Annotated in this window: 52 protein-coding genes (2 of these 52 cut by a window edge); 22 read left to right on the top strand and 30 right to left on the bottom strand. The window is 43.4% G+C overall.

Translation table 11 applies throughout. The annotated features are described in order from the left end of the window. Both KP803_RS04690 and KP803_RS04685 read right to left on the bottom strand, forming a co-directional pair. A protein-coding gene (locus KP803_RS04690) for a YggN family protein (RefSeq protein WP_248007673.1) crosses the window boundary here: on the bottom strand, positions 1-576 show its 5' portion. It extends 168 nt beyond the left edge of the window; 576 of the gene's 744 nt are visible here — the first part of the coding sequence; it begins with the start codon at positions 574-576; its stop codon lies off the left edge, out of view. Positions 577-622: 46 nt separating this feature from the next. Next, on the bottom strand, positions 623-1102 hold the full coding sequence (locus KP803_RS04685) for a GreA/GreB family elongation factor (protein ID WP_248007672.1): 480 nt from the start codon (positions 1100-1102) through the stop codon (positions 623-625). An 83-nt stretch (positions 1103-1185) separates the two neighbouring features. On the opposite strand from KP803_RS04685, the gene KP803_RS04680 reads away from it, so the two are divergent. Beyond that, positions 1186-3102: a RecQ family ATP-dependent DNA helicase gene (locus KP803_RS04680; RefSeq protein ID WP_248007671.1), complete on the top strand. Its 1917-nt coding sequence runs from the start codon at positions 1186-1188 to the stop codon at positions 3100-3102. On the opposite strand, the gene dinB is transcribed toward KP803_RS04680, so the two are convergent. Then, complete coding sequence (gene dinB / locus KP803_RS04675; RefSeq protein ID WP_248007670.1) at positions 3089-4153, bottom strand: DNA polymerase IV; 1065 nt, start codon at positions 4151-4153, stop codon at positions 3089-3091. The genes KP803_RS04680 and dinB overlap by 14 nt on opposite strands. A 136-nt stretch (positions 4154-4289) precedes the next feature. Between dinB and KP803_RS04670 the strand changes: the two genes are divergently transcribed. After that, the gene (locus tag KP803_RS04670) at positions 4290-5504 is read left to right on the top strand and encodes a diguanylate cyclase (RefSeq protein ID WP_248007669.1); all 1215 of its coding nucleotides are present in this window, start codon (positions 4290-4292) and stop codon (positions 5502-5504) included. Between the two features lie 58 nt (positions 5505-5562). On the opposite strand, the gene nqrM is transcribed toward KP803_RS04670, so the two are convergent. From nqrM to KP803_RS04625, 9 genes are all read right to left on the bottom strand, one after another. Further along, positions 5563-5796: a (Na+)-NQR maturation NqrM gene (gene nqrM / locus KP803_RS04665; RefSeq protein ID WP_248007668.1), complete on the bottom strand. Its 234-nt coding sequence runs from the start codon at positions 5794-5796 to the stop codon at positions 5563-5565. An 88-nt stretch (positions 5797-5884) separates the two neighbouring features. Further along, the gene (locus KP803_RS04660; protein ID WP_248007667.1) at positions 5885-6892 is read right to left on the bottom strand and encodes an FAD:protein FMN transferase; all 1008 of its coding nucleotides are present in this window, start codon (positions 6890-6892) and stop codon (positions 5885-5887) included. 164 nt (positions 6893-7056) lie between these two features. Then, positions 7057-8283, bottom strand: a complete 1227-nt coding sequence (gene nqrF / locus KP803_RS04655; RefSeq protein ID WP_248007666.1) for an NADH:ubiquinone reductase (Na(+)-transporting) subunit F — start codon at positions 8281-8283, stop codon at positions 7057-7059. A 35-nt stretch (positions 8284-8318) separates the two neighbouring features. Continuing rightward, positions 8319-8915 (bottom strand): NADH:ubiquinone reductase (Na(+)-transporting) subunit E, encoded by a 597-nt coding sequence (gene nqrE / locus KP803_RS04650; RefSeq protein WP_248007665.1) that lies wholly within the window; start codon positions 8913-8915, stop codon positions 8319-8321. A gap of 7 nt (positions 8916-8922) precedes the next feature. Continuing rightward, positions 8923-9555, bottom strand: a complete 633-nt coding sequence (locus KP803_RS04645) for an NADH:ubiquinone reductase (Na(+)-transporting) subunit D (protein WP_248007664.1) — start codon at positions 9553-9555, stop codon at positions 8923-8925. Beyond that, positions 9555-10322, bottom strand: a complete 768-nt coding sequence (locus tag KP803_RS04640; protein ID WP_248007663.1) for a Na(+)-translocating NADH-quinone reductase subunit C — start codon at positions 10320-10322, stop codon at positions 9555-9557. The genes KP803_RS04645 and KP803_RS04640 overlap by 1 nt, the downstream gene beginning before the upstream one ends. Next, on the bottom strand, positions 10309-11553 hold the full coding sequence (locus KP803_RS04635; RefSeq protein WP_248007662.1) for an NADH:ubiquinone reductase (Na(+)-transporting) subunit B: 1245 nt from the start codon (positions 11551-11553) through the stop codon (positions 10309-10311). The genes KP803_RS04640 and KP803_RS04635 overlap by 14 nt, the downstream gene beginning before the upstream one ends. A gap of 4 nt (positions 11554-11557) precedes the next feature. Further along, the gene (locus tag KP803_RS04630) at positions 11558-12898 is read right to left on the bottom strand and encodes a Na(+)-translocating NADH-quinone reductase subunit A (protein WP_248007661.1); all 1341 of its coding nucleotides are present in this window, start codon (positions 12896-12898) and stop codon (positions 11558-11560) included. Positions 12899-13329: 431 nt separating this feature from the next. Continuing rightward, complete coding sequence (locus KP803_RS04625; protein ID WP_248007660.1) at positions 13330-13641, bottom strand: BolA/IbaG family iron-sulfur metabolism protein; 312 nt, start codon at positions 13639-13641, stop codon at positions 13330-13332. A gap of 194 nt (positions 13642-13835) precedes the next feature. Here KP803_RS04625 and KP803_RS04620 point away from each other — a divergent pair, with 194 nt between their 5' ends. The 8 genes from KP803_RS04620 (at position 13836) to csdA (ending at position 21528) form a co-directional block, all read left to right on the top strand. Then, positions 13836-14966, top strand: coding sequence for a methyltransferase (locus KP803_RS04620; protein ID WP_248007659.1), 1131 nt, complete (start codon positions 13836-13838; stop codon positions 14964-14966). A gap of 60 nt (positions 14967-15026) precedes the next feature. Then, entirely contained in the window at positions 15027-15596 is a 570-nt protein-coding gene (locus KP803_RS04615; protein ID WP_248007658.1) for a YajG family lipoprotein, read from the top strand. Further along, positions 15596-16141 (top strand): peptidylprolyl isomerase, encoded by a 546-nt coding sequence (locus KP803_RS04610; RefSeq protein ID WP_248007657.1) that lies wholly within the window; start codon positions 15596-15598, stop codon positions 16139-16141. Before KP803_RS04615 ends, KP803_RS04610 begins: the two co-directional genes overlap by 1 nt. 46 nt (positions 16142-16187) lie before the next feature. Continuing rightward, positions 16188-17543 carry an AmpG family muropeptide MFS transporter gene (locus KP803_RS04605; RefSeq protein WP_248007656.1) on the top strand — a complete coding sequence of 452 codons (1356 nt, stop codon included), beginning with the start codon at positions 16188-16190 and terminating at the stop codon, positions 17541-17543. A gap of 444 nt (positions 17544-17987) precedes the next feature. Beyond that, positions 17988-18704 (top strand): outer membrane protein OmpK, encoded by a 717-nt coding sequence (locus tag KP803_RS04600; RefSeq protein ID WP_248007655.1) that lies wholly within the window; start codon positions 17988-17990, stop codon positions 18702-18704. A gap of 128 nt (positions 18705-18832) precedes the next feature. After that, positions 18833-19726, top strand: a complete 894-nt coding sequence (gene panE, locus KP803_RS04595) for a 2-dehydropantoate 2-reductase (RefSeq protein WP_248007654.1) — start codon at positions 18833-18835, stop codon at positions 19724-19726. Beyond that, positions 19719-20324, top strand: coding sequence for a DJ-1 family glyoxalase III (locus KP803_RS04590; protein ID WP_248007653.1), 606 nt, complete (start codon positions 19719-19721; stop codon positions 20322-20324). Before panE ends, KP803_RS04590 begins: the two co-directional genes overlap by 8 nt. Next, a complete protein-coding gene (gene csdA / locus KP803_RS04585; RefSeq protein ID WP_248007652.1) occupies positions 20317-21528 on the top strand; it encodes a cysteine desulfurase CsdA in 1212 nt (403 codons plus the stop codon). The genes KP803_RS04590 and csdA overlap by 8 nt, the downstream gene beginning before the upstream one ends. A gap of 84 nt (positions 21529-21612) precedes the next feature. Here csdA and csdE read toward each other — a convergent pair whose 3' ends face one another. From csdE to KP803_RS04565, 4 genes are all read right to left on the bottom strand, one after another. Continuing rightward, entirely contained in the window at positions 21613-22038 is a 426-nt protein-coding gene (gene csdE, locus KP803_RS04580; RefSeq protein ID WP_248007651.1) for a cysteine desulfurase sulfur acceptor subunit CsdE, read from the bottom strand. A 23-nt stretch (positions 22039-22061) separates the two neighbouring features. Continuing rightward, positions 22062-22871, bottom strand: coding sequence for a tRNA cyclic N6-threonylcarbamoyladenosine(37) synthase TcdA (gene tcdA, locus KP803_RS04575; RefSeq protein ID WP_248007650.1), 810 nt, complete (start codon positions 22869-22871; stop codon positions 22062-22064). 106 nt (positions 22872-22977) lie between these two features. Then, a complete protein-coding gene (mltA, locus tag KP803_RS04570) occupies positions 22978-24090 on the bottom strand; it encodes a murein transglycosylase A (RefSeq protein WP_248007768.1) in 1113 nt (370 codons plus the stop codon). Positions 24091-24227: 137 nt separating this feature from the next. Continuing rightward, entirely contained in the window at positions 24228-24686 is a 459-nt protein-coding gene (locus KP803_RS04565; protein WP_248007649.1) for a DUF2850 domain-containing protein, read from the bottom strand. 143 nt (positions 24687-24829) lie between these two features. On the opposite strand from KP803_RS04565, the gene argA reads away from it, so the two are divergent. Further along, positions 24830-26185 (top strand): amino-acid N-acetyltransferase, encoded by a 1356-nt coding sequence (argA, locus tag KP803_RS04560; protein ID WP_248007648.1) that lies wholly within the window; start codon positions 24830-24832, stop codon positions 26183-26185. Between the two features lie 219 nt (positions 26186-26404). Then, complete coding sequence (locus KP803_RS04555) at positions 26405-26602, top strand: hypothetical protein (RefSeq protein ID WP_248007647.1); 198 nt, start codon at positions 26405-26407, stop codon at positions 26600-26602. 84 nt (positions 26603-26686) lie between these two features. Here KP803_RS04555 and recD read toward each other — a convergent pair whose 3' ends face one another. The 4 genes from recD to KP803_RS04535 all read right to left on the bottom strand — a co-directional run bounded on the left by recD (position 26687) and on the right by KP803_RS04535 (position 37433). Beyond that, on the bottom strand, positions 26687-28852 hold the full coding sequence (recD, locus tag KP803_RS04550; protein WP_248007646.1) for an exodeoxyribonuclease V subunit alpha: 2166 nt from the start codon (positions 28850-28852) through the stop codon (positions 26687-26689). Then, the gene (gene recB, locus KP803_RS04545) at positions 28852-32475 is read right to left on the bottom strand and encodes an exodeoxyribonuclease V subunit beta (protein ID WP_248007645.1); all 3624 of its coding nucleotides are present in this window, start codon (positions 32473-32475) and stop codon (positions 28852-28854) included. The genes recD and recB overlap by 1 nt, the downstream gene beginning before the upstream one ends. Before the next feature lie 418 nt (positions 32476-32893). After that, on the bottom strand, positions 32894-36370 hold the full coding sequence (recC, locus tag KP803_RS04540; protein WP_248007644.1) for an exodeoxyribonuclease V subunit gamma: 3477 nt from the start codon (positions 36368-36370) through the stop codon (positions 32894-32896). A gap of 94 nt (positions 36371-36464) precedes the next feature. Next, positions 36465-37433, bottom strand: coding sequence for a TDT family transporter (locus KP803_RS04535; protein WP_248007767.1), 969 nt, complete (start codon positions 37431-37433; stop codon positions 36465-36467). Between the two features lie 108 nt (positions 37434-37541). Here KP803_RS04535 and KP803_RS04530 point away from each other — a divergent pair, with 108 nt between their 5' ends. The 7 genes from KP803_RS04530 (at position 37542) to KP803_RS04500 (ending at position 42701) form a co-directional block, all read left to right on the top strand. Further along, complete coding sequence (locus KP803_RS04530) at positions 37542-38432, top strand: LysR family transcriptional regulator (RefSeq protein WP_248007643.1); 891 nt, start codon at positions 37542-37544, stop codon at positions 38430-38432. A 100-nt stretch (positions 38433-38532) separates the two neighbouring features. Continuing rightward, positions 38533-38829 carry a YebG family protein gene (locus KP803_RS04525; RefSeq protein WP_248007642.1) on the top strand — a complete coding sequence of 99 codons (297 nt, stop codon included), beginning with the start codon at positions 38533-38535 and terminating at the stop codon, positions 38827-38829. A 233-nt stretch (positions 38830-39062) separates the two neighbouring features. Then, positions 39063-39806: a copper homeostasis protein CutC gene (locus KP803_RS04520; protein WP_248007641.1), complete on the top strand. Its 744-nt coding sequence runs from the start codon at positions 39063-39065 to the stop codon at positions 39804-39806. A gap of 57 nt (positions 39807-39863) precedes the next feature. Next, entirely contained in the window at positions 39864-40787 is a 924-nt protein-coding gene (locus KP803_RS04515) for a LysR family transcriptional regulator (protein WP_248007640.1), read from the top strand. A gap of 214 nt (positions 40788-41001) precedes the next feature. Beyond that, positions 41002-41532, top strand: a complete 531-nt coding sequence (locus tag KP803_RS04510) for a porin family protein (protein WP_248007639.1) — start codon at positions 41002-41004, stop codon at positions 41530-41532. 68 nt (positions 41533-41600) lie between these two features. Then, positions 41601-42110, top strand: coding sequence for a hypothetical protein (locus KP803_RS04505; RefSeq protein WP_248007638.1), 510 nt, complete (start codon positions 41601-41603; stop codon positions 42108-42110). Positions 42111-42212: 102 nt separating this feature from the next. After that, positions 42213-42701 (top strand): hypothetical protein, encoded by a 489-nt coding sequence (locus KP803_RS04500; protein WP_248007637.1) that lies wholly within the window; start codon positions 42213-42215, stop codon positions 42699-42701. A 23-nt stretch (positions 42702-42724) separates the two neighbouring features. Here KP803_RS04500 and phoU read toward each other — a convergent pair whose 3' ends face one another. The 7 genes from phoU to phoB all read right to left on the bottom strand — a co-directional run bounded on the left by phoU (position 42725) and on the right by phoB (position 51464). Then, the gene (phoU, locus tag KP803_RS04495) at positions 42725-43423 is read right to left on the bottom strand and encodes a phosphate signaling complex protein PhoU (protein ID WP_248007636.1); all 699 of its coding nucleotides are present in this window, start codon (positions 43421-43423) and stop codon (positions 42725-42727) included. Positions 43424-43504: 81 nt separating this feature from the next. Further along, positions 43505-44323 carry a phosphate ABC transporter ATP-binding protein PstB gene (gene pstB, locus KP803_RS04490; RefSeq protein ID WP_248007635.1) on the bottom strand — a complete coding sequence of 273 codons (819 nt, stop codon included), beginning with the start codon at positions 44321-44323 and terminating at the stop codon, positions 43505-43507. Between the two features lie 2 nt (positions 44324-44325). Next, positions 44326-45990, bottom strand: a complete 1665-nt coding sequence (gene pstA / locus KP803_RS04485; RefSeq protein WP_248007766.1) for a phosphate ABC transporter permease PstA — start codon at positions 45988-45990, stop codon at positions 44326-44328. Between the two features lie 37 nt (positions 45991-46027). Further along, the gene (locus KP803_RS04480) at positions 46028-48217 is read right to left on the bottom strand and encodes an ABC transporter permease subunit (RefSeq protein WP_248007634.1); all 2190 of its coding nucleotides are present in this window, start codon (positions 48215-48217) and stop codon (positions 46028-46030) included. A gap of 154 nt (positions 48218-48371) precedes the next feature. Next, complete coding sequence (locus KP803_RS04475; protein WP_248007633.1) at positions 48372-49412, bottom strand: PstS family phosphate ABC transporter substrate-binding protein; 1041 nt, start codon at positions 49410-49412, stop codon at positions 48372-48374. A gap of 2 nt (positions 49413-49414) precedes the next feature. After that, on the bottom strand, positions 49415-50713 hold the full coding sequence (gene phoR / locus KP803_RS04470) for a phosphate regulon sensor histidine kinase PhoR (RefSeq protein ID WP_248007632.1): 1299 nt from the start codon (positions 50711-50713) through the stop codon (positions 49415-49417). 61 nt (positions 50714-50774) lie between these two features. Continuing rightward, entirely contained in the window at positions 50775-51464 is a 690-nt protein-coding gene (phoB, locus tag KP803_RS04465; RefSeq protein WP_248007631.1) for a phosphate regulon transcriptional regulator PhoB, read from the bottom strand. Between the two features lie 310 nt (positions 51465-51774). Here phoB and rdgC point away from each other — a divergent pair, with 310 nt between their 5' ends. The 3 genes from rdgC (at position 51775) to KP803_RS04450 (ending at position 54598) form a co-directional block, all read left to right on the top strand. After that, positions 51775-52689, top strand: a complete 915-nt coding sequence (gene rdgC, locus KP803_RS04460; RefSeq protein WP_248007630.1) for a recombination-associated protein RdgC — start codon at positions 51775-51777, stop codon at positions 52687-52689. A 249-nt stretch (positions 52690-52938) separates the two neighbouring features. Beyond that, the gene (gene trhP, locus KP803_RS04455) at positions 52939-54342 is read left to right on the top strand and encodes a prephenate-dependent tRNA uridine(34) hydroxylase TrhP (protein WP_248007629.1); all 1404 of its coding nucleotides are present in this window, start codon (positions 52939-52941) and stop codon (positions 54340-54342) included. Between the two features lies 1 nt (position 54343). After that, a complete protein-coding gene (locus KP803_RS04450) occupies positions 54344-54598 on the top strand; it encodes a YfhL family 4Fe-4S dicluster ferredoxin (RefSeq protein WP_248007628.1) in 255 nt (84 codons plus the stop codon). A gap of 104 nt (positions 54599-54702) precedes the next feature. Here the strand turns inward: KP803_RS04450 and mepA are convergent, their stop codons facing one another. From mepA to secD, 3 genes are all read right to left on the bottom strand, one after another. After that, positions 54703-55536, bottom strand: a complete 834-nt coding sequence (gene mepA / locus KP803_RS04445; RefSeq protein ID WP_248007627.1) for a penicillin-insensitive murein endopeptidase — start codon at positions 55534-55536, stop codon at positions 54703-54705. A 200-nt stretch (positions 55537-55736) separates the two neighbouring features. Further along, entirely contained in the window at positions 55737-56684 is a 948-nt protein-coding gene (secF, locus tag KP803_RS04440) for a protein translocase subunit SecF (RefSeq protein ID WP_248007626.1), read from the bottom strand. Positions 56685-56698: 14 nt separating this feature from the next. Next, a protein-coding gene (secD, locus tag KP803_RS04435) for a protein translocase subunit SecD (RefSeq protein WP_345791543.1) crosses the window boundary here: on the bottom strand, positions 56699-57671 show its 3' portion. It continues 884 nt past the right edge of the window; 973 of the gene's 1857 nt are visible here — the last part of the coding sequence; its start codon lies beyond the right edge, outside the window; the stop codon is at positions 56699-56701.

Below are 57671 nucleotides of genomic sequence, written 5' to 3'. Positions count from 1 at the left end.
GCTATCCGCTAACTCGGTTAGATTCAGCCCTCCCTCTTTTTGCATCTTCTCGCTCATTGCCTCAAAAGCACTGGCGATAAACTCTTTATTGAAGATCTCTTTTGCTTTTTCGAAGTCTTCAGCCCATGAGTCGGTCATCGTGCCAAAGCTATCCGCCGGAATCACTAAGTCACCATCTTTGTAATATCTAGATTCAATATTGGCTAAAAATTCTTTCATTGACGCTTTTAGATCTTCAAACGCCTCAGGCGTATCCATCGTTCCAGCAACATCATCAATAATATCATTAGCTAAAGCGACACAATCACTCGCAATCTGCTTTGCTTTGGGCAAGTAGCGACTAATAGCCTCTCTATATTCTTTCAGCGCTTCCTTTTGATCAGCATTAAGCTCAACCTTATTATCAAGGATATAGAGTTCATTATTAGCATCAACCACTGCGCTGTCGCCATTGACTTGAACGACTTCCAGCTGCTCGCTATTGAGATGAATTTCATTTTGAAGGTTAACCCGACATACGCCAGCCCACGCCGCTTGGCTCATAACTAAAGTCAGAAATAGTGCTGTTTTTTTCATACTCATTTTGTCCGTTTCATTGATGCTAGGCTAACCATTTTACCTACTATTTGATTTTCGAAATCTCATAGTAATAGACTGAATCCGCTATTTTAAGTTCCACTTCATCACCCTCTTCTCTTCCGAGAAGCACTCTACCCAGTGGTGCTTGTAGAGTAATCACGGAGACTGATTCCCCTAGGTAATTGACTGTTACCCCGCCAGAGCAAGGGCCAACGAACAAATGCTTGACGCTATCATCTTCACAAAGCAGCGTCACATAACTACCAAGAGCAACTTTCTCATCAGGTAGCTCGCGCAATACCAACGACTCAAACTGTTGAATCTCACTCTCGCTCTCTTGTACTCGCATCGCTTGTCCATGAGCTAGGTAGGAGGCTTCAAGGGCTAAAGTATCATACTTGTGCTCTGGAACTGTCTCTTCATCCGTTGCTGCGTCAATGGCACGTTGAGTACTTGACCTCGCGATCGCCAATTTCTCACTCAACGAAGTTAAGATTAATTGTTTTAGCTCTAATTTGTTCATACTGAAACGTTAAATTTAACAAGGAGCCACAGCATAGAATCAGGTAGAATCATTCGCAAGCTTTTATAGGAGTTGGAAAGAGCATGATAGAGCAGACGTTAAAGCAAACATTTGGATTTGATTCGTTAAGAGGCGGACAGCAGCAGGTTATTGATACTGTTATGTCTGGGCACTCTTGCGCTGCAATATTCCCAACCGGTGCAGGTAAATCCCTATGCTATCAGCTCCCAGCTCTGCATCTTCCTCACCTTACTTTGGTGATCTCCCCTTTATTGGCATTAATGAAAGATCAATTGAGCTTTCTACACGATAAAGGTATCGCAGCTGCATCAATTGACTCCAGCCAAGATAGACAACAAACCCAGCAAGTCATGGCGGACGCAAGAAGTGGGCAACTCAAAATCTTAATGATCTCTGTTGAGCGATTGAAGAACGAGCGTTTTCGACAATTTATTTCTCAAGTACCAATCTCTCTGCTAGTGGTCGATGAAGCGCACTGTATTTCTGAGTGGGGGCATAACTTCCGTCCTGATTATTTAAAAATTCCTCATTATCAACAGACTTTAAATATTCCTCAAACATTGCTACTAACGGCCACCGCAACGAGTGACGTAATCAGCGATATGCAGAATAAGTTTGCGATCTCTTCAGACAACACGGTGGTAACAGGTTTCTATCGTAATAACCTCGATTTATCGATTATCCCAAGTGAACAGCAAGATAAGCTCAACCAACTCAATCAAACCATTCAAGCTTCACCACTGTCACCCACTATCGTTTATGTCACGCTTCAACACACCGCAGAGTATCTCGCAGAGCAACTGCAACAAACCGGCATTTCTGCCCTTGCCTATCATGCAGGGCTAGAAAGTCAGAATCGAGAGTATATTCAACAGCAATTTATGACGGGTGAAATCAACTGCATCGTCGCGACAATCGCCTTTGGAATGGGCGTCGATAAATCCGATATTCGCCGAGTGATTCACTTTGATCTGCCTAAATCCATAGAAAATTACGCCCAAGAGATAGGACGAGCAGGACGCGACGGGCAGCACTCCCAATGTATTCTTCTTGGTAACAAAGATGGCCTGAATACTCTGAACAACTTTGTCTATGGCGATACGCCCGACAGAGAGTCTATTGAGTATGTCGTTAAAGAGATCTATCAACATTCGCCAATGTGGGAAGTTCAGCTTATTCGGTTCTCTAAAGACTCGAATATTCGACAGTTGCCTCTTAAAACACTGCTTGTTTACTTAGAGCTTGAAGGGGTGATCACCCCAAAATACAGTTATTTTTCAGACTATCGCTTTAAGTTCATCACTCAAAAACAGCAGATCATCGATAAATTTGAGGGCGAACGTCGACTGTTTGTCGAATCTATATTTACTTGCTCTCCTCAAGCAAGAACATGGTGCCAAATTGATTTCGACGCACTCTGGCAAGGGTTTCATGCAGAGCGTCAACGTGTGGTCAAAGCGATCGATTATTTTAACGAGCAAGGTTGGATTGAACTTGAGAGCAAACAGATCACAGATGTCTATCAGGTTACTGATATAACTCGTTCTCAATCTGAGGTCATTGATAAGCTCGATCTGCTGTTCAAAAATAAAGAAAAAGCCGAGACGGTACGTTTGACGGAAATGATTGGATTTTTTGAATCTGATACGTGTTTAAGCCATCGTTTAGCGCACTATTTTTCTGATCATAATGCGCCTCAAGCATGTGGTCACTGTTCGGCTTGTCGCGGTATTATTGCTTCCTTGCCACAACAAGTTAATCCCCCTATCGACTTATCGCAGTTAATACCTTGGATTGAAGAGTTTGAAAATGCCGGATCTAAGTCTCTCACTCATGAAGCACTCACTCGTATGCTCTGTGGGATCACAACGCCACTGTCGACTAAGTTAAAAGCCAAAAAAATGGGGGGATTTGCACGGTTAGAACAATATCCATTCAGTGAAGTACTAAAAATGGTTCAAGAGGTTAGAAAAAGCTAAGCTGCTTGGTTTCTATTTCGGGCTTAAGGATCACACTAAGCCCTAATAAGCGTATCTCACGACCTTTTTGTCTTTTGAGAATATCCTGCAGTAGCCCTTTAAAATCATCAAGCTCTAGCTGATGCTGAATGTGTTCAATTGTTGTTTGTTGGAAGTCCGCAAACTTCAACTTGATTCCTTGCTTGATGATAAGCTTATTCGGCTGCGCTTTTTCTAGCCTTCTTTCTAGCTCAGGAAAGAGGCGTTGTTCTATCACTTGCCAGCACTCATCATAAGATTGAATATTTTCACTGAAGGTACGCTCTACCCCAACGCTTTTTCTTTCACGCTCAACCACAATTTCTCGATCATCAATACCGTGGCTTCTTTTCCAAAGAGAGTCACCTAAGCGCCCAAAAGTTTCCAATATTTCTCGATAGTTACTGGCTCTAATATCCCGGCAATAAAAGTAGCCCGCTTGATTTAACCGCTCCAACGTCACCTTACCTACACCAGGTAATTTACCCAATGAAAGCCCATCAATCACTTCCTGAACTTGATTAGGCGGGATGACACACTGACCATTAGGTTTATTCAAGTCGGACGCCACTTTCGCAAGAAATTTAATCGGAGCAACACCTGCCGACGCAGTGAGGTGTAACTCACGCCAGATATCATCTCTGATAGCTTGTGCAATCAACGTCGCAGAGCCTTTACACAAAGTACTGTCAGAGACATCTAAATACGCTTCATCAAGCGATAGAGGCTCTATAAGAGAGGTATAACGTGAAAAGATCTCTCTAATATGAATCGACACTTCTTTGTATACCTCCATTCGACCAGGAACGACAAGTAATTCAGGGCAAAGCTTTAGAGCCCTTGCTGTTGGCATCGCACTATGAATACCAAACTTTCTAGCTTCATAATTGCAGGTACTCAATACTCCACGCTGCTTCTCACTCCCTCCAACCGCTAACGGACGCCCACGATAATGAGGGTTATCACGCATCTCAACCGCCGCGTAAAAGCAATCCATATCGATATGAATGATTTTTCTCACCAGACCATCCATTTGGCCACCACTACAACTGTATAAAAGAACAGTATATTAAAAACATAAGATTCATTCTAGTTATCAATAAAAATAGTTAGCTATGTGTCAATTGTTGTTTATTATTAATTAAGAGTTAAAAAAGATGGAGCTTTCATTGAGTAAGAGAATACTTATTGTTGAAGATAGCCGTGCGTTTCGCAATTACTTGCATTCACTGCTCAGTGATGCCGGGTATGAGGTCTATACCGCTGAATCAATTAAAGAAGCCGAGATAATACTCGCGGAGAAACATGATTTCTTGTGTGCTGTACTCGATTATTGCCTTCCTGATGGTCAGGATGGCGAAATTGTTGATATCGTTCTAAAACACAATTACAAAGCGATCGTTCTAACGGCAATGTTCCAAGAAGAGATTCGAGAAAAAGTCATCGCGAAAGGTGTATTAGATTATATCTTAAAAGACAGCATGGCCTCAGTTTCTTACCTACTCCCCTTGGTGAAAAGATTAACAAACAATAAAGAACATAAAGCGTTAGTTGTCGATGACTCAATGGTTGTACGTAAACATATTAGTCAGCTTCTTGAAGATCAATATATTACCGTCATTCAAGCTGAAGATGGGCAACAAGCCATCGATATTTTAGAAAAAGACTCGGATGTAACATTCGTCATTACTGATCATGATATGCCTATTAAGGATGGTATATCCATGATTCGGGAAATTAGGACTAAATACGATAAAAATGACCTTGCGATTCTCGGCCTTTCTGGCAGTGACGATCGAACGATGACTGCTCGTTATCTGAAAGCTGGCGCCAATGACTTCCTTCATAAACCCTTTAATCAAGAAGAATTTTTCTGCCGCGTTCACCAAATACTCGACATGAAAGAGGCAAACAGCAACCTGTATCGAATGGCGAACCAAGACGCATTAACAGGCTTGTGGAATCGTCGTTATTTGTTTCACCATTTAGACAATCAGGTCGTTCAGCAAAATATCGCGATGTTGGACATCGACTTTTTCAAAAAGGTCAACGACAACTACGGACATGATGGTGGAGATGCAGCACTTATCACGCTGTCGCATATCCTAAAGATCTACTTCTCAGACGATGTCGTTGTTCGATTTGGTGGAGAGGAGTTCTGTATTCAATCAAACAACCCAACCGATGAATTCTTAACGCGTTTAGAACACATGAGAGTTCGTATAGAAAATACCATCATTCCTCATTTGGAAACTGAGATATCCATTACGGTCAGCATTGGGGTTTCCAATATTGAAGCCGATTTAGATTCCCAGATTAAACTTGCCGACGACAGACTTTATCAGGCGAAGGAAGGGGGAAGAAACCAAATAGTCTCTCAATAGCCCAACACAAATAAGAAAGCCCACTTCAAGTGGGCTTTCTGCTCAATAAATATAGGGCTTATGCAATTCTATCTTTTTCCCATGCTGCAAGCTTTTCTGCTCTAATCGCCGCACGTTCTTCTCTTTTCTTACGTGCATCACAAGGTTCAGGACAACTACACACCTTATCGATACCCATAGCATCTAACCCGCCACAACTGCCTTTTACAACCTTACGCTGAAAAATGTAACCAACGGCCATTGCTGCGAACACTGCCAAGAACACAGCAAAAGTCACTAAAAATTCACTCATTGTCACTTGCTCACTATAGTTAGTTTTATTCTATTCATTGGGGGCTTGTTTGCCCCTTTATCGGTAGCTCATACCGAATACAAAATGATTAATTTCGCTTTAAGTATGACTCAAACGAAGACGATGTAAACTCTTCAAAACCAGTCGAGGTTTTAATAATCATATAGGCCGGAATATTATGCTCTTCAGCAATGTCCATTGCTATCTCTTCGCCTAATACCATAAGACCCGTAGCCAAACCATCTGCCGTCATTGAAGATGGGTCGATCACAGTGACGGAAACCACTTTATTATCGATTGGTTTACCCGTTTTAGGATTGATAATATGAGAGTAGCGAACACCATCCGTTTCAAAGTAATTACGATAATCACCAGAGGTCGCGATCGCCATATCACCTGGTTCAACAACAAGCTGAACCGTACGCTCTTCAACACTTGGCTTTTCGATAGCAATTCTCCAACGAACACCTTCTCGGTTATGGCCTTTCAATCGCATTTCACCACCGATTTCAACCATATAGTTTTCCGCACCAAGCGAGTTCATATACTCAGCCACCACATCAACGCCCCAACCTTTAGCAATGGTCGATAGATCAACGTAAAGTGAAGGTAACGTTTTACTGATCGTATTGGACGTAGCACTAAGGTATTGAATACCTACCTTCTGTTTACGCGCCAATAGCTCTTCATCAGTTGGTACTGTCTCAGGACGAGCTTCTGGACCAAACCCCCAAAGGTTAACCAATGGACCAACAGTGACATCTAGAGCACCTTGAGTCAGTTGATTCAAGCGTATTGCTTCTTTAACGACTAAGGCAGTCTCAACTGAGACTTCGAAAGGTTCGTTACCTTTATACTGATTGAAACGACTTAACTCAGAGTCTTTGCGATAAGTCGACATTTGATCATTCACTTCCTCAAGTAAGCGGTCGACTTCTTTTTGAATCTCACCCGCATTCAATAACGAGTCTGAATTAATATACTTAATATTGTAAGTAGTCCCCATAGTTGGACCACTAATATGAATTTGCTCTGTCGGTTTTTCACAACCTGAAAGGACAAATAACGAAGCTAACGCAACAAGCCAATACTTCACCTGTTTACTCCTGTTAATAATTGAAATGATAAATGAGTTTAAAAGCGAATAGAAAAAAGCAGGCGATATTCACACACTTTTCTCTAAAGACTCTAATGTCGCTAAATACAAAAAATAATGGCCGACTCAAAAGAGCCAGCCATTATTCAGTCACTTAGGAGAGATTAACCACCGAAGTCATCAAGTAGGATGTTTTCATCCTCAACACCTAGATCTTTAAGCATGCCGATAACAGCCGCATTCATCATAGGTGGACCACACATGTAGTACTCACAATCTTCTGGCGCTTCATGATCTTTCAAGTAATTTTCGTAAATTACATTGTGAATGAAGCCAGTGTAACCATCCCAGTTATCTTCTGGTAACGGATCAGAGAGAGCACAGTGCCATACGAAGTTGTCGTTCTCAGCTTGTAGCTTATCGAAATCTTCAATGTAGAACATTTCACGCTTAGAACGAGCACCATACCAGTAAGACATCTTACGCTTAGACTGCAAACGTAGAAGCTGATCAAAGATATGTGAACGCATAGGCGCCATACCTGCACCACCACCGATAAATACCATCTCGTTGTCAGTCTCTTTAGCGAAGAACTCACCAAATGGACCAGAGATTGTACATTTATCACCAGGCTTAAGAGACCAAATGTATGATGACATCACACCTGGTGGCACGTCTGGATTGTTTGGTGGAGGCGTAGCAACACGTACGTTCAGCTTAATTAAGCCTTCCTCTTCTGGATATGAAGCCATAGAGTATGCACGGATTGACGGCTCTTTTACGATTGACTCGTAACGGAACAGGTTAAATTTGTCCCAGTCACCACGATACTCTTCAGGAATATCGAAATCAGCGTATTTAATGTGATGCGGTTCAGCTTCAATCTGAATATAACCACCAGCACGGAATGGAACTTCTTCACCATCTGGAATCTTAAGTACCAATTCTTTGATGAAAGTGGCTTCATTGTCATTAGTAAGAACTTCACATTCCCACTTTTTAACACCAAAGATCTCTTCAGGAAGCTCAATGTCCATGTCAGTTTTCACTGCAACTTGACACGCTAAACGCTCGCCTTCACGGGCTTCACCTTTAGAGATGTGATCAAGTTCTGTTGGTAGAATATCACCACCACCAGCTTTCACTTTTACGCGACACTGACCACATGAGCCACCGCCACCACAAGCTGAAGATACAAAGATCCCCGAACCTGCCATTGCGCCTAATAATTTGTCACCTGGAGAAGTAATAAAGCTCTTCTCTGGATCTCCATTAACGGAAATAGTTACGTCACCTGTTGGTACTAGCTTCGATTTGGCAAATAAAATGATTAAAACCAAAGCTAATACAATCAGGGTAAACATCACTACACCAAGGATAATAACTTGCATTGACTATTCCTTTAAAATTGTGTCGTTTACCCGACTTACAGTTGAACACCAGAGAAAGACATAAAGCCTAGCGCCATCAAACCTACCGAGATAAAGGTAATACCTAAACCACGTAGACCTGGAGGTACGTCTGAGTACTTCATCTTCTCACGGATACCCGCTAACGCAACGATAGCTAACATCCAACCAACACCAGAACCGAAGCCGTAAACTACAGATTCAGCAAAGTTGTAATCACGCTGAACCATGAACGATACACCACCGAAGATTGCACAGTTTACTGTGATCAGCGGCAGGAATATTCCCAGAGCGTTATACAGAGGAGGGAAGAAACGATCGAGTATCATTTCTAGAATCTGTACCAACGCTGCGATAACACCGATAAAGGTGATAAAGCTTAGGAAACTCAGATCCACACCAGCAACAAGAGCGCTGTCTCTTAGAACTAGGTTGTAAAGTAGGTTGTTTACAGGAACTGCGATGGTTAGTACCACAACAACTGCAACACCTAGACCAAAAGAGGTTTTAACTTTCTTAGATACAGCCAAGAAAGTACACATACCTAGGAAGAACGACAGTGCTAAGTTTTCGATGAAAATCGATTTAACAAGCAAACTAATATAATGTTCCATAACGTCCTTACTCCTTCGCTTCTATTTGATCAGGTCGAATGATACGGATAGCCCAAATCATAAAACCAATCAGGAAGAATGCTGAAGGTGCTAGTAGCATCATGCCGTTTGGCTGATACCAACCACCATTACTTACCAGTGGTAGCACTTCTAATCCAAACAATTTACCGCTACCAAATAGCTCACGGAAAAATGCGACTGTAATCAGCACGAAGCCATAGCCTAGACCGTTACCAATACCGTCAATAAGAGCTGGTAAAGGCTTCGATTTCATTGCGTATGCTTCCGCACGACCCATTACAATACAGTTAGTAATGATTAGGGCTACGAATACAGATAGCTGCTTAGAGATGTCGTATAAGTACGCTTTTAGTACTTCATCAACAACGATTACCAGTGAAGCGATAATTGCCATTTGGACGATGATACGAACACTGTTAGGAATGTGGTTACGAATTGCCGAAACAAAGAAGTTAGACATAGCCGTTACAAAGATAACCGCCAGTGTCATAACAAATGCTGTTTCAAGCTTTGTCGTTACCGCTAATGCAGAACAAACACCAAGCACCTGAAGGGCAATTGGGTTGTTCTGTAAGATCGGCTCAACCAGATGCTTTTGCATGTCTTTAGTATTTGACATTAGTTCAAGCCTCCATCACGTACATTAGCTAAGAATGGTCCAAAGCCCATATCGCCTAACCAGAAATCAAACGTGTTTTGAACACCATTTGCAGTCAACGTTGCACCAGATAAGCCGTCAACGCCATGCTCTGACCCTTCAGGAGCACCGCCTTTTACAACAACAAGCGCTGGTTTGTCATTAGAGTCAAATAACTTCTTACCGACAAACTTTGAACGCCATACTGGGTTTTCAACTTCACCACCAAGTCCAGGAGTTTCACCTTGCTCGTAGTAAGTAATACCTGCAACAGTATTCCCGTCAGTTTCAACAGCAACAAATGCGTACATCATTGACCATAAGCCATTACCGTGAACTGGTAAGATAACTTTTGATACTGCGTCGCCTTCTTTTACAAGATACACAACACCAGTATTCGCACGGCGAAGAATTTTAGCTTCGTCTTGCGTAGAAGTTAGTCGAATAGACTGCTCTGGATCTTTAGCTGCTTGACGTTGATCGTAATCTGAAGCGTCGCCTTCAATGAAGTCGCCTGTTTCAAAATCAACCAAACGAGGTTCGATGTACTTAGCAAATAGCTCAGGAATTTGACCTTGTTCACTGATACCCGCAACTTCAACAATCTTACTCTGCTTATCAAGCACAGCGTTAGCTTCTTGCTTAGAGCGAAGGCCCACAGCTGCTGAAGATACGATGATTGAGCACACTAGGCTCAATGCGATAACAACGAACAGCGTATTTTTAATGCTATCGTTATTTTTTGCCATAACGTGCTAGCCTCCGCTTAATGTTCTTCTCAATAACAACATGGTCGAACAGTGGTGCAAAAAGGTTCGCAAATAGAATCGCCAGCATCATCCCTTCAGGGTATGCAGGGTTCACAACACGAATCATTACACACATTGCGCCAATCAAAATACCGTATGCCCACTTACCGTTATCAGTAAATGAGGCGGATACAGGATCCGTTGCCATAAAGAACATACCAAACGCGAAACCACCCAATACTAGGTGCCAGTGCCACGGCATGCTAAATAGAACGTTAGTATCTGAGCCAATAACGTTGAATAGTGTAGAAATCGCAATCATACCGACCATAACACCAGCGATAATACGCCAAGATGCTATACCCATGTATACGATCATCGCTGCACCAATCATTAGTGCTAACGTCGACACTTCACCGATCGAACCAGGCATCTTACCAATGAATGCATCCATCCATGTGATAGTGTCGCCAGTTACGATGTTCACTAACGCACCTTCGCCACCTTGAGCCCATTGGCTCAGAGCAGTTGCACCTGAGAAGCCATCAGCGGCAACCCAAACAGCATCACCTGAAATTTGAGCTGGGTATGCAAAAAATAGGAATGCACGACCCGCTAATGCAGGGTTAAGGAAGTTACGGCCAGTACCACCAAAGATTTCTTTAGCGACAACAACACCAAAGGTAATACCTAGTGCCGCTTGCCATAAAGGAAGTGTTGGTGGAACGATAAGGGCGAACAAGATAGAAGTAACAAAGAAACCTTCATTGACTTCATGCTTACGTACCATACAGAAAAGAACTTCCCAGAAACCACCAACGATAAATACCGTTGCGTAGATAGGTAGGAAGTAAGTGGCTCCGAGCAGCATTTTGCTACCCCAACCAGCGTCAGCACCCAATGTGCCGCCAACCAATTCTGTTAGCCAGTAGTGCCAGTTACCACTGATCACTGCCGCTAATTCAGCGCCAGAGTACATATGGTTAAGGGCTGCGATCGCTTGACCACCAGCGTTGTACATACCCCAGAACATTGCTGGGAATACGGCGAACCACACCATAATCATGATACGTTTTAAATCAACGCTATCACGAACATGCGAGCTACGTTTAGTCACTAGACCAGGCGTGTAAAACAGAGTTGCTGCTGCTTCATAAAGCGCAAACCACTTCTCATGTTTTCCACCAGGCTCAAAATGATGCTCGATGTCTTCAATAAACTTCTTAAGCATGGGATTAGCCTTCCTTCTCTATCTTATCTAGGCATTCACGGAGCAGTTGACCGTACTCATACTTGCCTGGACATACAAAGGTACACAATGCTAAATCTTCTTCATCTAGTTCAAGAGCACCGAGACGCTGAGCGCTGTCGATGTCACCTGCACATAGGTCACGAAGTAGCAACGTTGGTTCCATATCAAGTGGTAATACTTTTTCATAGTTACCGATAGGTACCATTGCACGATCACTACCGTTAGTCGTTGTTGTCATATTGAACAACTGACCTTTGAATAAGTGACCAAGGAATGTACGAGTGACTGAGAACTTATTTTTGCCAGGCATTGCCCAACCAAATAGTTCCTTCTCGCGCCCTTCACGCAATGCAGAAACTTGAACGTGATAACGTCCTAAGTAAGCATGCGGACCTGTCGCGTGAGTACCAGTAAGAACAGAGCCAGAAATCACTCGAACTTCTCCTGGGATTAACTCGTTATCAGCCAAATCTTGAATATTTGCACCAAGAACAGTGCGAACTAAACGTGGGTTATTAACCACTGGGCCAGCTAAAGAAACAACACGGTCTGTGTATAGCTCACCTGTTAGGAACAATTGACCAAACGCAATCACGTCTTGGTAGTTGATGCTCCACGCCACATTTTCAGGATTCACTGGGAAAAGATGATGCATGTGAGTACCCACCAACCCCGCAGGGTGTGGACCATCGAAAACATGCTCAGCGACGTTTGATTGAGAAGAACGAGGAAGGCTCGCCCCTGTCTTACAAACATAAACGCTGCCATCTGTCAGGTTTGAAAGAATATCAAGACCTGCAATAAACGCATCAGGCTGTTCATTGATAATAACCTCAGGCTGAGCCGCTAAAGGATTAGTATCCATTGCAGTTACAAAGATAGCCTGTGTTGAGGACTTGATTGCTGGAACCTTGCTAAACGGTCGAGTACGTAAAGCTGTCCAAAGACCAGAATCAACCAGTTGAGTTTTGATCGCTTCGCGACCTAACCCTGCTAATTGATCGGCTTCAAACTTATCAAACGTTACCTGCTCATTACCTGCTACTTCAATCACAACGGATTGTAGAACACGCTTTGCGCCACGGTTAACTTCGATAACTTTACCACTTGCTGGTGAAGTAAATTTAACACCTGGGTTCTTCTTATCTTCAAAAAGAACTTGAGCTTTCTTCACTTCATCGCCTACGCGAACATGCATCGTAGGACGCATACCAACGTACTCTTCGCCAAGCAAGGCGACTTTACTGATGGCTTTACCATCATTAATCACCTGGGATGGAGCTCCTGCAATTGGCAGGTCCAAACCCTTTTTTATTGTAATCATACGCACTTGCACTACTTTTATCGGGAAAAAGATTCTTTTAATTGCGTAACTTTAAGACACGACACTTGTGTCCGGTTTTGGTTATGTTTTAAACACCAAAATCGCAACATCCAATTAATATGCTCATCACAGGACAGTGATGAGTTTTACTAAGTACATTAGTGTAACATTTTTTCGAAACTTGATTCCATGACCAATAACTTGAATAGCGTAATTATTTCGGAGGTTTTGAATCGTAAAGGGATCTATATCGCTTTATCTCCGATTAATTGTACAAATTACAGCCAAATACTCCCTTTTGGGTATTCCAATCTATTCATGTATTTTAACAATTTAAAACATCATCACTAATACAGTAATTTGTTGTCACTGTGTTAAGTCTGGTCATAATTTTAGACATAAAAAAAGCGGCTTGCGCCACTTTTCTTGTGTTATTTTTTGTTACCACCCATACACATTGGGCTTTCAGGGGATACTTTTTGCTCTGCTTCCCACTCTAAAGGGGTATAGGTGTGCATGGATAAAGCGTGTATCTGATTGGCGAGCTCTTCAGCCAGTAATGAATTTACTGCTCGATGTCTTGCAATTAAGCGTTTACTTTCGAACTCTTCACTGACAATAACAAGCTTGAAGTGGCTTTCCGAACCTTTTAGTACATTGTGCATATAACTTTCGTTAATCACATCCATATACGTCGGGCTAAACGCCTGTTGTATTTTTTTTTCCAATATATCTTTCAGCATAACAATTCCTTACATCAACCTGACTCAACTCCATGATTAATTAAGTGATAATCTCGCCATTGTGTTAGGTTGAATCATTACATCATTTGTTCCACATACTATCCCCCACTTATCTCAGATAAAAGGTTTTAGTTTCTTGTTTGCGTGCCATTTGCGACAATGCCCGCAGTAATATCACTATGCAAATACCGACTATGAAAACAGAACTGACACTACAAGAACGCTCCTTAACTCTGGTTCGTTTCCCGATAAGAACGGATGAAACACTGCAAGCTTGGGATGCAGGCGACGAGTACCTCATCAATCATATTGAAGAGAAGCGTCTTCCTGAAGGAAAAAACATTCTCATCCTCAATGATCATTTTGGCGCTCTTTCTTGTTGGTTTAGTCGTTCGCATAATATCACTATGATGAGTGACTCTTATATTACTCATCAAGGTGCGGCGCATAACCTTAAACACAATGCTTGTTCTGAAGTTACTCTATTAAAGAGCACCGATGAACTGCCTAGTGAGATTGATTTAGTCCTTATTCAATTACCAAAAAGTAATCGTTACCTAACATGGCAATTGGCTCAACTTCGCACACAGCTCCCACAGGGAACGCCCGTTATAGCCGTAAATAAAGCCAAAGAAATTCACTCTTCAACATTAAAGCTGTTTGAAAAACACCTTGGGACAACAACGACATCATTGGCGTGGAAGAAGCATCGCTTAGTCTTCTCTCAGCCAGATTGTAGCCCTATCCATCCGGTGAATACCTTTACCAGTTGGGATGTAGAGAAACAAAATATCACGCTCCACAACATGGCTAACGTTTACTCTGGAGAATCGCTCGATCTTGGGGCTCGCTTAATGCTAGAACATATTCCAAGCAACCCTGAATACAAACATATTATTGATCTTGGTTGTGGTAACGGAGTTCTATCTGTAAAAGCGGCTCAGTTAAACCCGAACGCTAAGATCACTTGTATTGATGAAAGCTTCATGGCCGTAGAGTCAGCACGTAAGAATTTGAACGAAAACCTTGAAGATGATGCTCAAATTCAATGTTTAGCAAACAACTGTTTAGACAATTTTGAAGGAGAGAACGCATCCCTTATTTTGTGCAATCCTCCATTTCATCAACAACAAGCCATCACAGATCATATCGCTTGGCAGATGTTCTGTGATGCAAAGCATGTTCTAGCTAAAGGTGGTCAATTAATAGTTATCGGAAACCGACACCTCGGCTACGATGGTAAGTTATCAAGATTGTTTAGTAAGAACCAAGTTAAGGTTATCGCTTCAAATAAGAAATTTGTTATTTTACAAGCAACTAAATAGTTCACTATTATCACTAAACGTTTATTCATCTCGAATTGAGAATATATAAAGGAATACACAATGAGAAAACTGGTTCTAGCAGCTTCAGTGGCTCTACTTGCAGCGTGTTCTGCTCCACAACAGGAACAGATTAACTTTAAGCCAAAAGCCGCACTGAGTAGCAGCGATCTTGTACAAGGGACAACATACACTCTTACAAGTAAAGATATTCGTTCAGCTCAGTACGTTGCATTAGTCGATAGTGGTCGTTCGAACATAGAACCTATTCATGCCAGACAAAACGTTCGCATCGCGTTAGAAAATGTCTTTGCTGACCAATTTGCGTCTCAAGGTTTCCAAAATACCGTTAATAGTGAAAACAGTGTAGAAATCGAGATTCAAGAAGCGCTAGTGACCATCAAGCATAGCGTGATGTCGAATGATATTGAAGGTCATGTCACCATTGAAGTCACCGCTGAAACGCCACAAGGTAAGCTTGTTAAAACCTTTAAAGGCAACGCGTCAAAGTCAGGCATGTTAAGTGCCTCTAATGAAGAGATAGAGATGGTTCTTAACGACATAATGAACTTAGTTCTTAAAGAAATTGCCAATGACTCTGAGTTGAAAAACTACATGCAGGAGCGATTCTAATGTTACGTGTACTACTGGCATCTTTAGCGATATTTAGCTTTAGCGTTTTTGCAAACCCTAAAGTGTTAGTGGAAACCAACCTTGGCCCTTTTACTATTGAGCTTAATCAAGAACAAGCCCCTGCTTCGGTTGAGAACTTTCTAAAGTACGTCGAAGATGGCAGCTATGTTGGTTCAATCTTTCACCGTGTTATTCCTGGTTTTATGGCTCAAGGTGGTGGGTTTGATCAAAAAATGGGCCGCCTTGCGACTAACCCTCCAATTCGCAACGAAGCATCCAATGGTTTAGAAAATAAAACGGCAACGATTGCAATGGCGCGTACCAATGCACCAGACTCTGCCACTCGCCAGTTCTTTATTAACTATAAAGATAATCAATTCTTAAACATGAGTGCTGGTAATGCCGGTTACGCAGTCTTTGGTGAAGTAACACAAGGGTTTGATGTCGTTCAATCAATGGCAACAAAACCAACGAAAACGATGGGCCGTATGCAAGATGTTCCTGTCGAACCAATCGTAATCATCAATGTGACTCTTTTAAAATAACCTCAAATGGCCCTATGTTTTAGGGCCTTTCTACAAGGATTCGTTTATGCCTCTTGATACCCAATCTCTTAGTTGGCGAGAAACACTACGCAGTTATTTAGATAAACGGCTTATGTGGGTCTTCATGCTGGGTTGCTCTAGTGGCTTCCCATGGGTATTGATTGGCTCAAACATGTCTGGCTGGCTAAAAGATGCAGGATTAACTCGTGCCGCTATTGGCTATTTTGGTAGTGTGTTTGCTGTATATGCCATTAACTTTATGTGGGCACCACTGGTTGACCGTGTAAAACTCCCTGTTTTACATGCAATACTTGGCCAGCGCCGTAGTTGGATTTTCTTCTGCCAGTCTATTGTTTTAGTTTTAACCCTCTTTATAGCCGGTGTGAACCCAGCGGACGATTTGATGTTTACATCAATGCTAGCGCTTGGTATTGCCACCGCATCAGCTACTCAAGATATTGCCGTTGACGCATTTCGTATCGATACCTTCCCTAAATCTGAGTCAAGAAAGCTGCCTCAAGCCTCTGCAATGGCTGTGATCGGTTGGTGGACTGGCTACTCGCTTCCTGGTTATGTCGCCTTTATCAATGCCGATAGCATGGGTTGGAATGGTGTTTACTATGGAATGGCAGGTTTTGTCGCTCTACTAATGATATTTACACTCATTGTTGGAGAACCAAATACTCATCGTGAAGCGCTGCAAAAAGAGGCAGAACAGCGACACAACAAAGTTGTCGGATCCAAAGTGGCAGCTTGGTTTAGTGTAACTGTCGCTGAACCATTCTTAGACTTTTTCAAACGTAACGGCGTTCAAGTTGCAATCACCCTACTACTGTTTGTGTTCCTATTTAAGATTGGTGAAGCCTTCTTGGGCCGAATGTCGATTACCTTCTATAAAGAGATCGGCTTTAGTAATGAGCAGATCGGTCACTACTCTAAGCTGATTGGTTGGGGTGCAACCATTGTCTTTACCCTTGTTGGTAGTATGTTCAACGTTAAGTTCGGCATTGTTCGCGGCTTAATGATTGGCGGTATTGCGATGGCAGCAAGTAACCTGATGTTTGCTTGGATTGCAAAAGTAGGGCCAAACGAGCACCTATTCTTAGCGACAATTCTAGTGGATAACTTTACCACGGCATTCTCAACCGTTGCTTTTGTTTCTTTCTTAACAATTCTTACTGGTGAGGCGTTCTCTGCTACTCAATACGCGCTGTTAGCATCCTTAGGCAACTTCGGCCGAACCACCCTCGCTTCATTTAGTGGGGAACTGGTGGATTTCCTCAACGACTGGTCGATGTTCTTTATTGTGACAGCATTAATGGTCATTCCAAGCTTGATTATGCTCTACTCACTTCGTCATTACTTTGCCGATTTACTTACCAAAGCAAAAGACCAAAGCTAGTTAACCAACTTTCGTAATTTTAGGGCAGCCATTAGGTTGCCCTTTCTTTTTCAAATCTGTTTGTTTAAGAACTAACTCTCATGATGAAAGAGAAAACATGGACGTAAACAAAAAGACCTAGATCACATAAATTCAGTACAACAGCGAATTAACAAACCAAAAGTACAATGATAACCAAATATGTTGATTAGATGATAGACAGCAAATCACCAAACCAATATCAATAGTGAGACATAAGTCACCATTCCATTGCAATTGTATGTAATTTTTATTAAGTTCATTTTTATAGATCAATTACGTGATGTTGATCACACAAAATATGCAACGCAAACGTTTGTGTCTCTTTTATTTTAGAATTAAGTCGCTATTATTCGCTTCAGATTTTGAAGCACATCCGATGTGCAACAAATAAAATATCCGTTCCCAAACGAAAGAGAATTACCCATGAAAAAAACACTTTTATCTCTAAGCGTTCTTGCAGCTGCTGTAGTTGCACCAGCTCACGCTGAAAAATTATACGATTTTGGTTCACTTTCACTAAACCACATCGAATGGTTTGACGCTAACCCACACCACGATGAGCTAAAATTCATTGAAGTTGAATATGGTGCAGGTTATACATGGGGTTCTCACTACGGATTTATCGATCTTGAAAAAAACCAAGATGGAGATAACTCTATTTCTGTTAAGCAAAACGTAGCAATCAACCTAGGCGACTCTGATTTTGCTGCTTACGGTCAAGTTTTCCACGCTGAATCACTAGAAGATCGCCAAGACTTTTACTCAACAGATTGGGTTGCTGGTGTTCAATACAACGGTTTTGATTTTGGCAAAATCATGTTTAAACCTTTCCTAGGTGCAGTTTACTCAAATGCAAATGGCGTTGATGCAGAATTCAACGGTGGTATGTACGGCCACTTAATCGTAGCTCCAATCAACGAGCACTTCACTATCACAAACTGGCACGAAACTCAGTTTGGCAAAGACGATAACTTTGATGGTGGTAAAACATCTCAGAATGGTGCAATCGCTGCTTGGTACCACACTAAAATTGAACACCTAGATTTTGGTCTACAATACCGTTACGGTCACCACAAGCTAGGTACATATGCTCAATCTGGCAACTACGGTCTGATCTTCACTGGTAAATACAACTTCTAATCGTTCTATTTAACTATGTAAAAAATGGCGCTCTTTAGCGCCATTTTTTGTGTCTGCTATTTAATTTCTATTGATTTCCTACCCTAGCCTATTATCCTTGCCTCACGCTTTATAATAGAGACAATAACGTGAATATTGTGGTACTTGGCCCTGGCGCTATTGGCGCTCTTTGGGCATCTCATCTTAAATCATCAGGCCATAACGTATCGCTGTGGGGAAGAAGCAGCACTGAACAGACGGTAATCCAACTTGATGACTCGCCAGAACAAAGCTTTCCTAACCAAAATGCTCAAGCACTGCACGAGGCCGACTTACTACTGGTTACCGTTAAGGTGTGGCAAGTAAAAAGTGCTTTCACGCCACTACTTAGCTCTATCAGCAAAGATTGCATCATTGTATTTATGCATAACGGCATGGGTGCTGTCGATGAACTAAAAGCTGAACTGTCTCCCTTCCCTGTCCTGCTTGCAACAACAACTCATGGCGCTCTCAAAACATCGTCCTCAAAGGTAAGTCATACCGGAAAAGGAGCAACTCAAATTGGCCCTTACAACGCTCAAGGTGCACGATGTGAGTTCATTACTGAGGTACTTAACCACTCGCTGCCGAGTGTTCAATGGAATAGTGATATTGAAAAGGCGCTGTGGCAGAAGCTCGCTATTAACTGTGCGATCAATCCGCTAACGGCTATTGAACAGTGTAACAACGGACAACTTGCAGAGTCGCGTTATCAAGCATCTTTAGCTGCCGTCATACAAGAAGTTACAAGCGTTATTCAAGCCGAAGAAATCACTCTGTCCTATGATGAATTGCACAAAACTGTTGCGGTAGTCATCGAAGCGACTAAAACGAACTACTCCTCAATGCGCCAAGATATTTTCTATCAACGCAAATCAGAGATAGACTTTATAACAGGCTACTTACTGAAAACAGCAAAGCGCCATCACATCAATACCCCTGAAAATGATAAACTCTATCAGGCTATTAAACAGATTGAATCAAGCTGGATAAATCATGACTAAGAAAGTACTTGTCCCTATCGCACCAGGCACAGAAGAAATGGAAGCCGTCACCATCATCGATATTATGGTTCGTGCAGGTTATGACGTCGTTGTTGCCAGTGCCGACTTTAATGGTGAGCTTACAATGAAAGCCTCTCGAGGGGTTACGCTAACTGCAGACTGCCGCCTCGTTGATATCGCCGATGAAGAGTTTGATGCCGTCATTCTATCCGGTGGTGTTGAGGGAGCAGAAACTTTTCGAGATAGCCCTATCTTAATGGAAATCGTCAAACAGCATAAATACGATGATAAACTCATCGCTGCAATATGCGCGGCGCCTGCACTTGTCCTACAGCATCATGAGCTTTACCCAACCGCACTAATGACGTGCCACCCTGCGTTTCAAGATCATATTGAAGAGCCTTACCTACGACAAAAACGTGTCACGATTGATGTTACTCACAACCTGATTACCAGCCAGGGTCCAGGAACAGCGCTCGAGTTTGCTATCGAGATCATTATTCGATTATCAGGAAAAGCACACGCATGGAGTGTGGCAGAACCAATGGTAACACTGCCGACATTGCACTATTTTAAGTTAGGCAATGAACATGCTTGATATCGTGGCGATTAGAGAGCAATTCCCTGCGCTTAGGCAGCAAGTTAATGGCGAACCTTTGGTTTACCTAGATAGCGCGGCGACCACCCAGAAGCCACAGATCGTAATTGATGCGATTAGCCACTACTACAGTGCGCAAAATGCTAATGTTCATCGTGGAAGTCACAGCCTAACAGCCAATGCAACGAATGCATTTGAGCATGCTCGAATTCGCATCGCGCAGTTTATTGGTGCAGAGAGCACTAAAGAGATTATTTGGACTCGCGGAGCAACAGAAGCGCTTAATTTAATCGCTCAAACCTACGCTCGAACAACACTTCAGCCCAATGACGAAATACTGATTAGCGAGATGGAACATCATGCCAATATCGTTCCTTGGCAAATCGTAGCCGAGCAGACTGGTGCCAAAGTAATCAAAGTGCCAATGACGAGTGAATGCCACTTTGATGAGCTCGCTTTCGAACAGCGGCTCTCAGAGAAGACCAAGGTAGTCGCACTCGCTCATGTCACTAACGTAACAGGCGCAAGACAGCCGATAGAAAGCGTTATTGAGAAAGCGCATCAAGTTGGCGCTGTCGTTGTCGTCGATGGCGCTCAAGGAATTGTCCATGAATCCGTTGATGTCACATTATTAGATGCCGACTTTTACGTCTTCTCAGGGCACAAACTCTACGCACCCGCTGGTGTTGGCGTACTGTATGGAAAACTCGAACTTCTAGAAGCGATGCCACCATGGCATGGCGGAGGAAAAATGGTGGAGAAAGTCTCTTTTGAACAGACGATTTTTTCTGATCTTCCAGGTAAATTTGAAGCTGGTACTCCCAATGTAGCCGGAGCGATTGCACTTGCTAAAGCCATCGATTGGTATCAAGGCTTTGATCTACAGTTAATAGAGAAGCATATCTCTAATCTTCAACGACAAACTTACCTTGCGTTAAAAGAGATGGAAGATGTTCAGATACTTGGTTATCGAGAAGGGGCGAGTGTCATCAGCTTTTCTATTGATGGCGTTCACCATCAAGACATTGCTACGCTACTCGATCAGCAGGGCATTGCCGTTAGAGCGGGTCATCACTGCGCACACCCACTAATGGATGCACTCAACATTGATGGATGCGTTCGTATCTCATTTGGTATTTACAATGATCAAAGTGATGTCGATAGGCTGATTCAGGCGTTAGAAAAAGCCGTCGATATGCTTTAATCCAATTATCTCATTCGGTTAAACGTAAAAAGGTTCGCCAATGCGAACCTTTTCTAATGATGCTATCTAAACTTTTAGAAGCAGTTAGCTAACCGATTTAATCTGCTCAACAATGGCTTTTAAACCATTGCCTCGAGATGCACTTAAATGGGAAAGTAATCCGAGTGATTCAAAATAGCCATCAACATCAAACTCGCTAATCTGCTGTGACGTTTTACCATCAAAAGCGGCTAGAACTAATGCTATCAAACCGCGAACAATGCGCGCATCCGAATCAGCGCAGAAAGACCAAACGCCATCAAGCTGCTTACTTACCAACCAGACTTTACTTTCGCAGCCGGCCACTGTCACCGAATCCGTTTTAAACTCTTCAGGCATTTTAGGAAGCTTCTTGCCCCATTGGATCACTTGACGATACCTATCTTCCCAGCCTTTAAACTGTTGCATCGTCGAAACGATATCGTCTGTAGTTATGTCATGCCCAAATGGTGTGATAGGAAAGTCTGTCATATTAAACTCGTCTAATTAGGTAGTTACTTACTGTGCTTAGCTATGATCTTCTCAACAATTTTAGAGACCGCAACAAAACCAAAGGTGGCGGTCACCACTGTAGCGGCGCCAAACCCAGTCGCACAATCCATGCGTTTCGGGCCTTCAGCCGTCGATTTCGCCGCACACACGGAGCCATCCGCTTGTGGGTACTTTAGTTGCTCGGTTGAAAATACACACTCAATACCAAATTTACGCGCTGGATTTTTTGGAAAATTGTGCAAGCGTCTAAGCGTGTCTTTTAGCTTCTTAGCCAGTGGGTCTTGAATCGTCTTAGTAAGATCGGCAACTTTGATTTGAGTTGGATCCATCTGCCCACCCGCACCACCAATCGTAATCACTTTAATTTTATTACTGCGGCAGTAGGACAATAGGGAAGCTTTCGCCTTTAAGCTATCAATCGCATCAAGCACATAATCAAACTCTTTACTTAGATACTCTTGTTGATTATCAGGGCCGATAAAATCATCAATCAAATTGACCTTACACTCAGGGTTGATCAATTTAACACGCTCTGCCATCACTTCAATTTTACTTTGGCCAACAGTGCCGCTCATTGCGTGTATTTGACGGTTGATATTAGTAACACAAACGTCATCCATATCAATCAGAGTCAACTCACCTACACCCGTACGCGCTAGCGCTTCTACCGCCCATGAACCCACACCACCAATACCAATCACACATACGTGCGCGGCACGAAGAATGTCAACTTCACTGTTGCCATACAAGCGGCGAGTACCACCAAAACGTTGGTCGTAATTTTCAGAAGCAGGAGTGTCGAGTTCACGCATATCAAACGTCCACAATAATAGGGCCACAAAGGCAGAGTGACAAAAAGAAAGAGTGCGATTTATACGCACTCTATTTTAAAAAGTCTAGTGGTTTTAAACCAAGTCGCTATTCTGAATTTTCAGCAGGCATAGCCCAAGGTGTTTGGGTGACAGAACCTTCTAAACCCAACTTCCAAACACGGCCAAAATGCTTATAGTGACCTGCTTCTGTTCCAGCTCTTGGGCCCATGCCGTGATACAGGTCTAAATGGTTCTCTTTCACCGCGCCCCCCGTATCTAAAACTATCAGCAAACGAAGCTGATGCGCACCACTCCAAGTACCATCCGCATTAAGCAGCGGAACTTCAGCTAATATTGGCGTTCCCATAGGAAATATCGTTCGATCGCCCGCAACGGACGCCATTGCTTGTAAAGGAATACCTGCAGTGCCTGTTACTGGTGCTGCATCTTTAGGTGCGAAGAAAACAAATGACGGGTTCTGCTCTAGAAGGTTTCGAACCGTCTGTTCATCATTCGCCAACACCCAATCTTTAATCGCCTTTAATGACATCTGCTCGCGTGGTACTTCACCTTGCTCTATCAATACTCGACCAATACTCACGTACGCTCGATTATTTTTACCTGCATAAGCGAAGTACTCTAACGTGTCATCATCATCAAAGTGAACAAAGCCGCTGCCTTGCACTTCCATAATGAACGGATCTATACGGTTAGCTGCGTATCCAAGTTCAAGGCCTTTCCCCTCAAGAGCCCCATCATAGATCTGCGCTCGGGTTGGGCAGTCACTGTCACATTCAGGTAAGCCGTAAACTGGGTATTTATATGTTTCATCGGCCTCATGACGCAGCTCCATCACCGGTGAGAAGTAACCGGTAAATAGCACATTACCTTTGTCGTCACCGCCACCTAGTTGAGCAAACTCAATTCCGTAATTTGCAAGCTCACTCGGGTCGCCACTTTGTAGTGCCCATTCATTAAGCTTTTCATAAAGCGGGGCGTATCGTTCCGCCATTGATGGTGAATTCGCCACGACTTGTTCTGCCTGATTGGCAAACTTAGTGAAATCACGTGGTGTATTTGACTCGACAGCAGTAACTTGGTTAAGCGTATCTGGAAATTCACTGTCGAGGTATTGTTGAGCTCGTTCAGTGGGTTGCGCACAGCCAAAAAGCAATGCAGAAGCGATTAGAGGGAGAGTTTTTTTGAGCACCGGAAGTATTCCTTAATTTCTGTCTCTAGAGAATGACAAAGTCTTGATAAGAACTCAATTAGCTTCCTGTAAATAGAGCGCAAATAAAAGGTAAATTCATATGTCGTTCTATTAATTCACCGTTAACTTACCTTACTAGCTGTGCACTAGCGTAGACGTTCGGTGTACTCTTCAACCAAATGATAGGTCGGGTTGTAGTGACTATCCGACAATTGAATCATTTGAGTATTCTGTTCATTTAGCATTCGATATTGATACAACAACTCTCCCGTTTGATACTCCAATATGTTTCCATCAAATTCGTAATTGGTCGAGACAACGCGTCCTGAGACTGAAACACCATCAGGACCGATATGGATCTTTCTCGTCGCGTACCCCGCCACATTTTGCTCTACCCACACGCCATAAACGGATTGCTGATCAACCAAAGAGAATTGAATCCTTTTAAACAAATGAGTAAACGTGAAAATCGTCACTATTGAGAGTGCAATAAGCACGCACGTCAGTATCACCTCTTTCGTTTTACGCCGTTTTATTTGCTTAGCGTTATGTTTAGGAGGTTCTCTTTTTAGTATTGCTTGTGGTGCTTTTCTTACATTCGCCATCTTTCATTGCTCATATTTCGCCTTTAACCTTACAACGACCACTCTCAGATAAATGAGCGTATGACATTAATTGTCTTAAATACTTGCTCACAACTGAATATAAAGGCAATATAATTACATAAAAATTCAACCGGATTACTAGATTGAAGATTCGTAGTACCGCCTTAGTTAAAGGATTTAGACAGTCTGCCCCCTACGTAAATGCTCACCGTGGAAAAACCATGGTGATTATGTTGGGTGGAGAAGCTGTCGCTGACAAAAATTTTACCAATATAATTAGTGATTTATCATTACTTCACAGCTTGGGTGTCAAGATTGTGTTAGTTCACGGTGCCCGACCACAAATCAATGAGATTCTTCACGCTAACAATATTGAAACACCCTATCACAAGGGGATTCGTGTCACTGAGGAGAAGACGCTCAATTTTGTCATGCAAGCGGCAGGTCAACTTCAACTGGCTATCACGGCAAGACTTTCAATGAGCCTAAACAATACTCCAATGGCTGGTACTCAACTCAATGTTGTTAGTGGCAATTTTATTGTCTCTCAACCATTAGGTATAGATGATGGTATCGATTACTGCCACAGTGGCAGAATACGTCGAATAGACATCGAGGGAATCAATCGCGCTCTTGATCAGAACTCTATAGTGCTACTCGGGCCTATTGCTAGCTCTGTCACTGGTGATTCTTTTAATCTGCTTTCAGAGCAAGTGGCCACCCAAGTCGCCATCAAGCTCAAAGCGGATAAGTTAATTGGTTTCTGCTCTGAGCAAGGTGTTATTGATGAAAATGGCAACGCGATTGCCGAGCTATTTCCAAAAGATGTCGATAAACTCATTGAACGAGAGCAAGCTATAAATAGTAGCGATCACACGGCTTATTCAACCCAAGACGATTCATCAGGAACGACGCGTTTTCTGCGCGCTGCAACGGTAGCATGTCGAGCAGGGGTTCCTCGCAGTCATTTGATCAGCTACAAAGATGACGGCGCACTGATTCAAGAGCTATTTTCACTCGACGGTATTGGTACACAAGTCGTGATGGCGAGTGCGGAGCAGGTCCGTACTGCTAAGATTGATGATATTGGTGGTATCTTAGATCTTATTCGTCCGCATGAAGAACAAGGTGTATTAGTAAGGCGTTCAAGAGAGCAACTAGAACAAGAGATTCACCAATTTACAATCATCGAGAAAGATGGATTGATCATTGGTTGTGCAGCGCTCTACCCCTATAAAGATGAGCAAATGGCAGAAATGGCCTGTGTGGCCATCGATCCAGAATATCGAGATGGGAATCGGGGTTTGTTACTGTTAGATCATATGAAGCTACAATCTAAAACCCAAGGAATCACTAAGATTTTCGTCCTCACAACTCACAGCCTACACTGGTTCAGAGAGCAAGGGTTCTATGAAGTCGGGGTAGAATCTTTACCGATGCAGAAACAGAGCTTATACAATTATCAGCGTCGGTCAAAAATTCTCACCTTAAATGTTTAACACAAGAAGCATAGTAATTCTCAATACTAATACAATAAGTAATCGATTTCATACTAAATCCTGACAAAACGTTACTTTATTTCAACATCAAAGTTGGCTAGAATTCGAGCTCCTCACTTGAGGAGCTGCCTTTCGGGGTCATTGGACTCTTTGCCTAACTCAGTTGGGCCCGCATGGAATGCCTTAATACTAAAACAAGTAACTAAGAGCAAATTGTCGATGAAAACCGTCATCTGTAATTCTATCCAGAGTTTTTGGGATATGGCTGACAACAACTTTTTAGAAGGCTTAGATGTGCATTGCGTTTTTCCAGTTAATGAAGGGCTAAAAGCCTTTATATTGAACTATCAAGAACGCTATAAAATCAATAGCATCTCTTTTAGCAGTGCCGTTGATATCAAAAAAGTTGTTGCTTAATCAGTACTATAAATCAGTAGCCAGGGATGGTTGCTTACTCTTCTTACCCAATACTTAATCCGTAACCTGACTCTTCTTAAACGCTCATCGTAGTCGATCAACCAAACCACTCGCACGCTCAGTTTTCACCCGTATACCACGTTTCAACACATTAATATTGGCATACAGCGACAAACGATTTTTGGCTCGCGTAATCCCTGTGTATATAAGCTCTCTGGTTAATACTGGCGTAAAATCCGGTGGCAAAATCATTAAGGTTAATGAAAACTCACTCCCCTGAGACTTATGAATCGTCATTGCATAGGCCGTTTCATGACTTGGGACTCGACTCGGTAATACCGATTTCACACTGCCATCAGGCAGTTCAAAAAAGACCTTCAACCGTGCTTCATCATCCGAATAATCATGCATACAGATTCCAATGTCACCATTGTATAAACCAAGGCCATGATCATTTTGGCTCACCATCACAGGACGACCGTGATACCAAAGCTCATCATTTGGGCGTATCAAACGTTGGGTCGTCAATGCGCGTTCAATTCGTTGATTAAGCCCTGACACACCAAAGTCGCCTTCACGTATGGCGCATAGAAGGCGACATTGAGCAAACTGCTTAAGTGCCGACTGAGCACGATTAAACTGCTCTTCAACTGAGCATTCCCCATCTTGCCTTGGTCTTTCTGTTGTTTGTAAATAGAGCCCATACTGTTCAACCAGGGTTTTGAGCATTTGATTGTAGTTATCACTGTTTAGAGAGCACGCATCAATATCACTAAACCCTTGTGCTAATACCCCTTCGACTTGATTTGGATTGCCAGAGTTAATCGCCTTAGCAAGCTGTCCTATTCCTGACCGAGCGTCAAAGCGGTAACTTTTTTGCAGCATACAAAGGCTGTCACTGATCACATGGCTATTCATACTCTGTGTTTGAGCACGTGCCCCTTTTAAAGCGGAATCCCCAACATCAAAGTGATGGAAGTGCGTTAGCTGTTGGAGTAATGCGGTTTGGGAGTCACTGTATCCATACTGTTGAAAAGAGCAGATATCACCGAGCACCGATCCCGCCTCTACTGAAGCGAGCTGGTCTTTATCTCCCAATAAAATCAAGCGGGCATGATCAGGTAATGCGTTAACCACTTTGTACATCATCGGTAGGTCAACCATTGAGGCTTCATCGATAACCAGAATATCTAAATGAAGCGGGTTGGCTTTGTTATGACGAAACTCAGCACTATTAGGTAACGCCCCAAGTAGACGGTGAATCGTGCTAGCTTGTGTCGGTATTTGAGCTTTTAGATCAGGGGAAACCGCAAGCTCGGTAATCGCTTGACCAATAGATTCCGTTAATCTTGCTGCCGCTTTTCCTGTTGGCGCAACTAGGCGTATGGTTGGTGCTGCTCCCTCTTGTTCAGATTGAGATATTAAAGCCGCAAGCAGTTTTGTCACCGTGGTCGTTTTACCCGTTCCTGGTCCACCAGATATCACCGCAAACCGACGAGTTAATGCCACGGCCGCCGCCACTTTTTGCCAATTGACACACACGCTCAGAGGAACAAGGCTATCAAGCTTAGTTAAATCTTCACTCTTATTTGAAGTAAGCAGCAGATCATCAATCTCATTCCACAATAACTGAGTGCTATCAACAATGTCCAAATAATCACAAACTAGCTGCTGACGCTGTACTTGAGTTGAAGTCGCTACAACATCACTCTTTAACGCGTTAAACAGATAATGGTAGCTACGTTGAAAAAGACGATCTAACAGTTCGGAGAGGTTTTGGATCTCTGTAGGCTTTAAGATCATTGGTGACCCAAAGCTCGATAACTTAGCGGAAAGCCCTATTTCATATTGCCAATAGCGATGCAAGTATAGGCGACGACCATCGAACATCATGGGAATTGCTTCACCGTTATCACCGATCATGTTCGATTGATGAATACACGCTAGCCAATCAACACTCGATAACCGGGCTGTTAGCTCCGCCGCAGCCTCACCATACAAGCCGAACTGAGTGGCCCATTCATTGACAGATAGCGGCTGATTGGCGGTATCAGTAGCGTTTGATTCAGTCGTATCAAGACAGATATTCCCTTTACTCAATTCATGGCTAACTAATCCAGCAAGAAACCCCACCTCTTGTGGGAAAGAGAGTTCTTGTGACGCTATAAAGTGCGCAAATTGAAAGTCTAACTGACGAATAGCGCCTTTTGACGCTAATGTTTTTAAGGTATCTAAAAGCGAAGTAGTCATTAAAAGCCGAGCTCCATTTGATCGTTTGCGAGCCCAACTGAAGGCGCATGACCATCAATAAGCTTATCCATGTCGTTTAGAAATTCTTGGCTTGGTTTGGCTGAGAAGATCCCATGTTCCGACTGACCATCCATGCCTCTTAGGAACAGATAATAGACCCCACCAAAGTGCGAGTCGTAGTCGTAATTCGCCATTCGGCTACGTAAGAATCGATGCAGAGCTAACGCATAAATTTGATATTGTAGATCGTAACGATGACTGGCCATAGCGCCTTTCAGGGCTTCGCCATGGTAGCAAGTGACATCATCTCCTAGATGGTTCGATTTCCAATCTAACACGTAGTACTTACCTTGATACTCGAACACCAAATCGATAAAGCCTTTTAACATGCCCTTCACCGTTTGGAATCCCAATGTACCCGCTTTGGCAGACAGTTCATCATGTTGAGCAATGGTTTGATTGAGACCATTAGCCGTCAATACTTCGATGGGTAACAGAAATTCCATTTCAACTAAACGCTGTGAAGGTTTGGTTTGATTTAACAGTAAGCGACTACCATCAAGTGGCGTGCTTAAAACGGTATCAACAAGCACCTGTAGAATCGGTAACCAGTGCATTTCAAGCTGCTCTTTTTCCATCAGATCAATAATGATCGCTTGATTACTCTCTTCTGTGGCAGCACACGTAAACTCAATCTCTTCAAACAAGGTGTGAAGGAATGTACCGGGGCGAGCACCACGTGGGAACGTAAATATCGAGTGCTCAGGCTCCACCATCTCTTCCTCAGTATGCTCTTCAACAGAATCAATATCGAATCCTTGAATTTCGATGCTCGCATCATACTGAGAGTGATGACCACTTTGCTTAACTAAACCAGAATAACTCGTCACCCGCCATGACCGGTCAATCGAGCATACAAGCTCTTTCGCCGTTAATGCTTCTGGTTGTACTTCAACGGCCTTATAGATGTCATCTCGCTCAGCAGGCGGCTCAGAGAAAGCAATCGCAGGCAGTGCTTTCGCTTGTTTATCAATAGAGAACGATAAATCGGAAATCGTTCCAGATTGACCATTTTGTAATAGATAACCTAATGCGCTTTTATCGACCCCTGTCGGCTCTTTAGTCGAGCGCCCATTACGGATTGGAGATGTACCGATAAAACAGCCATAAACAGCGCGAGTTAAAGCCACATAAATAAGCCGAAGATCTTCGGCTAATCGCTCTTTATCCGCTTGTTCTAACGCTGCGCCACTATTGGTAATGTCGAGTATGGTTTGATCGCTATTTTCATCGTAATACTTGCCTTCACTCGCCTCTCGATAGCTGATCACAAATGGCAAGAACACTAGATCGTATTCAAGGCCTTTGGATTTATGAATCGTGACAATTTGAACCAAGTTTCGTTCAGACTCTAGGCGTTGAATTTGATCATCACTTCCACCAAGCCCTTGCTCAGCTTGGCTGATGGTTTCCGCTAACCAACGTAGTAGCCCATGATCACTATCGAGCTCTTGTCTCGCTTGTTGAAGCAGCTCACCTATGTGCATCAAGTCGGTAAGTGAACGCTCACCACTCTCCTCTTCGAGTAACCTCTCCGCGATATGTCGCTTACTCATGACCGAACGTAGCATGGGTAATACACCACGTTGCAGCCACAGTTTTCGATACTCTTTAAACTCGTTAACCGCACTATCCCAAATAATTTCATCGTTATTTAGCGCATCTAACTGAGCGGCGTTCAGAGCAAAAAGCTCAGACGCTAAACACGCACGCAAAGCGCGATCATTTTCAGGCGTTAATGTCGCTTGCAGCAAGCGTTGAATATCTTGGGCTACCGAACTGGTAAACACACTGTCTCGGTTCGATAGGTAAACACTGGCTATTCCTTTGTCCGCAAGCGCTTGTTTGATCATTCGTCCTTCATTACCGGTTCTCACCAATACAGCGATATCGCCCGCTTGAACCGTCTCTTTTTTCCTTTCCTTATCGCTGCCTGAAGTCGTTTCAAAATACGCGAGATCACTTTGCGCAGCCGTTAATATGGTTTGAATTTGACTCGCTGTCGCCAGTGCCATTTCATCAAGGTACTCGCCTTTGGTTCGTGGCTTATCTTCGGCCTCTTGCAGCCAGTAAGTCATGGCAGGTTGAACGTCGCCATTCAATCGCCACTGTTTTTTATCGGCTACAGGGCTGTAGTTCACTGGTAAGAAAGGGATATCGTCATCGTAAATGAAAGGGCTTGAAGATGACTCAAACAGCTGATTGACCGCTAACACCATATTGGCACTTGAGCGCCAGTTGGTTCCTAACGTGTAGTGAGCACTGACCTGATTTCTTGCTTTAATATAGGTAAAAATATCAGCACCACGGAAGCCATAGATCGCCTGCTTAGGATCGCCAATCATAAAGAACCCACACTCTGGGTTATTAAGATAGATACGACTAAAAATATTGTATTGAAGCGGATCGGTATCTTGGAATTCATCAATCATCGCAACGGGATAGAGCGTACGGATGCGCTCAGTCAGTAGCGCTTCCTCATCCATATCAATTGCGGCGGAAAGCTGCGTTAACAGGTCATCAAACGAGAGCCACTGTTTCTGCTTTTTCGCCAAAGCCAACTGTTCGCGACACTGCTCAATCGCATGTGCCATTAGCGGTGCTTTCAGGTTCGCAGGCGTTGCGAGAAACGCTTCAACCGCCTCAAAAACCGCATGCTGTGGTGCATTGCCTTTGGGCGTTTTTTCAATTAATACGTTTTGTGCAAAACGCTCCAATTTTTCGGGGTAGTCATAATTGGTTGATGGCTGCTGCGCCCAATCAGAAATAGCTTTTAACCATGATGGCAGCGATTTTTTGGTGTAACTGCGCTTATTGATATCAGAGTTGGCGATTAATGAATGAAAATCGTCATGATGCTCTAGCCAAAGCTTTTTGAGCGCATCAACCTTTGCCAAGTTCTCTTGATGTAGAGATTGCAAATCGCCACTCATCGCTTCAACAGAAAGCTTAAGCGGTGAGCCCGTTAGGTAGCCACCGATATCAGCAAGAAGCTCAGAGGGCGCTCCCCAAATTCGTCTAATTTCACCAGCAAGATTAAGCGGTAATGGATAGAAGTTTCGACGCCAATAGTCGGCGATCACTTGCGCTTTTAAGTGACTTTCGTCTGTCACGAACTCGTTATTAAAACGGCTACCTGATTCAAAGGCATTCTGGGTTAGCATGCGCTGACAAAAACCGTGAATGGTGTAAACCGCTGCTTCATCCATTTGACGTTCAGCTTGCAGTAGTATCTTTGCCGCTTCTTTATGGTTACTCACCACCTTCAGCAAAGGAGCAATCACGGGATCATTACTTTGGCTGCGAGAAAAGGCGATACGAGCATCATGAATTCGTGCCCGAATACGATCTCGAAGTTCGGCTGTCGCGGCTTCAGTGAAGGTTACCACCAAGATCTGATCTACGGTCAGTGGTTTCTGATGACGAGTTTGACCATCTCCATGGCCAAGCAAAAGGCGCAGATACAGTCCTGCAATAGTAAAGGTTTTACCCGTTCCGGCAGACGCTTCGATCAGTCGAGCACCGTGCAGCGGAAACGTCATAGTGTTGAGTGGTGTTGTCATGATTTGTGAACCCTTTTGCTTGCAAGCAGCCTATCGTTATCCAATTGAATGCACATTGTTTTTCTTACTACTACGTGAGTTATCACTATTACGTTCTCAAACTTAAATTTTCGACTAAATAATTCGACGAGATAACGTGATCTAGCTACGAAAATTTCCATAAACCCATGCCTTCTCGCGATCTCTACTAAGCTAGTGCGATCTTACTCACGGCATAGGATCAAGTGAGCCGATAGTATGCGCGCACAGGTTAAGTAAGTGCTCAATGCGTTTACTTCTTACCAACCAAATAATGGTCCCTCTGACCTATGGCCGCACAGCGAACGCCCTACACTAATAATGATTTACTGGCGGCCATTTTACTTCTCATACTCTTCTCTCTTGCATCTGCATTTAGGCACCTTGTCACCGCTACAGATCACTCTGCGTCAGCCGCATTTTGAGCCGCTAATCGTGGTGTTTGAATCACTAGCGCAGACAGCATGCGAACGTTTGCCGCTAACTCATCATTCCATTGTGGCCAGATACGTGAAATATAGACATTTGCACCTTCGCCTGTAGCCATATAGCTATCGTTAAACGTCGCCGCAATTTTCTTCATTGATTTCTCTTCATCATCGACCCACTTTCCACGGCTAAAACCAGCTTCGACACTGGCTAGAGCTGTTTTGGGGAAGTAACACAATGGCGATGTCATTCCCTGGTAATACAAGCGCACTAGTTCATTCAGTAGATCACGAGCGTAGTGGCTGTCGTCAATCGGCGGGTAGATCTCATGAACGACTCCCTCTTTACGATCATAACCCACAATGTGAGTCGGCTTTGAATAGCCAGAAACAGACAACAACAAATGATCAATCCAAGCGGACAAGTAATCTTGAGCACGTATTTTTCCGCTGCGATAACGAACTAAACCTGATTGGAAATGCTGAGTTAACCAACCTGTAAGGTTGACCTCTTTCCCCTCCCCCAAAACGTCCAGTTTGATATTCACATCAATATCATCCAGAGGGCTGCTGCAAATAAACGCGAGTGTTTCGACTAGCTCTTCCGCTTGTGCTCGGTTCGTTTCAAATTCAATGTCACCAAATGATCCAACAGGTAACTTTCCTTGCGCTCTCTGCTCAGCAACGAAAGCCTCAATGATCGCTTTGCTATTCATGTCGCCCGCCAGTCGCGACTTGAGCATGCTATCGAGCAATTCATCTCGCATTTGGTAGCTTTCTAGCCCATTGAGAACAAATGGTTCATCGTCTTCCATAACAGGCAATGGCGGCTCAAAGACCACTTTTAATCGGCGATTAAAGAAGTACTGTACCGGCAATCGCCAAAATCGCTGTAGCTCGACAACATCAAGATCTAACGGATACACCGCGCCTAAGAGGTAGTCATCTAATTGACTATCGAACTCACCGCTTTTTAACCCTAATCGATTAACCGCGGGCAACCATTCTCTTGCATAACTACCAAATTCACTGGAAAACTCGGAAGGACTAAAAGGCACCATGGCATGTTGGCTAATTAAGGAATCAACCAATCGATCCCCAGACTCATCACATGAGCGTGCTTCATCACCGATTAAGCAGTAATTCTGCTGGCAATATTCCATCAACTCAGAAATCAAAACCGAAGGTACTTGCGCGGTATTGTCTTGAATGGAACGCCCGACATAGCTGGCATAAAGCTTTTTATTTGCCGAGAGAATGGCCTCTAAGAACATGTACCGGCTGTCTTCACGACGAGAGCGGTCACCTGCCCTAAAGCGATTCTGTAAGTAGTCAAAGCCTTCGGTAATATCATTCGGTGGGTAAACACCATCGTTCATTCCTAACAAACAGACGACATCAAACGGAATAGAACGCATAGGCATCAATGTACAGAAGTTGACTTGTCCTGCTAAGAATCGTTGGCTTACCCGTGTTCCTGATAATTTGTTATTCAGATACAAGCTCACCACACTCGGTGCCAATGACTGCTGATAGTCCGCTTCTGTTAATTGATCTTTTAGAGAGATCAATGTGTCTCGAATAGACTTAAGTGCAACTTCGCCTTCAAGCTCGACTTCAAAGAAATCATCCAGCAGTTGGTTTAAGGTTTCCCGCCAATTCTCAATCGATTGAGTCTGAGAAAGCTTAGTGCGATAGAGGCTAATGAGGTCAATAAAGTGCGCCAGTTTGCCCGCTAATTCCGCTTGCATCCCTTGTACTTCATTATAAGGAGCCAATGCTTGTGTCTGACCTAATGAATCAACGCCCATCTCAAACACACCTGCATCGTCGGACATTGCATATCCAAGCAGCATTCTTTGGATACCAAATTGCCAGGTATTTTGCGATGTTTCTGGCAGCTCAAACTCTTTCGCCGTTAAGCCATTAAGCCCCCAACGAATGCCCGTCTCTTCTATCCATCGTTTCGCTTGAGCAAATTCATTATCATCTAACCCAAACTTCGCCATCATTGCAGGCGTTTCTAGCAGCTCCAGAAGTTCAGAGGCGAGGCAACGTGTGTTTGGAAGATCGACTAACTGCATAAACGCAGCAAGGATCGGACTCTCTTGCGTCGCGGTTCTATCTGAAATTGAAAACGGGATGTATCGGTCACCCGGAGCATTACCAAATACCGCCTGAATCGCGGGGCTGTAAGCGTTGATATCAGGCACCATCACAATAATGTCACGCGGCTTGAGTGAAGCGTCGTCATCAAACATTCCAAGCAGTTGATCGTACAACACTTCCACTTCACGCATGGCACTATGGCAAGCATGCAAACTCACAGAGTGATCGCCCATCTCCACCGCTTGCTTATGATGACTTGAGTCTAACAACTCATCATCTTGATGCTCTTCAAGATTTAATATGTCAGCTTGCAGATTATGAAGAAGAGAATCTCTTGGAATATCAACAAACGCCTCAATTTCGTGAGATTCGAGCTGAGAGAGCAAGAACATGTTATCTCGTCCTAACTTACCCAGAGACGCGAGTAAATTATTACCGACCACGTCAGTGTGCAGCTCATCAACAACGTTATCTTCAACCGTTCCTTTAAGCTGCTCAGTTTCTCCTGCTTGTTCAGAATGATCATCATGCCATTCAACGTGTTGGCGACTTTTAGCTGCAAGTCGTGACAAGTACTTTTGGTCTCGCACATCTCCCCAGTAATAACGACAAGGGTTAGTGAACATCAAATGAACATCAATATGCTCGCCAATCGCTTTCAAAGCATCCATATAACGAGGTGGAAGAGACGATATACCGAAGACAAACAAACGCTTAGGTAAATATTCAAACGAGCCCTGGTAGTGAGCCAGCGTATCAATGAATTCCTCATACAGGTTCGCACGATGGAAAGGTGACTGCTCAAGTTCTAGCGTGTAATCGTACAACGCTTGCCACAGTATTGGCTGCCAAGGGTGTTCATCTTCTAATTCGGCGACACTATGGCCGGCTTCCCAGCTTGCAATCCATTCTGGTCGATACACTAAATAGCCATCAAAAATATCGGCTATTTTCTCCACCAGCTGATAGCGTTTCGAGTGGTCATCATCGTCATCTAAATAACGAGCAAGCGGTTGAAATTCATCTTGCGTCAGCATGGATGGCAATAGATGCATCAACTTCCAAGTCATCGCTTCTTTATTGAAGGCACTGCGCTTTGGCACATCAGGCAGTATTTGAGTAAATAGCTCCCAAATAAACGTGGCTGGAAGTGGGAATTCTAAATTAGCGGCAATGCCAAACTCTTTGGCCAATTCCATTTTTAACCACTGAGACATACCCGGACTTTGAACTAAGATTTGCTCTTTTTCAAAGGGGTTCTCTAATGGATTTTGACGAACAAGTTCAACTAAAAGAGACTTGAGAATATCGATTTGATTGGAGTGATAGACGGTAAACAAAATACGCTCATACTATTCTTGCCGCTGATAAACCCAGATTAGCATAACTGTTTAACACAGTAGGTAATTTTGAACGGACTCTACCGTTAAAAGGCTATCTATTGCTCATTATTCCTTTATGAGGTTGATAAAAGTGCAGGTAACGCGCAGCAACATAACCGACCACCAACGTTGCGATGATTAATTCAAACCTAGCCAGAAAATGAACTTGAGAGACATATTTGGCTTCGATTCCAGTATGACTCATCCAGGAAGCCAATTTAAACAGAGCCGTCGCGCTAATCACGGTAGGAAATGTAAACGCGGCATAACCAGAACTGAATGGTAATCGAAGCAACTTAAAAAATGCGACGTAAATAAGCAGTGTCATCAAGATGGAGATACCAAACAACACCCCGATCACTACAGGCGATGGCGACGATTGCACGGTAAGATAACCCGCTAATGAAAGGCTGGCAGGCGCTGCCATAATGGCAATTGTCGGCTTAGCTGCATCAGAAATCTCATGGGTGAACATGAATCGATAGAGCATAATAGGCAGCATAAACGCATAAGCCAACATGCCAAACATCAAGACACTATTAGCTATGGGTATTAGCATCGGGTTCCCTGAGAAGGAAACATCAGCAACGATAATTCCCACAGGTGGTACGAACCAACTTGGCACCATGTGATGCAATCTAAACTCTTGAGAACGGTGGTAGACAAATCGACTAAGGAACACGATATGCAGCGAAAGCGCCATCAACCACAGAGCATCTCCCGCAAGGGGATAAAACTGCCCAAGTGAATTAGAAACAACCATAACGCCCATAGCAAACGTAGGGACAACACTTCCTACAACGGGGTGAGCGAGGTCTTCGCGCAATAAGTGTCTGTGCAGCAAGAACTTACTCGCTAATACAATAAGTAAAACAGCCGCAACAACAGCCCCACTCCACTGGCCGTAACCACGCAAATCAATAAAGCTTTCCCAACACCAGCCTAAACTTGCAATACCTAATGCAAGCCCTGCCATCGGAGTTGGTGCACCTGTTACTCTACTTTTTACTCGGCTAATCATCATTGCCTCACTCAGCTCAACTTACTTTTAATACGATTGTAAACTTGCACTTTGTTTGAATATATCTAATTATTTAGAACAGTCGTTCAGAATAACTAAACATAGAAAATGTCTTCTAATATCTCGCTCAAGCAGCTCAAAGTCTTTACCACTGTGACTCAGCACAAAACCTTAACGTCGGCTTCAGAAGCTCTATTTCTTTCCAAAGCCGCAGTCAGCATGGCGCTATCTGAATTAGAAAAGCAGATTGGGCATGCACTCTTTGATCGAGTCAATAACCGACTTATCATCAACCAAGAAGGGTTAAAGTTACAGCCTCTCGCGGATGAGTTACTGCATCGAGTTCAAGATATTGACGAGCTATTTCACCAAGATCAGGTTCTTTCAGGTCAATTGCGAATTGGAGCCAGTGACACTATCGGTAATCATGTCGCACCAAAGTTGCTTAGTCTATTTCGCCAACAGACAGAGCACACATCGCAAAGCTTATTTATCTCCAATTCCAACTTGATCTGCCAAAAGCTCGTCGACTATGAGTTAGATATCGCTTTGATCGAAGGAAAAACACAACACAGTGAGCTCATTTCAACTCAATTTGGCCAAGATGAAATGTGCGTCATTTGTCCTGTTGATTTTCCTTTTGCAGAAGATAACAATGCGCCTGTTGCTTGCTTGGAAAACAGTCAATGGCTGCTGCGTGAAGCCGGTTCTGGCTCAAGAGAATTTTTTCTTCGAGTGATTGCCCCTCGCATTGAACATTGGCAAGAGTCGTTTGAGCTCAATACTACAGAAGCATTGATTAATAGCGTGTCGGCAGGGCTGGGGCTCGCTTGTTTATCTCGCCTCGCGGCAGAAACGGCACTTAACGATGGGCGAGTTAAAGAGCTTCACCTTGCTCTCGATATGAAAAGACGCTTTTGGTTACTAGTGCATAAAGAGAAATACCGAAGTCCACTTCTCAAGCGTTTTATTGAGTTTTGTCATCAAATGGATAAATAGCCGCCACATAGCTCTCAGATTTCCTCCTCTCGCTAGACTTAAACCGAGCTAAGCTGTATAAACAGCCAGTAATAGATTCAAATTAATTAGGGGAATAACCATGGCTGTAATCGTTAAGTACGTGGTGGAACGCAACGGAGAAGAGAAAATGACTTTTACCTCTAAAGCCGAAGCTGACGCTTATGACAAAATGCTGGATATGGCAGATGAGATGTTTGAACTGCTTAGCAAAAGCGATCTGCTGGAAGATGAAGGCAAACAAGAAGAGCTTGCTCTTTTCCTAGCGAAGAACAAAGAAGAAGTTCTATTTGCTTTAGGCGCGAAACGTAAACCTGCACCTAAAAAAGCAAAGAAGATTGAAGCTGTAGAAGATGCACCTGAAGAAGATGCAGCTTAAGCTTCTCTATCGCTAGACCACAAATACAGAAAACCCAGAGACTACTAATAACATAGCCTCTGGGTTTTTTTATTATCTGCTTGTTAGTAAGCTCTACAACTCCGTTTTAATCGTAGGGGACATCACGTCTAGAATACGGAAAGTTAAACCATTAAAAATTACCCTAATAATCTAGCCTACTTCTCGCTAGGATAAGTTCTTAATCACTGCTAGAACGTCACTTGAGTAAAATTATGACCTATCACATTGAAGTCTGTATCGATAACTTAGAATCTCTGCACAATGCTATTAAAGGAGGCGCAACTCGTATTGAACTCTGCTCTTCCCTTGCACTAGGCGGGTTAACCCCAAGCTTTGGTTTTATGAAAAAGGCCGCACAAATTTCAACTATTCCCGTGTACGCAATGATTCGTCCCCGTCAAGGTGACTTCCTATACGACAATGATGATATTGAATCTATGCTTCTTGATATTGAAGCTGCAAGCCTAGTTGGCCTGCAAGGCGTGGTCTTTGGCGTGTTAACAGCAGATGGCGATATAGATATGCCTTTAGCCAAACAACTGGCTGATAAAGCGCATTCACTAAACCTAGGTATTACCTTTCACCGCGCTATCGACCAATGTCGTGACTACAAAACCGCGATAGAACAGATCTGTATGTTAGGCTGTGAACGAGTATTAACTTCAGGGCTTGGGCCTACTGCAGCAGAAGGCATTTCAGTGCTCAAAGATATGGTTAACATAGCCAATGGTCGAGTGAGCATTATGGCAGGCGCAGGACTTAATGCCGATAACGTCCAAACAATTCTAAACAGTTCGAATGTGAAGGAAGTTCACCTATCTGGTAAATCTACTCGCAACAGCAATATGACCTATGTCGCGGAACAGGCTAAAATGGGAAGTAACGATGACTTTATTGTTCCAGTAACCGACTTTGTTAAAGTTTCACGTGTTGCTGAGCAACTAGCCTCGAATTAATGGTAATGTAGCTGCTTCATTAAGTAATTGCTTTGAATATGGAAATTAAACAAACCTATGGCTAAAGATCTTTTCTATCAACTAGACCTGAATCTACTGCGTACCTTTTTGGTTCTCTCTCAAGATCTCAATATGAGAAAAGCCTCTGAACGCCTCCACATTTCTCAGCCAGCCATTAGCCAAGCACTGCAAAAATTACGCTATCACTTTGACGACGAGCTGTTTGTAAAAGTACACGGTGGTCTTCAACCAACCTCATTTGCAGAAGAGCTCACAGACTCTATTACTCCACATTTGGATGGCCTCTCAAGTGCGATTAATCAAGTACATGAGTTTGACCCAAAAGAGATTACCCAAAAAATCACTATAGCGATTCCACCGATTATCCTAGCTAACATTTCAGCCCCGCTATTCCTTGAAATAAGAAGATTAGCGCCTAATATTGAAATTGAGCTCCATGCTTGGTCTAAAAGTACTCAAGAAGAGATCATTAATGGGCAAGTCCTTATTGGCGTTCATTATGATATCAACGTCACAAAAGAGATAATATCTGAAAAGCTAACCTCAATTGAAGGGCGCGTACTAGTCAGACAAGAACACCCAATAACAAAGGAAGTTGCTGATGTCAGTGATTTCTCAGGCTACGAACACGCTTCTGTTATTAGCCGAGGCTGGAACGATCAATTCACACTCTCTGCAAAAATATTAAATGACTACGGGCTGGACGCTAAAGTCGCATTTCGCTCCGAGTTAGTCTCTGCGGTCATTGAAGTTACGCAACAAACAGATATGCTCTTGCCTCATTCTAATCTGTTCCCTACTCACGAATATCCAAAGTTGCGTTCTATCACCCCTACTTTCGAAGGAAAACCCTATTCACTCGATGTATACAGCCATTTCCATAAGCGAAATAGAAAGAGTGCACTCGTACAATGGCTACACTCAATCATTCAACAAGAGATACTCAAGAAACTACCGTAAACTTGCAAGTTAACATGAAGTCTATTCTCTAAGCTATTCCCTTCAGGAGACTCATAAAGCATCTTATCTAATAAAAGCAGAGTAATAAGTAGAGCTTATTACGGTGTTTTATTTAAACAATTAGAAAACAGTGTTCGATATTAATATTATTCTGCTCATCGAATGGAAGTAACTCAAGGACTGAGGGTTTCAATCATACTAATGAGTACATATTATGAAAATTACGTTAACCCCCCTTTTAGTTGCATCCCTTATTTCAGCGCCAGTTTTAGCCAATACCTTAGAAGGTCATCGTGTTGGTTTAGGTTTTAGTAAGACTCAGACAGAAGATGTCTTTCTTAACTATGACTATGATGCCAATGGTTTAAAGCTAGAATATGGCTACGATTTTAATAATATCGTAGGTCTAAATGTCTCTTACAACAAGAACAACGGAGATTACGGTTATATTGCTGAATACGATGCAACAACATTCAAAATCGATGCTGATATTGGATACGCTTTTCACCTTACCGACTTCATTATTAAACCATACGGTGTCATCGGCTTTGCAAGCTATAAAGAAGAAGACTCTTTCTTCCAAGGAGACTGGAAAGACTCTAGCCTTTTCTTAGGTATGGGCGCTCGAGCTTACTTTGGCAAACACTTCTATTCAGATCTTCGCTTTGATTTTATCAATCTTAAAGAAGCTGGTGACGACATGTTTATCGACCAGTTCTCAATCACGGTCGGCTACAAGTTCTAAACACCACTCATTCTAAAGTGATGCCTTGCCAAGGATGGCAGTCCAATTTCCCATACGAGAAAACACCCATGAAAAAGTTATTAATATCTTTAGCACTCCTCTGCTCAAGCAGTGCCTTTGCAAATACCATTCACATCTCCCCAGATATGAGAATTGGCCCTTACACGGGCTCCGGCATCTCAGGTGGTGGTATTCAAATAGGTCTCGCTGACACGTTTGGGTTAGATGCGATATACGTTTCTTACAGCCACACTTCTGCTGAATTTTTAACTTACAAAGATCGCCTCAAAACCTACCGTATAGGTGGTCAATACCAGTTTGTATCAGTACCTAAGATGGCTTTGCAGTTAGAAGCCGGGGTCGTTGAATACGAAGGCAGTAAAGACAATATCTGGGGAACCCATACTACCTATACCGATGATACTGGTGCGAGTATTTCTGCCTCTTGGGTCGTTTTCATCAACGATAACATCGGATTCAGAGCGGGTGCTGATTTTAATTATCTTGATAGAAATAAAACTGATTTTGGTCAAAACATCTCAGCTATGGTTTCCACTGGTATCGTCTTTCAATTCTAGGGCTAATACAAACTTTCTACTTAAGTACCTGAATCAAATAACCTAGAACGCCTTCTCTATCCTGGGAGGGCAAAACTCGCTTTTTAACTATAGGTCAACACTGTGAAAAGACTACTTGTTATTACTTTACTCAGCACTCCACTTACAGCTGCAGCTATGGGAGTACACCTATCACCAGAAATAAAAGCAGGTAATCTGTTTGGAGCGGGGCTACAAATTGGCGCTACTGACGTTGGAAAATTGGCTGCGCTCTATCTCAGTTACAACCAAATGTCCTATGACGACACTGTTTATGATCACTCTTCAAAGTCCTATCGAATTGGCATGCAGAAAATGTACGGACATGACAGTCGGATGGGGTTTCAAGTAGAGATAGGGGGCGCTCAATACGTTGGAACTCGAGATTTGTGGAACGGCCCTCAACATAGAAAGTCTAATGGCTTAAGTTTAGGTGGTGCTTATGTGTATCAAGCAAGTAATAGTATCGCGTTACGTGGTGGTGTTGACTTCAACACATATGGTATGGGGAATGCATACTTTGCCTATGGCGTTCAACCGTCATTCTCTTTAGGTGTCATCTTCAACCTATAAACTTACTAACAAGTAGAAAACGTTTAACGCAGTGCGTCATCAAGACTCTGTTCGCCCAAGTGGCGAACATCTTTTCCTTTCACAAAGTAAATAATGTACTCACAAATATTTTGACAACGATCGCCAACTCGCTCAATCGCTCGAGCTGACCACATTACTTGCAAAATGTTAGGAATATTATCCGGCTCATCCATCATATAGGTAACGAGCTGACGAATGACCGCGTTGTACTCTTCATCAATCTTGTCATCCAGTTTATGTACTTCTGCTGCTGAACTGACATCCATACGTGCAAAAGCATCGAGTACTTGATGAAGCATCGCAATGGCTTGGCGACTTAAAGGTTCAAGCGATACGTGAAATGGTTGTTCTTTTGATGATGGGTTTTCAATCGCCACTTTCGCAATACTTGTCGCTACATCACCTATTCGTTCTAAGTCGGTAATGGTTTTAATGATCGCCATGATTAGGCGTAGATCTTTCGCTGTTGGCTGGCGCTTGGCAATAATACGAGTGCACGCTTCATCTATCGACACTTCCATAGAGTTCACTTTATGATCGTCTTTCACCACTTTCTTAGCCAACTCGATATCGTCTTTATGCAGAGCTTGCATTGCAAATGAAAGTTGCTGCTCAACTAAGCCTCCCATCGTTAATACGTGAGTTCGAATCGATTCTAGTTCGACATTAAATTGACCTGAAATGTGACGACCAAAGTTCATTCTTGTTGTGTTCTCCTAATCTTTTTGATGCTGTGACTAACATTAAATAACGACTCATTCAGCGTAATCACTAATGTAAAATTAGCCGTAGCGGCCTGTAATGTAATCTTCTGTTTGCGTTTTTCTTGGTGATGTAAAAATTGAATCAGTATCTGAGTACTCTATCAGTTTCCCCATATGAATAAATGCGGTGTGATCACTAACTCGAGCTGCCTGCTGCATATTATGGGTAACAATGACAACCGTATATTTGTCTTTTAGGTCATTGATAAGCTCTTCGATCGTTAACGTGGATATTGGATCAAGTGCCGAGGTCGGCTCATCAAGCAGTAAGACTTCTGGCTCAATAGCAATCGCTCTGGCAATAACAAGGCGCTGTTGTTGTCCACCCGATAAACCAAACGCATTCTCATGTAGACGATGTTTCACCTCATCCCATAAAGCGGCCGCCCTTAATGATTGTTCTACCGCATCATCCAGTGAACGACTATTTTTTATCCCCTGAAGGCGTAATCCATAAACCACATTTTCATAGATAGATTTAGGAAATGGATTCGGTCTTTGAAACACCATACCTACACGACGACGCAGTGTTGCTACGTCAACGTCAGGATGGTAAACATTTTTGTTATGAAGTTTTACCTTCCCTTCAACTCGGCACCCTTCCACTAAGTCATTCATTCGGTTTATGCAGCGTAGCAAGGTCGACTTACCACAGCCAGAAGGACCAATAAAGGCGGTGACCTGTCCTTTAGGAATACGCATCGAGATATCACTGAGAGCTTGAGTCTCTTTATAGAACAGATTAAGCCCTTCAATGGCTATAGCTGTCTGTGCGTCGGTTAACTTATTCACATCTAGCGGCGCTTGATAGCCCAACGCTTGATCAACTGAAAACATGATTAATCCTGCCCTAAAGTACGATATTTTTCGCGCAAATTATTGCGAATGCTAATGGCTGTTAAGTTTAAGCTAATGATCACCGTCACCAATAAGAATGACGTGGCATAAACAAGTGGTCGCGCCGCTTCGATGTTCGTGGTTTGAAAACCCACATCATAAATATGAAAGCCCAGATGCATGAATTTTCTGTCTAAATGTAAAAACGGAAATTCAGCATCTACCGGTAAACTTGAAGCGAGCTTTACCACACCGACGAGCATGAGTGGCGCTACCTCGCCAGCCGCTCTCGCCACCGCTAAAATTAGCCCAGTAATAATTGCAGGGCTTGCCATTGGTAAGACTATTCGCCATAAGGTTTCAAACTGTGTCGCCCCAAGAGCTAATGATCCATGTCTAACAGAGCTTGGAATTCGCGTTAGCCCCTCTTCCGTCGACACAATCACAACAGGTAAGGTTAGAACAGCCAGAGTCAACGCTGACCAAAGTAAGCCCGGCGTTCCAAATGTAGGCGCAGGTAAACGTTCAGCATAAAGCAGTGAATCAATTGAGCCGCCTAAGGTGTAAACAAAAAAGCCTAAGCCGAACACCCCATAAACAATTGAAGGCACACCCGCTAAATTAATAACAGCCACTCGAATAACACGTGTCAGGGCATTATTTGCTGCGTATTCATGAAGGTAAATCGCGGCAATAACACCAAGAGGCATAACAACAACAGACATGATTATAACAAGTAAAACCGTACCAAATATGGCGGGAAATACACCACCTTCTGAGTTTGACTCTCTCGGGTTTTCCGATAAAAACTTCCAAACTTGTTGGCCCCACTGAGAGACCTTTTCCGCACTGGCCATATCATTTGGGTACCACATATCCAATATTTGGCTCAGTGGTATCGCAGTCTGCTGCCCAGTCATATCGACAACGATAAGTTTGTCTTGGTTTAGCAAAATACGTAATTCTGCTAAGTGCGCATCCGCCACCGCGAGTCGTTTATCAAGTTGTTTCTTTTGCGTGTTATATTTCTCGAGATAGCTGCCACTTAGCGACCCGTTCAACTCTCTCTTTCGTTTATCAAGTCTTAACTGTTCTAGTGCTCGACTGGTGCCTTTAAACTCCGTCTCTATAACCGAGCTAATCTGATCCCGCAGACTTTCTACTCTAGAAAAACCATACGCAAATAATTCAGACACATCACTTGAAATGACACCAAATTCATTTTGATAAGCGACGGGCTTACCAAAGAAGTCACCGTGACGCGTTCGTTCAATAACCGCCCACCCTTGCGGCATAGATTGCTCTTTAATATTAACGTCAATGATGGATACAAAATCCGCAGGATAAAGCTCTCGATTCGCTATTTTAATACTGTATCGAGAGACCAAATCATCGCTTTCTTTGTCAACAGTCGAAGGAAGGTCAATACCTTGTAAACGTGTCATCGGCACATATTCTTGTGCGTACAACTGCCCGACGAGAATATCCCCATCGTGCGTTTGCCATTGATACAGAGGTGTTGGCCAAAAATAGGACAAGCCTTTCCAACCAATCAATAACAATAACCCCATCACAGAAAGTAAACTAATGCTGACTGCACCACCTGTCAGCCAGATCCAAGGCGCACCCGATTTAAACCAGTGTATACCGGATAGAAGTGAGGTAATGGCAACGCCTTTAGGACGTTTTTGGGCGCTCTGCTGGTTATAATGCACGATAGCGCTCCCTTAATCTTTGCCTTACCCACTCGGCAATAGAGTTCACCGCAAACGTAAACATCAGCAGTAATAACGCCGCTAAGAACAACAATCGATAATGGGTACTTGCTACTTCTGACTCTGGCATTTCAACCGCAATAGTTGCAGATAGAGTCCGCATACCCTCAAGGATATTCCAATCCAAAATAGGTGTATTACCAGTTGCCATCAAGACGATCATGGTCTCCCCCACGGCTCGGCCTAACCCCATCATAATCGCAGAAAATATTCCTGGGCTAGCCGTTAGAAGAACCACATAAATGAGTGTCTGCCATTGAGTGGCTCCCAATGCCAATGAGCCATCTGAAAGGTGTTTTGGCACCGAGAATATCGCGTCTTCTGCAATGGTGAAGATAGTAGGAATAACCGCAAAACCCATAGCGAAGCCAACAACCAATGCGTTTCTTTGATCGAAGTTAATCCCTTTATCCGCAAGATAGATACGCACATCACCATTAAACAACCACACCTCTAATGCGGCACTTTGCGACAAAATAAACATGACTAAGCCGACTAAAACAGGCATTAAGATCATTCCGTGCCAACCATTTGGGAAAAGTGATACAAACCGGCTAGGTAAGACGTGCCAAATAGCGCCGACAAGTAAGGTCGATAGCGGCAAAAAGATCAACAATGCTATAACAGCAGAGAGGTGTGTTTCCACAATAGGGGCAAACCAAAGACCAGCCAAAAATCCAATAATGACGGTAGGAAACGCCTCCATCAGTTCTATGGATGGTTTAACGACTCGTCTCATGTTCTCTGACATGAAATAGGCAGTATAAATTGCCCCGAGCACCGAAATGGGGACAGCAAATAACATCGCAAACGCTGCGGCCTTCAATGTACCAAAGGCAATAGGAACCAAACTAAACTTAGCTTCAAAGTCATCATTCGCTGAGGTGGTTTGCCACGTGTATTGAGGTTCAGGGTAGCTTTCGTACCAAACTTTATGCCAAAGCGACGAGAATGAAATTTCTGGGTGATCATTATTCACCCGCGCCACATTCAGCTCATTATTGGTCAGCGTTAACAGAAACTTTTCGTTATTCGACATGGCAGCCAATAGCGGTGCCTGCTTATAAGGGCGCTCAAACATCACCAGCTTTTCACTGGTGGTATAGTGACTTTGAAGTGAGCCGTTTGTATAGAAACTGTAAAAGCCTTTTCGGAAGGTATCGGGGAGTAAGAACTCCAATTGGGAAGCGAGTTCAAATTCACGAATATGAGTTAGCTTTCGCTCCCCATCACTTAAAACATCAAACCACTGAGACACAAGCCCATCTTGATGCGTCACTAACAGAGAATAGGCCCCAGAAAGCAAATCAATATCACTCACAGCATGCTTTTCAGCACCAAGGCTGAGATCCACCACTTCTCGCACAATATATTGCGCTCGTTGCTTTTTAGCCACAACCAACTCAGACCCAGAGCGAATATAAAGCGTCTCTCCGCCCGGCGTGAGAATTAACTGATCAGCGTTTGAAAATGGTACAGGAAACATGAATTCAAACAATTCACCGCCTTCACTCCAGCGAAGCTGCACTTCACCACTCTCATATAACCCAACCAAAGTCAGTCCATACTCTGTCACTGCAAAGTCAAACTGGGTTAAGACCGTTGAAGGGAGCGAGAGATCTAAGCCATTTACAACATCGTACGTCTCAACCGTCGGAGTGAAATTCCCTCCCTTACGGGTGTGTTTGTTGGTAAATTTAGGTTTGAATACAGACAACTGCTCTGAATCATCAATGACAGCTTGCCATCCATTTCCCTTGTTATTATTCGCAGCTAGAGTAATACCACCAGAAATAGAAAAAGAAGTATCGACGATATTCGCATTATCTAAAGGCCAGAAATCCAACTGCCCCTGTTTCGATAAAACATAGGCATGGCCACCATACTCATCAACACCAATAGAAATTGCATCCAACGTATTTATCGTATTCGAGGCATACTCAGCTTCGACATTAGCGTCTGAGAAAAGTGGCAGTACCACTAAGGCGAGGTAAACGAAAATCAGAACTAGCGCGGCTAAGACTCCAACACCTCCACAAGAAACCAACAAGCGAACAATACGATCTTTTATAAATCGTTTTCTGTCGGGTTCTTTTAGGGAAAAATCGGCGCTAGGCATTGGGCTCTCTATCTAAATTAAACAGTCTTAGAATATTTCAGTTTGATGACGATTATATTACAAAACAAGATAAGTCGCTGAAAACAATACAGCGCTATAGAAAAAATAGCGATTACTAGCATTTAATTTGCAAATATTCGTCTAAGCTCAGTTTTTAATACTCGACACCAATTTTCTTTAACTCTTGTCGGGCTATATCTGAACTTATCGGAATATAGCCATCTTTTTTGACGAGTTCTTGCCCGTGAGACGAAAAAATAAAACGTATGAACTCACGCTCAATCGGTGTTAATGGGTAATTGGGGTGCTTATTTATATAAAGATAGAGGTAGCGTGATAGTGGGTACTCACCTGAAAGGATATTCTCGTAGCTTGGCGAGATAAAATCTTGTCCTGATTTTGATATTGGAATCAACTTAACACCTGAGACTTGGTAACCCACCCCTGAATAACCAATCGTATTAATAGATGACGAAACAGATTGCACCACCGACGCAGAACCGGGCTGCTCATTAACATTATTTTTAAAGTCACCACTGCAGAGTGCATTTTGCTTAAAGTAGCCATACGTTCCTGAGACAGAGTTACGACCGAAAAGCTGCATTCGCCTTTGAGCCCAATCATAATCTAAACCGAGCTGAGACCAGTTTGATACCGGCTCATTCGCTCCACACCGTAGCGTAATAGAAAAAATGCTATCGAGCTGAGCAAAATTCAGCCCACGAATCGGATTATCTCGATGAACAAAAACACCAATAGCATCAATAGCGACACGCAACTCAGTTGGTTTATAACCATGCTCACGTTCAAATGCTTCTATTTCACGATTGCGCATTGGGCGGCTCATGGGGCCAAATTGAGCTGTTCCTTCGGTTAAGGCAGGCGGCGCAGTTGATGAACCCGAAGCTTGAACCTGAGCATTAATGCTTGGGTATTGCTGCTCAAATTCTTCAACCCATAACGTCGTCATACCTGCTAATGTATCCGAGCCAACAGACAGAATGGTTCCAGATATACTTGGAACTTTCTGATAGGGCTTCAGTGCTTGTGTCGACACTTTATCGATATCAACAATATTTTCATTAGTGACAACAGAATGGTTAACTTCGGACGCTACTTGAGCCGTCTCAGCAAAAACGTTCAAACAAACTAAGGAAAAAGAGAGCGCCATTAAGTGGCTAGCAGAGAGCTTCATGTCTACTCCACAATTGAACGACTAGGTAAGATAAACGAGAACTTACTGCCTACACCCACAACACTTTGAATCTCTAGATGTGCATCATGGTGAGTGAGCGCGTGCTTAACAATGGCAAGTCCTAAGCCACTGCCCCCCGTATCTCGTGAGCGAGCTTTATCAACACGATAAAAACGTTCTGTTAGTCTGTGCAAATGTTGAGGTTCGATCCCATCACCACTGTCTTCAACTTCAAGACAGGCCCCTTGGGCGGTCTTAAACCAACGTACTTTAATCTGAGCACCGGCCTCTGTGTATTTCACCGCATTGTAAACAAGGTTAGATATCGCGCTACGCAACTGATCTTCATCGGCTAATACACGCAGACTGCTATCCACGATAAACTCAAGCTGATGTTTATCATCACCACTTAAGCTGACCGCTTCTTTCTCTAGCACTTCGAGCATGGCAGGAACGTTCACCACATCCTCGAATTCATCCATTGGTGCCGCTTCAATCTTAGAGAGCGTCAACAATTGGCTAACCAAGCTGTTCATTCGATTCAACTGCTCAGTCATTACACCATGTGCTTTACCCCACATAGGGCCAACCAACATATCTGGATCTTCGGTCATTTCAAGATAACCGCGCAGTACCGTCATTGGTGTACGCAGTTCATGAGAAACATTAGCAAAGAAGTTACGACGCATGCCTTCAAGCTGTTTTAGCTGAGTAACATCACGCACAACCATTAAGTGCTCGCCTTCAGTGTAAGGCACGATACGAAGCTCTAACATACGCTCAACGTTTAACGGTGAGCACATCTCTAATGGTTCAGAGAAGTCTTGCTTGTTGAGGTATTTAATAAAGTCAGGGGTGCGAATCAGATTCGACACGGGTTGGCCTGAATCATCTGGCCATTTAAAACCAAGAAGGTGCTGCGCGAGCCTGTTACACCAAACAATATTTCCTTCACCACGAAATACCACAACCGCATCGGGCAGAGATTCAGCACCATTGCGGAAACGGCGGATTAGGTTGGTTAGCTCTTTACGCTTTTTACGCTGACGCTGCTGTAGGCGGTAGATTCCATTGAAAAGTGATTCCCAATTACCACTACCAGAAGGAGGAGTGAGTCGTTTTTCATCCCACAGCCACGCTGACAATCTCATCTGATTATGTAGATGCCATAACAACTGCAAAACCGTGGCAGCAAGAAGCAACCACGGCATGTATCCAAATATCCACCCTACAATAACCCAAGGGGTGTAAAAAAAAGCCAGCTCCCATGCCAGCTTTTTCCAGGTTAACTTTTCAACCAATTTAATTCCTCGGACAGCTGTCCTTTTTCTTCCTCAAAACTGTTTCTTCAATTCGTGTATTTTACGCTTTCACAGAGAAGCGATAGCCTGCGCCACGAACCGTTTGTATCAATTTATCGTGACCTGCGCTCTCTAATGCTTTGCGTAAGCGTCGAATATGAACATCTACCGTGCGGTCTTCAACGTACACATTGGTGCCCCATACATTATTCAATAGCTGCTCTCGGCTATACACACGCTCTTGGTGTGTCATAAAGAAATGCAGCATCTTAAATTCTGTTGGCCCCATATCAAGCGGTGCATCATTGGCCATCACTCGGTGAGAAACAGGATCTAACTTTAAGCCTTGAACATCAATAACATCTTCTAGTGCCGTTGGAGTAACACGACGAATAACGGCTTTTAAACGCGCCACCAGCTCTTTTGGTGAAAACGGTTTGGTGATGTAATCATCAGCGCCCACTTCCAAGCCGCGTACTTTATCTTCTTCTTCGCCACGAGCCGTTAGCATCACAACAGGAATATTGCGGGTTAACTCTTCACGCTTCATGTGCTTGATAAAGTTAATGCCACTGCCACCAGGCAGCATCCAGTCAAGCAATACAAGATCAGGAAAGGGTTCAGCCAGTTTATCCACGGCGGTGTTATAGTCTTCCGCTTCTACCGCTTGGTAACCTTTTTGCTCAAGAACAAAACACAGCATCTCACGAATCGGTGCTTCATCCTCAACCACTAGAATCCTTCTGGACATAATTCAATAACCTTATGAATAAAATTAACGCTATGGGTAACTTTCTCAACCATTAACAGCTGTGGCTAACCCTCTGCAACTATAGGCATTATTACCAGTAATTATGACACTTTTGTGACCTTTGCAAAGAAAGTTTAATATAAGTTTCGACTCAACCACATAACAAACGACATTAAACTGAGTGTTCTAAGTCAAAATGGCGTCAATCGTTTGCGTGGTGTTAATTGTGCGAAGATTTTTACACACAGATAAGACAATCCACTCAAAATTGCCTATGATGAGCGACTTATTTCCAGCCTAGAGAAAAAATATGTGGTTTAAAAACTGTCTGGTTTATCGCTTCAATCGCGATATTGAATTCAATGCTGACCAGCTAGAAACGCAACTTGAAGAATTCCGTTTTACGCCTTGTGGTAGCCAAGACAAACAGAAGTTTGGTTGGGTTACGGCAATGGGGCGTCAAGGCGATATGATGACGCATGTTTCTGAAAACCGTATTCTTATCTGCGCGAAACGAGAAGAAAAAATGATCCCAGCGTCAGTGATCAAAGATTCACTGAACAACAAGATTGAAACTATGGAAGCCGCGGAAGGTCGCCCTCTGAAAAAAACAGAGAAAGAGACGCTAAAAGACGAGATCATCATTGATCTTCTTCCAAGAGCCTTTAGCCGTAGTAGTAACACGTTTGTCCTGATCTTGCCAAAAGAAGGGCTTATCCTTGTTGATGCAAGCAGCTACAAGAAAGCGGAAGACGTTCTCGCCCTACTGCGCAAAACAATGGGTAGCTTACCTGTTGTTCCCGCTATTCCTGAGCAAGCGATTGATACTACGCTTACTGAGTGGGTTAAAACAGGCAGCACACCGCAAGGTATCACTCTGCTAGACGAAGCTGAGCTTAAATCTATTCAAGAAGATGGCGGTATCATTCGCTGTAAGAAACAAGAACTCAGCGCAGAAGAGATTCAAAACCACATTGAAGCAAATAAAGTCGTAACGAAACTGGCCCTCGATTGGCAAGAGCGTATTGAGTTTATTCTTGCAGAAGATGGCAGCATCAAGCGTTTGAAATTCAGCGACGACCTAAAAGATCAAAACGAAGATATTCCACGTGAAGATCAAGCCGCTCGTTTTGATGCTGATTTCTCTCTTATGTGTGGTGAGCTAAGCGCATTCTTGCCAAATTTATACGATTCATTGGGCGGTTTACCTCACCCTGAAGCGTAATCAGTATCTAAAGGTTAGATAACTGCTTTATTAAAATAAACGCTCTTCACTGGTTATTTCGTTTAACCTGAAGGGCGTTTTTGTATTCTCTTCTTATCACTTCTCCCACTATTTTTAATACATAAATTCTCTATTCCCTTATGAAAACTGTGCATTTGTTTTAAGTCACATTTTAACGTAAAATACGCGCCCCTTTACTTCCACTAGGTGGGAGTAACCTGACTTGAGATCAGACTAGAGAACAAAGCAATGACAACGAACACACCATTTGTACCCGAGCTACTGTCACCAGCGGGCAGCCTTAAAAACATGCGTTACGCTTTCGCCTATGGCGCAGATGCGGTTTACGCAGGTCAGCCACGCTATAGTCTTCGTGTACGTAATAACGAATTCAACCATGAAAACCTGCAAATCGGTATTAACGAAGCGCACGCTCAAGGTAAAAAGCTATATGTGGTTTGCAACATTCAACCACACAATTCAAAGCTAAAAACCTTCATTCGCGATCTAAAGCCTGTGGTTGAAATGGGCCCGGACGCTCTGATCATGTCAGATCCAGGTCTTATCATGATGGTTCGTGAAGCGTTCCCTGATATGGCTATTCACCTATCAGTACAAGCAAACGCAGTTAACTGGGCAACGGTTAAGTTCTGGTCGACTCAAGGTGTTGAGCGTGTCATTTTATCTCGTGAGCTTTCTCTAGAGGAAATCGAAGAGATTCGTGAGCACTGCCCAGAGACTGAACTTGAAATCTTCGTTCACGGTGCTCTTTGCATGGCTTACTCTGGTCGTTGTCTGTTATCTGGCTACATCAACAAACGCGATCCAAACCAAGGTACTTGCACTAACGCTTGCCGTTGGGAATACAAAGTCGAAGAAGGTAAAGAGAACGAGACGGGTGATATTGTTGAGAAGTTTGACCCAGCTGCTGAGTCTCAGACTATCGAGGTACAAGAAGAACGTCCTGATAACACGCTAGGTCTTGGCAAACCAACTGATGAAGTGGTTCTACTTTCAGAAGCTCATCGCCCTGAAGAGAAAATGGCAGCCTACGAAGACGAACATGGTACTTACATCATGAACTCTAAAGATCTTCGTGCTATCCAACACGTTGAGCGCCTAACGAAAATGGGGGTTCACTCATTGAAGATTGAAGGCCGTACTAAATCCTTCTACTACTGTGCTCGTACTGCCCAAGTTTACCGTAAAGCGATTGATGATGCTGTTGCAGGAAAACCGTTCGATGAGAGCCTAATGGGGACGCTAGAAAGCTTAGCTCACCGTGGCTACACAGAAGGCTTCCTACGTCGTCACACTCACGACACTTACCAGAACTACGATTACGGTTACTCAGTGTCTGATGCTCAGCAATTCGTTGGTGAATTCACAGGCCAACGTCGTGGTGATTTAGCGGAAGTGGAAGTGAAGAATAAATTCTTAGTCGGTGACAGCCTAGAGCTTATGACGCCAAACGGTAACGTTGTTTTCACTCTAGAAGCGATGGAAAACCGTAAGTCACAAACGATTGACGATGCGAAAGGCAATGGCCACTTCGTCTTCATCCCAGTACCAGAAGATATGGATTTATCATACGGACTGCTGATGCGTAACCTTAATTCTGGTCAGGATACCCGTAACCCAACAGGTAAATAAGATGGCGCTACTGATCACCGACAAATGCATCAACTGTGATATGTGTGACCCTGAATGCCCAAATGGCGCAATCACTATGGGTGACTCTATCTTCGAGATTGATCCTTTGCTGTGTACAGAGTGTAAAGGCCACTACGACAAGCCAACGTGCCAGTCAGTGTGTCCTATCACGAAGTGTATTATTACGGATCCAAAAAACATTGAAACTGATGAAGAGCTTTTAGAGAAGTTCGTTATCATTCAAGGTCTGGCATAAGATTCAGTGACGAACTAAAAAGGAGCACCGATTGGCGCTCCTTTTTTGTATCTATAGCCTTGATTTGCTCAACCTGATTAACTCAACTCGTTATTCACTAAGCATTATTCATTCAACATAGCCAAGCACTGACTTGGTGGAACTTTTACCTTTTTCTTCTTCACTGGCTGAGCAACGTCTATCTTATCTTCTGGCTTTGGCCACCAACTTGCTAATTCATGGCCACACCCGTCACCTTTCGGTGGTTCGGCTTGTGCCTGACAAGAACTATCCCCTATTGGGCAGTTCAACCGCACATGGATATGAGAATGATGCCCCCACCACGGCCTGACTTTACGTAGCCATTCTCGGCTATCGACTTGTTCCGATTCACACAATTGATTCTTAATCACAGGATGAACAAAAATCCGCGCCACTTGTTCATTCTGCGCAGCCAGCTTCACGAGCTGAAAGTGTTCTTCACTCCAACGCTTTCTGTTTAATTCGAACTCTTTTACATGAACCACGCTCATCGCTTTCGGTTTAGCAAGCTCTTGCGCACTTAATGGCTCTTTGGCTAATCGAAGCCAAACATCAATATCTAACCCCGTTTGATGACTTGAATGCCCAGACGAGAAACGCCCACCTTGAGGAAGAGAAAGATCTCCAATCAACAGAATTGAACCTAAATCTTGATAAGTTTGCTGAGCGAGATGTTGAATAAAGCTCACCGTATCTGGGTGCGCGTAATAGCGTTCACGTTGGCTACGAATCACTTGGTAGCCTTCACCTTCCAATGGCAACGCTTTCGCCCCTGCCAAGCAGCCATTGGCATAACTACCGATTGACTCTGTTGGGTGAGAGGATGGGATTTGTTTAGCTTCCCAAGGGGTTGAGTTCACTGTAACGGGAACAATAGCGAGTAGCAGCCCCAATGATAATTCTTGCCATTTTTTCACTATCTCCTCCCTGAAATAATGCGAATACGGTTCAATAATTCTCTATTTTAACTTTTACAGTATATGCCAAAACCACACGTTTCATGTTCTATAAATCAGATCTCGAGCCACAAAAAAACCGCTAGTTTCCTAGCGGCTTTCATTCAGTCTTTCACAGCTAAGGTTTTAGCCGTGTTAACTTTAAGATATTAACAAACGCCTTATGGCATCTCGTCAAACTCTTCGCCTTCTTTCTCAACTTGAGGTGGCATTAGGTGCTCTTTCTGGATACCCAGTTTCAATGCTAGTGCTGATGCAACGTAGATTGAAGAGTAAGTACCGACAGTGATACCTAATAGCAACGCCAGTGCGAAACCGTGAATCATTGCGCCGCCTTGAGTAAACAGGGCAATAACTACGAATAGCGTCGTACCAGAGGTGATCAACGTACGACTCAATGTTTGAGTAATAGAGTTGTTCATAACCTCAGGTGGCTCGCCTTTACGCATCTTACGGAAATTTTCACGGATACGGTCAAATACAACGATGGTATCGTTGAGTGAGTATCCGACCACCGTCAGCAAGGCTGCGACAATGGTTAAATCCACTTCAATTTGCAGTAGCGAGAATATACCTAGCGTGATGATGACATCGTGCGCCAATGCGAATACCGCACCAGCCGCTAAACGCCATTCAAAACGAATCGACACATAGATCAAGATACAAATCAAAGAAGCAAGGATCGCAAGACCACCCGCTTCTGTTAGTTCATCACCCACATTCGGACCAACAAACTCGATACGACGCATCTCAACCGCTTCACCCGTACCGTCTTTAATTGCACCAATGATTTGGTTACCTAACGTTTCGTTCGCAATGCCATCACGAGGACGCAGACGAACCATAACATCACGTGCAGAACCAAAGTTCTGTACCGTTGCATCACCAAAGCCTTCCGCTTCAAGTGCACTACGGATGTCTTCTAGGTTAGCAGGCTGTTCAAAGCCCACTTCAATCAATGTACCGCCCGTGAAGTCTAGACCCCAGTTCAGCCATTTAGTAGACAGCGTAAAGATAGCCGCGCCAATCATAAATAATGAAAAGGCGAATGCGACTTTTGACCAACGCATAAAGTCGATCGTTTTATCTGCTTTTAGAATTTGAAACATAATAATTCCTAGCCTTAGATCGACAATTTATCGATACGCTTACCACCGTACAGTAGGTTAACCACACAACGTGTGCCTACAATCGCGGTAAACATAGAAGTCAAAATACCAATGGATAGCGTGACAGCGAAACCTTTAATCGCACCTGTACCCACAGCAAACAGAATGATTGCCGTAATTAAGGTGGTGATGTTCGCATCGGCGATGGTACTGAATGCATTTGAGTAACCTTGATGAATCGCTTGCTGAGGGTTTTTACCATCACGCAGCTCTTCACGAATACGCTCAAAGATCAGCACGTTTGCATCGACTGCCATACCAACGGTTAATACAATACCGGCGATACCTGGCAGCGTCATTGTCGCCCCTGGAATCATCGACATCACACCAATAATTAGAACCAAGTTAGCCATCAGTGCCATGTTTGCGATAAAGCCAAATTTACGGTAGTAGAACAACGTAAATAGCATTACAGCAACCATACCCCAAATCATCGCTTGGATACCCATATCAATGTTCTGTTGTCCCATCGATGGACCGATAGTACGCTCTTCAACAATTGAGATAGGCGCAATCAGGGCACCAGCACGAAGTAGAAGTGCTAGGTTGTGCGCTTCAGCGACAGAATCGATACCTGTGATGCGGAAGTTACGGCCAAGCGCAGTTTGAATCGTCGCTTGGTTAATCACTTCTTCATGCTTAGACAGAATCACACTGCCTTCAGGTGTCTTACGACCGCTGTCTTTGTACTCTGCAAATACGGTTGCCATCAGCTTACCGACATTTTGACGAGAGAACGTCGACATCTTGCTGCCACCTTCACTATCCAGTGAGATGTTTACCTGTGGACGACCATATTCATCAACGCTTGAGCTTGCATCAGTGATGTGAGCACCACCAAGAATAACGCGTTTCTTAACCACAACAGGGCGGCCATCACGGTTGGTCTTGATTTCGCTACCCGCTGGAGCACGACCGCTCGCAGCT

The sequence above is a fragment of the Vibrio amylolyticus genome (genome assembly GCF_023145695.1).
Lineage (GTDB): Bacteria > Pseudomonadota > Gammaproteobacteria > Enterobacterales > Vibrionaceae > Vibrio > Vibrio amylolyticus.
The sequence above is the reverse complement of the archived record's forward strand: the minus strand, read 5'-3'. Positions and strand labels throughout refer to the sequence as shown.

What these genes read in the sequence shown, in the direction of transcription:
- nqrM (WP_248007668.1), bottom strand. Translation starts at nt 5,796, where the DNA reads ATGAGTGAATTTTTAGTGACTTTTGCTGTGTTCTTGGCAGTGTTCGCA.
- nqrE (WP_248007665.1), bottom strand. Translation starts at nt 8,915, where the DNA reads ATGGAACATTATATTAGTTTGCTTGTTAAATCGATTTTCATCGAAAAC.
- KP803_RS04480 (WP_248007634.1), bottom strand. Translation starts at nt 48,217, where the DNA reads ATGCCTAGCGCCGATTTTTCCCTAAAAGAACCCGACAGAAAACGATTT.
- KP803_RS04525 (WP_248007642.1), top strand. Translation starts at nt 38,533, where the DNA reads ATGGCTGTAATCGTTAAGTACGTGGTGGAACGCAACGGAGAAGAGAAA.
- KP803_RS04590 (WP_248007653.1), top strand. Translation starts at nt 19,719, where the DNA reads ATGACTAAGAAAGTACTTGTCCCTATCGCACCAGGCACAGAAGAAATG.
- phoU (WP_248007636.1), bottom strand. Translation starts at nt 43,423, where the DNA reads ATGAACTTTGGTCGTCACATTTCAGGTCAATTTAATGTCGAACTAGAA.
- KP803_RS04530 (WP_248007643.1), top strand. Translation starts at nt 37,542, where the DNA reads ATGTCTTCTAATATCTCGCTCAAGCAGCTCAAAGTCTTTACCACTGTG.
- pstB (WP_248007635.1), bottom strand. Translation starts at nt 44,323, where the DNA reads ATGTTTTCAGTTGATCAAGCGTTGGGCTATCAAGCGCCGCTAGATGTG.
- KP803_RS04640 (WP_248007663.1), bottom strand. Translation starts at nt 10,322, where the DNA reads ATGGCAAAAAATAACGATAGCATTAAAAATACGCTGTTCGTTGTTATC.
- KP803_RS04600 (WP_248007655.1), top strand. Translation starts at nt 17,988, where the DNA reads ATGAAAAAAACACTTTTATCTCTAAGCGTTCTTGCAGCTGCTGTAGTT.
- KP803_RS04555 (WP_248007647.1), top strand. Translation starts at nt 26,405, where the DNA reads ATGAAAACCGTCATCTGTAATTCTATCCAGAGTTTTTGGGATATGGCT.
- KP803_RS04645 (WP_248007664.1), bottom strand. Translation starts at nt 9,555, where the DNA reads ATGTCAAATACTAAAGACATGCAAAAGCATCTGGTTGAGCCGATCTTA.
- KP803_RS04535 (WP_248007767.1), bottom strand. Translation starts at nt 37,433, where the DNA reads ATGATTAGCCGAGTAAAAAGTAGAGTAACAGGTGCACCAACTCCGATG.
- KP803_RS04685 (WP_248007672.1), bottom strand. Translation starts at nt 1,102, where the DNA reads ATGAACAAATTAGAGCTAAAACAATTAATCTTAACTTCGTTGAGTGAG.
- KP803_RS04475 (WP_248007633.1), bottom strand. Translation starts at nt 49,412, where the DNA reads ATGAAGCTCTCTGCTAGCCACTTAATGGCGCTCTCTTTTTCCTTAGTT.
- KP803_RS04620 (WP_248007659.1), top strand. Translation starts at nt 13,836, where the DNA reads ATGAAAACAGAACTGACACTACAAGAACGCTCCTTAACTCTGGTTCGT.
- rdgC (WP_248007630.1), top strand. Translation starts at nt 51,775, where the DNA reads ATGTGGTTTAAAAACTGTCTGGTTTATCGCTTCAATCGCGATATTGAA.
- phoB (WP_248007631.1), bottom strand. Translation starts at nt 51,464, where the DNA reads ATGTCCAGAAGGATTCTAGTGGTTGAGGATGAAGCACCGATTCGTGAG.
- KP803_RS04450 (WP_248007628.1), top strand. Translation starts at nt 54,344, where the DNA reads ATGGCGCTACTGATCACCGACAAATGCATCAACTGTGATATGTGTGAC.
- secF (WP_248007626.1), bottom strand. Translation starts at nt 56,684, where the DNA reads ATGTTTCAAATTCTAAAAGCAGATAAAACGATCGACTTTATGCGTTGG.
- dinB (WP_248007670.1), bottom strand. Translation starts at nt 4,153, where the DNA reads ATGGATGGTCTGGTGAGAAAAATCATTCATATCGATATGGATTGCTTT.
- tcdA (WP_248007650.1), bottom strand. Translation starts at nt 22,871, where the DNA reads ATGCGTGAACTCGACACTCCTGCTTCTGAAAATTACGACCAACGTTTT.
- recD (WP_248007646.1), bottom strand. Translation starts at nt 28,852, where the DNA reads ATGACTACTTCGCTTTTAGATACCTTAAAAACATTAGCGTCAAAAGGC.
- KP803_RS04615 (WP_248007658.1), top strand. Translation starts at nt 15,027, where the DNA reads ATGAGAAAACTGGTTCTAGCAGCTTCAGTGGCTCTACTTGCAGCGTGT.
- KP803_RS04520 (WP_248007641.1), top strand. Translation starts at nt 39,063, where the DNA reads ATGACCTATCACATTGAAGTCTGTATCGATAACTTAGAATCTCTGCAC.
- csdA (WP_248007652.1), top strand. Translation starts at nt 20,317, where the DNA reads ATGCTTGATATCGTGGCGATTAGAGAGCAATTCCCTGCGCTTAGGCAG.
- KP803_RS04680 (WP_248007671.1), top strand. Translation starts at nt 1,186, where the DNA reads ATGATAGAGCAGACGTTAAAGCAAACATTTGGATTTGATTCGTTAAGA.
- KP803_RS04605 (WP_248007656.1), top strand. Translation starts at nt 16,188, where the DNA reads ATGCCTCTTGATACCCAATCTCTTAGTTGGCGAGAAACACTACGCAGT.
- KP803_RS04635 (WP_248007662.1), bottom strand. Translation starts at nt 11,553, where the DNA reads ATGCTTAAGAAGTTTATTGAAGACATCGAGCATCATTTTGAGCCTGGT.
- KP803_RS04610 (WP_248007657.1), top strand. Translation starts at nt 15,596, where the DNA reads ATGTTACGTGTACTACTGGCATCTTTAGCGATATTTAGCTTTAGCGTT.
- KP803_RS04630 (WP_248007661.1), bottom strand. Translation starts at nt 12,898, where the DNA reads ATGATTACAATAAAAAAGGGTTTGGACCTGCCAATTGCAGGAGCTCCA.
- KP803_RS04565 (WP_248007649.1), bottom strand. Translation starts at nt 24,686, where the DNA reads ATGGCGAATGTAAGAAAAGCACCACAAGCAATACTAAAAAGAGAACCT.
- KP803_RS04510 (WP_248007639.1), top strand. Translation starts at nt 41,002, where the DNA reads ATGAAAATTACGTTAACCCCCCTTTTAGTTGCATCCCTTATTTCAGCG.
- KP803_RS04505 (WP_248007638.1), top strand. Translation starts at nt 41,601, where the DNA reads ATGAAAAAGTTATTAATATCTTTAGCACTCCTCTGCTCAAGCAGTGCC.
- KP803_RS04625 (WP_248007660.1), bottom strand. Translation starts at nt 13,641, where the DNA reads ATGCTGAAAGATATATTGGAAAAAAAAATACAACAGGCGTTTAGCCCG.
- nqrF (WP_248007666.1), bottom strand. Translation starts at nt 8,283, where the DNA reads ATGCAAGTTATTATCCTTGGTGTAGTGATGTTTACCCTGATTGTATTA.
- csdE (WP_248007651.1), bottom strand. Translation starts at nt 22,038, where the DNA reads ATGACAGACTTTCCTATCACACCATTTGGGCATGACATAACTACAGAC.
- KP803_RS04515 (WP_248007640.1), top strand. Translation starts at nt 39,864, where the DNA reads ATGGCTAAAGATCTTTTCTATCAACTAGACCTGAATCTACTGCGTACC.
- recB (WP_248007645.1), bottom strand. Translation starts at nt 32,475, where the DNA reads ATGACAACACCACTCAACACTATGACGTTTCCGCTGCACGGTGCTCGA.
- trhP (WP_248007629.1), top strand. Translation starts at nt 52,939, where the DNA reads ATGACAACGAACACACCATTTGTACCCGAGCTACTGTCACCAGCGGGC.